The sequence below is a fragment of the Paenibacillus chondroitinus NBRC 15376 genome (assembly GCF_004000765.1).
GTDB lineage: Bacteria > Bacillota > Bacilli > Paenibacillales > NBRC-103111 > Paenibacillus_E > Paenibacillus_E chondroitinus.
Genome location: NZ_BILW01000022.1, coordinates 57,672 through 115,342 on the forward strand (window position 1 = coordinate 57,672; position 57,671 = coordinate 115,342).

Below are 57,671 nucleotides of genomic sequence, written 5' to 3' on the forward strand. Positions count from 1 at the left end.
GATCCTTTGCGCTTTCTGCGGCTGAAGTTTGTCTTGGCACACTTAACGTACAAAATAAAACGAGAAGTGTGACGAAGAGGTATACTTTTCGCATGTCGCTCCCTCCTTATGCCTTACATCGCAGCCTCAACTTGTTGATTCTCAGATTCTGCGCTCCATAACTGTTTAGCAATCAAATCCCTTACCGTAAGCAAAGAAACAAAATCAAAGGTTAATGTAAATAGAAATTCATGCTTCGCTAAATCCGCATCGCCCGCTCCAATAATAGAAACGAAAATCCCCGATAACCCCATGGAAATCAATAGAATCACGATAGGCAGCTTCGTTGCTTTACGCCATTGTTGCGAGCGAATCGCATGAATAAACGATGGGACATAAAGCCCTATAATGAGCAAAGTCCAAAGTAAAATAAAACCAAACGTTTTCGGCGCCAGCGCCTGCTTGAGCAAGCTATAGCCAGAAAAGAATACCGTGTGCGCACCAAATGGCTTGCCAACGGACTTCTCATAGTTCCCCATCGCCATGGGACGGATACTAAAGCCGTCTCTCGCTGCGATATTAAGCATCTGTCCCGCTTGTCCAGGATGTGCGACATAGTAGCTAAGAATGGAAACAAAGCCGTATTTGCTAAAAAACTGTTCTTCAAACTGTGCAGAATCCACATCAAACGATTTATAAGGCTCGTAGTACTCACTGTGGTTCAAAATCGCATATTGCTTATCGATGCCAAAGCTTTCTAACGTTTTTTCCGGATCTGTTGAGCCCATCAATACGCCGCGAGTCATTGCATGAAACTTATTAATATTAACGAATTCTTTGGGGATCAGCACATAGGTGCCAACTCCAACACCAATCAGAACTGCGAGGAGTCCTGCGGTTATTGCACGATACGATCGGCTTTTCCGAATATAAATGAAAAATCCCCCGAATATGGCTGTCAAAATCCCAACCGGGGCGTTTTGCTGCTTACTTGCCGTTAAAATCATGGCACTAACTACGAATAAGCCAAGCATCACGTAATCGTTATATCTTTTCCGGTATAACAGGAGTCCGCTTGCTACCATGAACATCGTCATGATCAGCATCACACTCTCACCGTATAAGGAATTAAAATAAGCCGTGTAGCCGGTGTCGCCAAACACAAAAACAACGATTCCCGCAATCACATAGCCGCGAAGCTTGGAAAGCTTCCAAGTTAATGCTTCAACAAGCAAATATATCGCAGCCGTATAAAGTCCGAGATACAAGGCCGCTTGATACCGAATATCGAATGTGGTTGTGCCTGGATGGAACAACTGATTTAGGCCAATAGCCGCTTTTACAAAAGACGATTGAGTCGAAAAAATAGTTGCTTGATTTTCGTTAAAATATTGAAAAATTCCGTACGTTTTGACGAAAAATCCAAGATATTGACTATCATACGTCGGTTCGTTGATGTAAAGCCCGTTGCTGTACAAAACTCGAAAAAAGTCGCCATTATCCGCAATACCGATATATGGATAAACAAACAGGGCGAGCACTGTAATGACCAATACGCCGGCCGCCGCGGCAGCAGCTGGTGTTATCACGCGAAGCAGTCCTCTCAAAAAGCGATTCGTCACGACAAGCACTCACTCCTTTATTAATAAACATAAGCGAGCAAAGCCATGGCATTGTCGAATGAATAGGCTTGCTGCGCGAGCTCATCTCCAAAGCCTCCATTCATCGGGCTTCCTTGGGTATGATTTTGAAACGCGTTCATTTTTGTAATACTCTCGTTATATAGCTGTTTATCCTGTGTTACAGAACCGATCATGGCCGTGATGGCATAAATCGCCGTCGAACGGACATCGTTTAACGGCTTTCCATTTCGATCATAAGCGCCCACCAACGTGCCCGCGGTAACCTGAGCTTTTATCCATTGTAAACTGGTTGGTTTGGCTTCTCCAATTTCAGCTAGGTTCAGGATCGTTAGTAGCGACTCGACCGAATTAATCTGCTCGGATTGATAGGCTTTCAACTTAAAATCGTACCGAGTTTGATAGAAAGGGAACGAATCCGACAAATAGCCCCCTTGCATAATCCCCAGCATGTCCGTTTCAAGCGCACGCTTCTTCCGATTCGAAACGGGAAGCAGCTCCATTGAAGCAACATCTATGTAGCACAACGTAATAAATGAATTCGTCATCGCGTAAGTCTCGTCATAGAAATCACGCAGACGGCTTTCAGAAACGTTATAGGTATATAATTTATCTCCGTAGTACGCCAAGTCCTTCTTATAAGCGTCTGTCTGAAATGCTTCCCCCGCTTCGTCCAGCGCGCGAAGGATTCGAAAGTCGTCGACTGTTGCGTTAACGGTGAATTTCTTATTCAGCTTGGGGCTGTACCGGTAGCTAAGACCGGTTGGCGCATCGAACGTGCGTTTGGCAAGCTGCCACTGAGCGTCGAACTTATCCTTTTGCCCGGTTAAGGCATAATAACGCATGAGCAGTCCGGCTGACTCGCTAAGTACTTCATGCCCGGTTGCGACTTCGCTGTTCTGATCGGTCTCTTGTAAGTTGGTATACGTACCATGAGGTCCGGTTAATGTTTCTGTTATAAAATGCTGAAGTGCATTGCGCTGCTCGGTAACGGGCACAAGCTGGCCATAACCAGAGATGGGATTGCGGGCAAGCTTTTCTTTTCCGAAAACAGGCAAAGCTTCACAAGCTGAAAGTATCATGACGAAGGCAAGTGGAATCAACAAAAGGTTTCGCTTCATGCTCATTAGCTAAAGACTCCTATCGCAATCTTTTCCTGACTGCTTAGCGGGATGGTATAATCGTAGGATACCATAGTTAGCCCTAGTGTATCACACGCTGCATTTCACTCAAAAGGTAATTAAAGGATGGATGGCATGAGACTGGAACAGATGGCTGCCGCGCTAGCACCGCTGCATTTGGCAAGCTGCCTCATCGAACAACGCGGTGAACAAATCTTTGAACATTATCGCGACGAACAAAAAGAAACTGAAATTACGCGCATTAATTCTTGCACAAAAAGTGTTCTCTCGGCGCTAATCTGCATTGCCATGGATCAAGGGTTGCTGCCCGAGCCCGAAACGCCGGTTTCAGCATTCTTCCCTCAGCTTCTTCACGATGCTGATCCGAGGAAGCGGGAACTGAGAATCCGGCACCTGCTCACGATGTCCTCCGGCATGAACTGGACCGAATTTGGGGGTCAGAATTCGTTCCCGCAGATGACCAGAACATCTAATTGGGCCGACTTCGTCCTGGCACAACCGCTGTCGGAAGCACCTGGCACCCGCATGGAATACAACTCCGGCAATTCCCAGCTGCTTGCTGCGATTTTAGTGCAAGTTACTGGCATGCCGGTTGCCCAGTATGCGGAGCAACAGCTTTTCGGTCCGCTTGGCATCGCGGACTACGCCTGGGAGACCGATCCGCAAGGTATTCATACCGGCGGATTCGGTCTCCAGCTCCGGCCGGCCGATATGCTGAAATTCGGCCGGCTTTTCCTGCAGGAGGGCTTGTGGGAGCACAAGCCCCTCCTCTCTAAAGCGCTGGTCGCCAGCTCCAGCGCTCCTGCCATCCCGGCCGCGCCGGTACCGCCGCGCCGCGGCTTTTACGGCTGGCATTGGTGGGTCGATACGTATGAGGCTGACGTGAACGCAGCCTCTCCCTCGTCGCCACCAATGGACTACTACAACGCCTACGGCTTTGGCGGGCAGGCGATTTACATCATTCCACGACTGGATACCGTCGTCGTGTTAACGCACGATGAGCGGAAGAAGAGCAAAATCCCGCTCCATGTGTTTCGCAATCATATTGCGCCGATGCTCGCCGCGCAAGCGTGCTTGAAATGAAAAAGCAGTCCATAGCTGATTCCCACAGCTTGGACTGCTTTATTGTTTATCCTCATGGCTCGCTGCCGTGGTTCAGACTTTTCAGGTGTGTGGTTCCTCGTATTTGGTCCAAGTTTTGTATCCATCAATATTTTCTTCCGATGTGTTTGAGGCATCAAATGTTCTGAAATAACTTGCAGTATATTTTATAAGTGGTTTTTCTTCTGAATGACTATAAATAATAAGATTTATATTGTAAATCTCACTTTTCCATTTTACGGATTTTGCAATTTCGTTTATGTTCTCAATCGTTGAGAACTGCTTAACGTTGGCCAATATAGAATTTAACGATTCTTCAGAAGGAACTTCTTTCATTTCAATGCTTATTGTTAAATCAGGTCTTGTGAACGTGCATTTAAAGTTTTTGATTGCTGGTATTTCTTTTTTTAACACTATAAATTCACAGCGATTCCAGTTCCTAGACTATATCCCATTGATACTATTTTCTTCTTATCAATATCACTTCTTTTTGAAAAATAATCATAAATTGAATTAGCATCATTGTATAAACTAATCATACTAGGTTTTCCTTCACTCAGTCCATACGATCGATAATTAATCAGTGCTACAGACCATCCATCTAATCCCTCAGCAAACGATATCATATCAGATACTTCTTCCCCAGAACCGCCAAAGTAAATAAGTAGCGGGGCTTCTTTAACACTCGATTTTTTTATAAGCCATCCAAACAAGTTTATATTGTCAGATGTATTAATTTTAACCTCTTCAGCATCACTATAAAGTATCCTGATCTTTTCAGCAGTAGATTTATCAATCTTTTTAGGTTGGTAAACAAGATGATTAATTTTAATAAGTTCGTCTAGATTTTGATAAAAAAAGAGGCAAAGGATTAAATATGTGCCAATTAATATAGATAAAGTTACGGATAGTACGGCAATTAATTTTCTTGTATTTCTTCGAATTATTCGAATTAAAATAAGCGTTGTAAAAAAGAATAGAAAAATGGAACATAAAGCGAAAATATTTATTGTTAATGCATGTTGCTTGAAAAATTCTAAATACCCTAGCTTTATTTGCTCTATATTCTTAACCCATGAAGTAACTTTGTATGAGATAAGAAAAACTGTTATTCCCAGAACACCCAAAATAGCAGATATAATATTAAAAATATAAAATGTTCCCTTACTAATTTTCAAATTTAAACCTCCATTCTTATAATGTAAATGTTATAACATTCATTTTATATTCTATATATTGGAAATTAAACGAACTAATTTTACCTCTTCTTTAAAATTATTGACCTGATTTTTTTATGAATATAACAAAAAAGGACGGATTCAAATGAGCCGCCCTTTCATTTATAAAACTATAGAAGTAACGTGTGCCATTAATTTAATCATCTAAACTGTATTGTTTGTTGCTCATAATGTCGTCGATAACCAGATTGATTTCATCAACATTTTTCCGATCAGTATGGAGCAAATATTTCCTATTTAAACCTGATGCATTAAATTCTTGAATTAAGATAAGACACCGTTCCCCATCTGGTGTTCGGGTATTCTCAACTTGCACTAAGGTCTCCTTCGATCCGTCGGGAATGGGATAAAGTTCTTAGCAATGGTTTTTGACAATAACCTTATCTCATAAGAAATAAAGGCCGCGATTTTCGCAGCCCCTAATGAGATAATCTTACAGTCACTTGGCATCATCATTGCAGAATCAAATACATTTAGTTAATCCCAAATATGTGCACTTCTTCATCTGTATTTTCATATCGGATCTTGCCTTCAAAATGCAATCCTAATTTTTCTAGTAGTTTGGCCGAAGCATGGTTATCTTCGGAAGTAATTGCCACAATCCGTTGTAGTGCTAGAACGTTTTGTGCATAACAGATCACTGCTCTAGCAGCTTCAAAGGCGTATCCTTTCCCTCTGAACTTAGGAAGAAAGGCAAATCCAACATCTACATCTGCTAGGAAATCTCTTTTTGCCAATCCACAGATGCCAATCGGAATCCCTCCATCCTTCAGCTCTGTCAAATAAAACCCGAAGCCCAAGCGGGCATACATGTCTATAGCTCCTTTTAAAATATAGTCCCTCGCGTCATCAATGGTTCTCACACCTCTATCGCCTATGTACTGAATCCAAGAAGGGTCGTTCAAAAGCTCAAGAATAAAAGCCGCATCCTCAATTGTTTGCTGACGAAGAATAAGCCGTTCTGTTTCTAATACTTTCAAGGTAAGGTCCCTCCCCAAAAACACTTAAACTGTCCTGTGCTATAATTATACCCCCAAACATGAGGAAGTTGATGGTATCTTGTCTTTTCAAAAGCATAGGAAGTCGTACCCTTAAAATAATAAAACCGCATTTTACGCGGCTGATAAAGCATTTAAGTTGTTGTCCTTTTAAGAGAGTTCACACGCTGCAAGCGCCTTCAGCTCGATCACCTTCATTCTGGCACGATGGAGTCTGGATTTCACAGTCCCCTCCGAAATGTTAAGAACGGCTGCTATTTCCTTAGTCGAGAGTTGATTATGTGCATGCAAAATCAAAATTTCTCGATACTTTGGAGGCAGAGAAATTACATTTTTCCACATATCCCTGGCATTAAGTTTCTCCATCACTTCGTTCTCAGCAGAATCTGAGGTTCCGGCAGACTGAATAAACCCGACGTGTGTGACTTTACGCCAGAATGCTTTGCGTAAATAATCATAAGCGGTATTACGCGTTATAGTGAGTAGCCAGGTCTTTACTGAAGCGTCTCCGCGGAATGTCGTCAAATTGCGATATGCCTTCAGGAAACAATCTTGTGTAATGTCATCGGACAAATCCGTATTACGGCAAATAGTAAATGCATAATTCCATACATCATTCCCGTAGGCTTCCATTAAATTGTGAAGGACCGCCTTATGATCGGTTGTTTCAGACAAATAGTTCATATGTTTTAATACATGGACACCGGTCGTCTCCATACTTCACCTCTTTGAATCAGATAAGCCACCTTGAATTTACATTTTCGCTGTAGACTCTATTTCTCAGGTTAAGGGCTCTTTTGCAATTCACTCCCCATAATGTAGAGAGGACATGTTATCTTATTGGGATTTTTTACTCTCTTTATTGCTTCCTTACTACTTATTCTAAACCAAGCTTATTGAATCCCTCTAAATCGTTTATTAACAAAGTATAAACTCGTGCCCTCTTTCTGCTTATAATATTTAGTTAGAAATTATTTATTGCTGACATCAATATCATTTAGTTTGTCAATCTTCTAAATAGGGATCATTGAATTACCTAAGTCTCTCCCTATTGCTCTTAATCCACATTTTCTGTAGCATGGTTAGTTTCAATAAGCTTTGTCAGTTTATACTTAAGTGCTCTATAAATCATATAAACAGCATATCCCATTACACTTCCAATCAAGTTTAGAAGCACATCATCAATATCCGCTGATCCTAAATAGGTTACAAATTGAATTATTTCAATACCAAGAATGCTCGCGAACGAAATTATAAATGTTTTAATAGTATACAATGAAGATATGCTTTGAATTAATTTTACCCAAACTCTCCCTCCTAACACCAATTTACTCACCCTTATCTACTATATATTGGAACTTATCTCCCGTTAGCGTAACGCGGATACCGTCCATGCATGTGTGTCATTTAACTCACAAAAGAGCAGCAGACATTATTAAGATTACATTTTCAATCGAAATCTTTGCACGATTGGTCGGGAATGTCATAATGTTCTTGTCAAAAACGGGAATGTCCCCAAGTTCTTGTCATCTTATTTTGACAAGAACTTGAGGACATAGAAAGAAAAAGCCGCACGCCAATCGATCACGGTCAATTTTATAGTTTCTCGTTAGCTTAGAGGTCTAAATATTTTCCATTCAAAAACTTGTTTGTTATTTTGACTGCTCGATAGTTGTATCCGTATCCGGTAGTTTGAACCACACTGGCCCGAGCCACGATTCTGTGCGATACCAATCGCGCCACACTGCATTCACTTTTACTTTTTGGGGGCTCAATGCTGCCCCGGTTTCCAACCCAGAGGGGGAGCGAAGTAACTTTATCTCACTTTGAAGTTGAACCTCACGATCTACCTCCTCCACACCGTACAAAGATTCGTAGCGAGGAGAGATCCACCTATCGCCCTTCTGTGTTTCAATCAGATAACGGTCTCCCCATTTCGACTTGACTTTGACGGTTTGGGGTGCTAATTGAATCCAAGTCGGATTAGTAAGACCAGGATCGAAGTATATCGGTTCAACACCGAATAATTCAAGATTCGCATGAGACGGAACTTGCTCCCCAAGCGCCGCATTGAATGGCATAATCCACGCCTTGCCGACCCAAGTAGAGATCTGGTAGATAGGTACAAAATACCCTTCCCCATGCCCTACTCTCCGTTGGCTTGTTTTAAGAATTGTAACCGTTTGGGGAGCCAGTATCCCGAGCGTATTCCCGTTATCGCTTAGCAGTGTCGTGTTTTCAAACAAGGTAATTGTGTTTTCTTTCGGTGTATTCGTCTCGGCACTGGCAGAGTACTTCACCCAAACCAAAGTCCCTACACAAAAAGCCAAAGTTATGACAAGTACCAACCTCTTTTTCATGATCTGTCTGCATCTCCCTTCACTTTTTTATGACTGTTTATTTTGCTTTATAACGATAAACTGAAAGCATTAACGAATTTCATTTCATAATAAATTATACTTAACCACGATAAGGTTGCGAACGCAATCATACAAGCACATCTTCCTAACAATAAAATTTTCCAAATAGAAGTATATTACTGTTATTCTATAGATATTAGTAGGAAGCACTCAAAGTTACTGTTGTATTAAATATCCCGCTTCTCAACTCTGTAATTGCCAACGGATTCTCTCCGCGCATGGCACAGCCAATTCTATTTTGTTTCCAATTTTCACAAGTTTGGCGTTGAACTAACGCCCCTCATAAGGGTAACAATCTGACCTGTAACTCAGTCTTTCATTTCCACAAATTCTTGTGGATTTGACCGAATATACATACTGATTCGTTTTAAACTATCCGGAGTAGCCTCTTGAAGCAACTCCTTGAAAGGCACATTACCTGCAGACATCCCACAGTTCGATGAATCAAAACTAAAATCAATGCTTCTAAAAGCGTACGATGTAATCCCAACCTACTATACACCTCCGCTGACTAATCCAGTTACGATTACGGAAGATCCGGTGAAGCCTGTTCTGATTTATACCCTTGTACGCAAAGCCAACTACAGTAATTATTTTTCGGATGCAAAAGACGCTGTATGGAGGGAATTTTCAACGGCAAAATTAATTACGGTAGATCAAATCGAATCGAGTAAATAATGTCAGCGCGGCTTCTTGACCGCGTCTTTTGCATTTATTCCCTCCGTAACTTGTGGACACAAAATAAAAAAGCCGCATAACCTGCGACTTTTAATGAAACCATGTTCTTGTCACCCAACACTATCCAATAAATTCCTGAACCCACTCGCCATTATAGTAAGCTATCCCGATTTGGGTGTAGCTGCTATTCAGGATGTTGGCACGATGACCAGGACTGTTCATCCATTGGTTCATGACTTCCGTCGGGCTACTCTGGCCTTTGGCGATGTTTTCCCCTGCAGAGTTATATGTGACCCCGAATGCAGTCATCATATCAAACGGGGATCCATAAGTCGGAGACTGATGATCGAAATAATTATTGTTGTACATATCCTGAGCCTTAGCCATAGCAACTTTCGTGAGACTGCTGTTCATGCTAAGGGAATTCAAGCCTGCTTTCGTTCTTTCTTGATTCACCAGATCCAAAACTTGCTGCGCGGATTGGGATGGATTTACGGACTCTTGCGGATTTACAGACACTTGCGGATTAGCGGGCTGTTGTGGTTTTACGATTTGATTCGCAGGGCTTTCAGCCGGTCCATAGTTACTTTGGAACCAATCCAACCAATTTGAAGCTTCATTGGGTACTTGTTTAATCGTAATAGATGATTTTCCTGCACCCTCAGTAGAAATGGATGATGCTTGAGTTAAGGTTGACGTTGAAGCAGCATTAGGAGCATGAGTTTCAATCTTCGTTTGTTTAGCGTTCAATTGATTGTTTGTCGAATTATTACTCGAACAACCCGTAACTAGTAGCAACGCTGCTATTATGACCAATGGTTTAATAACAATCCCTCCTGAACCGTTAATGTGTAACGATATCAAATAAAGGTTTTGTAAAGTCCCATTGTTTTATTCAGACCTTAATTAAATTAGACTCAAATAAAATATAACTTAGTCGGCGGCTTCTTTTTCTTCCGGATCTGTGTTTGATATTTCATTTCAAAAAGAGCAGCTGCACAATGGGCAAGTGCTCTATCTTTTGTGTTGCATTTTTGATTTGAAATGTCAGACATTTGTATGAAACCCCAATCGGGCTTACTAGAGATTCGTCTTTGTTGAAGACTATCAAGAGAATACGTTAGTAAACCGAATTTTTACTATGTTCGTTATATGTAAGGTTAAACAAACAAATTTTGTGGAATAAAAACGTTCAGCTCGGCAGCATGAATCAATCGGCTTTAGAACAAAATACGAAGACATCATCTACCAACAAAGAGATCGTACAACCAGTCGACAGTGCAGTGAAATCACTGAGTAGAGCGAGCGAACTCGTTGTGATTTAGATTTTCTGACTTCACCCCGATATCATTAAGCCCCCATTGCACGGCTTCTTCCATTGAGGCTGATTGATGCATGATTTGAACCAATGCTTCTCCATCGGTTGCGATTACGTTCACAGGGTCGCCGAACTGATCGATCCCCCCCTCCATGTGCTGTAACCATGAACCAATATTTTGGTTGGGATAGTAAACGTCCAGTACATGCGGCGGTGTAATTCCACGTCTCCTGCAATGCTACATGCGATGTTTGTCCTTTCACATCTAAACACTTTTCCGAATATACAAAAACCATAGGCATTTATCTATTTATCCCATACACCCTATTCTGCCCACTTTTTTATCGGTGTAAAGAACAGGTAAAAAGGAGTGTTTCAAGTTGACTGATCAATCATCCCATTACTTTGCAAGAGGTAATACAGCACGCGGAGCTCATTTCTTGTATCAATCCGCTTTTGATGGACTAAATAAGATATTCGTCCTCTCGGGTCCACAAGGAACAGGAAAATCCACCATTCTTCGTAAAATATCGGATCATTTATTGGATATAGGCAAGCATGTGCAATGCTTTCATTCTCCGCTTCGGCCAAACGAACTGGATGGCATCATCGCAACTGAACTTAAGGTTGGTCTTATCGACGGGCGTGTTTGCGAGGGTATTCCGGATTGTGAAATCGTCAAGATCGATCTTGGGCGGGCCGTTGACAGCAAACTTCTTCTCTCAGAGCAGCTGTCCACGATTGAAAATCTACAAGGTGAGCTTGCTGCTGCCTATGACAAAGCTTATGAGACTTTCTTAACTGCGTTGAAGATTCATGACGAATGGGAAAGCTATTATATCGAGAGCATGGATTTCGAGAAGGCGGATGTAGTTGCGCAGGGATTAATCAAAGAACTTTACGATGGACAAGAGAAAACGATACCGGTCATCGGTCGTCACTTGTTTTTTGGTGCTGCAACACCGAAAGGTGCTTTCGATTTCATTCAACGACTGACGATGCCCCTAGAGAGAAGGATTTATATTAAAGGAAGACCGGGCTCTGGAAAATCGACATTGCTCAAAAAGCTTGCTGCCGCAGCAGAAACGAACGGTATAGAAGTCCAGATTTTTCATTGCGGCTTTGATCCGAACAGCCTTGATATGCTAATTTTCCCTGAGCTTAGCACAGCCATTTTTGACAGCACGGCCCCTCATGAATACTTTCCTGAACGCAATGGGGATGAAATCCTGGATATGTATACGCTAACAATGTCCCCCGGTACCGATGAAGCATATGCAGTAGAAATCGCTGAAATTAAAGAACGGTACTCCGCCAAAATGAAGGAAGCCACTTCCTTCTTAGCGTCTGCTGAAGCCATTGATGCTCAAATTAAAGCCTTCTATGTTAAAATAACGGATTATACTGTGGTAGAAGCTTTAGGAGAAGAGATACTATCAGAAATAGATGAACAGATTAATCAACCTACTTAAACCTAGTTTTTTCCCATTTTATGCCCTGTATCATTACCGGTTATGATTCGATTGGTTCTCGGGGTTTGAATCAGCGCAACCTTGTCGATAAACAATCGCACGAGGAAGTGCGGGTGCATTTGCGCGAGGTGCTCAAACAGCGAATGGTCACCGCTGGAGAAACAGCCCCCACGATCTATGCGCTTCCCGCCAGGCCTCGGGCCAGTTGAAGGTATCGAAGGCTGAGATTTATCAATAGAAAAAAGCGTTCACCCAAAATTAATGAGTGAACGCTTTTCCTTTATCATTTAAGCCAGCTTAATGTTCGTATCCAATCTAAAATTGCTTCTTTATAATGCTTAATATGAAATCCTATCACCACTCCAACCACCAATACAATAATTGCTGCTAGGGAGTATTGCGAAATGAGGTGAAGCATTTGCTCTATTTTTAAACCAAAAGTTTTCCCGATCATCACATAAACCAATACCCAAATGAGTCCGCCCGTGAAGTTGTAGAAGATAAAGGTGCTTAAGCGAACCCTCAGAATACCTGACATGTAGCCAGTGAAGTGCCGTAAACCTGGGATAAAGTAGCTGACAAGGATGAGTTTGTTGCCATATTTATGAAACCATTTCGTGATCGTAATGATTCGTTCTTGGTTCAGAAAAAAGAACCTTCCATATTTTTCAAAGAATGGTGTACCAAGTTTATTGCCCAAATAATAAGTTACCGTTGTACCAGCTATAGCTCCAAAATAAGAAAAAAAGATCACAATTAAAATATTTAAACTTCCAACAGTAGACATGTGTCCAGCGATCGCCATTGCCAATTCTCCAGGGAAAGGCAGTGCCAATGATTCAGCAAACAATCCAAAAATTAATACAAAATACCCATACTGCTCATAGAGATATCTAATCCACTCCATAATTACGCTCCTCGAGTGTTTATTATTTGCTTATCCTGTTATATTCGTCAAATAAACCACCAGCAAAGCAGAACCCATTCCGATCGTACCTCCTGCCACGCAATCCGTTGGGTAGTGATATCCCCAATAAACACGTGAAAAGGCAACCAATCCTGCAAAAATAATCAATAACAGAGCAACTCCTTGTGAAGATAGGAAAAGAAAAGGAGTCACGAATGCAAAAATGGCGGTGGTATGTCCAGATGGAAACGAGTAATCCTTAAGCGGAAATCTTCCTACTCTCACTTGCTGCAAGACGCGAAATGGACGATTTCTGCGCATCTTTTTCTTAATCATAACGACAATTACATGACTGAAACTCAATGCCGCTAAAATTTGCAGACCTACTGATCCCCAATCATTGGGTGCAAGCCATATAATTAACATGGTACATAGAATCGTAAACGACGCGCCGCCCATGTGGGTAATCAGTCCGAACAACCAATCTAAAACAAAATGATTAACCCTTTGATTGCACCAGACAAATATACTGTGATCGACCTTCCTTAACCATTGCATGTTTCTCTTCCTAGTAAATTCATCATTAGTCCTATATTGTCTGTTCATTGTTCCTCCATTTGGACTGCCGCCCGTCCTTACATCTTTCATTCTTGAATCTAGGCAAAAACAAAAAATACTGATTCTCGAGTTGTTGTCTACGACATTAAGATTAGCAGATAAGTAAAGTAGCGATAACTGTCTGAGGTTTAGTTTCGTACTGGACTTTGGTCTTGGTACATTATTCCTGCAAGAGGCGCTATTTCTGATACGGTTGATCATGTTAGATCTTCAACCATGCTTGTGAAAGATTAATGAGGCTACCACTCGTTTTCACAGCGGTAGCCTCAATTTGTAGTTTGTTTAAGTCATGTATCTTGTTTAAATGAATAATATGTGCCATCTCGCATATTGGCTGGTTTCTGCCACTCTTACGCTTTTCTTGCTTAATATTGTCCTTTAATTACAAAAAACGAGCCCCGAATCGTTCCAGCTAGTTTAGACTTCTGTCTGGCAAACTTAAACTTTTTCTCCTCTAGCTCCTTTGGTACCTCCATCCCCTCAGAGAGCTTAAACCCAACAGCCCGTTTCTTAGGGTCATCAACCGTATACATGACATTGATCCCAAGACCATCCTCATAAAAGACGTAGGTAAACTGGATATTTTCTACCTGAAAACGCGACGTTTCTAAAGGTTTGGCCGCAAATGAAATATCACGTTCTTTCAAAATGCGGTTCACATAATCAATGTTCTCCTGACTTTCGCTAGCGGGTACGACCGTAAATTCATGTTTGTATTTGTTCATAAAGTAACGCGCTTCATTAGCTCGTAAACCAGTGAGCGCTTCTGCTACAGGTGAAGACTCTAAACCAACCGAAGATAGATTTTTGAAATCAACGATATAAGACATTATCAACACTCCTTTTTATGAATAGATCAAATAATTTGTTTTCAATTGTGTTTCCATTAGAGATTGTAACAGTCCAATAAGCGACCATCCTTCCAATAGGATGGGATACTACTTTCGCGATATTTTCATTTTCTGATAATCGTGCTCATTTTCATACCTCCAATGATTTTGTTTTCTCTTGATACATTTATACTAACTATTAAATGTATCAAAAAGTGATACTGTTTAGAAGTTTACCGTGACACGAAAAACGGCAGCCATTGTATGGCTGCCGTCATGTCATAATTAAACTATCTTTTTCCGATAACGTATGATGTTTCACTTGAGTTCACGTATTATGAATCGAACCATTCCAATCGATCTGCGCGAACCCAACTTATCTCTTCGATACCAAGGATTGCTTTGAAGTCATCCACCATGGCGTGCTTCCGCTCAAGTTGTGCGATGGTCTCCGCCTCGAACAGATGCCAAAGAAATCAGGGCTAATATATAAGAGTTCGACGGCATTCTGATCCGGAAATTTGCCCTGGACATAATTCATGAGGTCGACTTCCTCTTGCTCATACGACAAGTCGAACGCAGAAACGGCTTCGCCTTGATGATGAAGAGTGAAGCCCCAGCCATGATCCTCAAAATTGTAGAAATACAGCACCGGCAGATGCTTAGAGATCGCCATAACATCTGAAGGAGTCATCTCGCTAACGCTTGTCCCTGAGGTGATAAATACGGTCCACTGATCATACAAAATAAACCAAATAATGAAAAATTAAATTTTAATAATGGTCCTTTATTTTATGAGACTACAAATTAAAAAGAGAAGCTGTTCAATTAGAACAGCCCCCAAACACCAATATTCACTTATTTTTTATCACGAATTTCTTCATTAATCTGCCCAATAATTTCCATGATGCTTCTTGATCCAAGGTCCCCTTCACCCCGTTTTCTCACAGACACACTATCGGAATTCTTCTCGTTCTCACCGAGAACGAGCATATACGGTACTTTTTCGAGTTGGGCTTCACGAATCTTATACCCGAGTTTTTCATTCCTCACATCTACTTCAATCCGAATACCTGTCTCTTCTAGTGATTTCTTCACTTGCAGAGCATAGTCGATATAGTTCTCCGAAACCGGCAATAACTTCACCTGGACGGGTGCAAGCCATAGCGGGAAAGCTCCAGCAAAATGTTCAGTTAACATGCCGATAAATCGCTCAATAGATCCATAGATAGCACGATGTATAACGACAGGCCGGTGCTTCTGGTTATCCTCTCCGATGTAAGAAAGATCGAATTTCTCGGGCATCTGGAAATCCAGTTGGATAGTCCCGCACTGCCAGCTCCTTTTAAGCGCATCTAAAATGTGAAAGTCGATCTTGGGTCCATAGAATGCCCCATCGCCTTTATTGACATGATAGTCGATACCAAGTTTATCAAGGACATTTTGTAAAGATTGTTCAGCCTGCTGCCATAGCTCATCTGAACCCATTGAATCTTCAGGACGGGTAGATAACTCAACCTTGTACTCAAAACCGAGAACTTGGTAAACATGATCAATTAGGGCAATGACACGGCTAATTTCATCCTCAATTTGTTCAGGTAAAACGAATAGGTGTGCGTCGTCCTGACAGAATGTACGGACCCGCATCATCCCGTTAAGCGCCCCGGAAAGTTCATGGCGGTGAACCTGGCCAAATTCGGAAAGACGGATCGGCAATTCCCGGTAGGAATGTAGGCTGTTTTTAAAAATAAGCATGTGTCCCGGGCAGTTCATCGGTTTAAGCGCAAACTTTGTTTCATCAACATTGGTGAAGTACATGTTATCTTTGTAATGATCCCAGTGTCCCGATTGCTCCCAAACACGATTATTCATCATAAGTGGTGTACGTACTTCAGCGTAGTCGCGCTGCCGCTGTAATTCACGCGCGAAGTTTTCAAGCTCATTACGAATGGCCATCCCCTTAGGAAGAAAGAAAGGCATCCCAGGTGCTTCTTCAGAGAACATAAATAATTCTAGCTCTTTACCAAGCTTGCGGTGGTCACGTTTTTTGGCTTCTTCAAGAACATGTAAGTGCTCTTCAAGCTGTGCCTTCTTCGGAAATGAAGTCCCATAAATGCGCTGCAGCATCTTATTATTGGAATCTCCACGCCAGTAGGCTCCCGCCACGTTCATCAGCTTAAACGCCTTTATCCGGCCAGTAGATGGAAGATGCGGCCCCCGACATAGATCAAAAAACTCACCCTGATCATAAATGGTAATGAGAGCTTCTTCTGGCAGGTCGCGAATGAGTTCTAATTTCAACGGTTCTTCGAGCTCCTCGAATGTCAGTATCGCTTCTCTGCGGCTGACAACCCGGCGAACAATGGGCAGGTTTTCTTGGATAACTTTCTCCATCTCTTTTTCAATAGCTGCAAGATCATCAATAGAAAGAGGTTTTTCTATATCAATATCATAATAAAATCCATCTTCAATGACCGGTCCGATTCCTAGCTTGACTGCCTTATCTCCATATATGCGTTTAATGGATTGAGCCATTACATGTGCCGTAGTGTGCCTGTATATCTCGAGGCCTTCTTTACTGTCAAGAGTGACGATTTCGACAAGGCTATCAGGCTCGATCGGTTGATCAAGATCAACGAGCTTGCCATTGATCTTTCCAGCTACCGCATTTTTCTTCAAACCTGAACTAATGGATTCCGCCACTTGTTCGATTATCGTACCTTGGGGATACCTCCTAATTGTTCCATCTGGCAATGATACATTGATCTCCATGATTTAGCCTCCATTTCTAGTTTTTCATTATGTTTGAACGCAAAAAAACGCATCTCTCCCACAAAGGGACGAGTGCGTTCAGCTCGTGGTTCCACCCTAATTTAACCTGCAGCGTGTCATTCTTTGGCTGTTCTCCAAAGTAGCAGTTGCAAGGTCCTTATTGGTATCCAGTATCGGGGATAAGACGGTGACGTTTACTGCCGCGACGAACAGATCGACGGGTTCAACGACACGGCTACAAAGGGGTAATTTCACAGCCGGTAACAGGAGAAGCTTTCAGCCTGAACTTCTCTCTCTGGACAGTTCGTGAAGGAAATCATGTCTTTGGTCAATGCCTTATTATTGTTGTGTTTACTTTTATCATATTACTTAGTCGTGCTCTTAAAAGTCAAGGGAAAAAATGATTATATAAAAGTTTCAAACTCTGAAGAAGTTCTTCATCTAGAATCTGCCCGATTTAAAAATCGAAAATAGCAGCCAGAGACTCATTAAGGATGCCAGTACAAATCCAACTTCAATCGTTGGCACGTTCAACAAAAAATAATGCTTCCGTCCAACAATGGAAGAACCGATGATGAGTCCCATCATAATGAGACTGAAAGACAAGAGAACGATGCCGAATGTGATCCTATTGCCAATGCGATCCAGCTTGCGCAGGAAATCATAGGCATCAGTGACACTAATATTCACATGCAGTTTCCCTTTTTTTATCTGTGAAAAGAACTCTCGGGACTGTCTTGGAAAATCAATCAGCAAGGACCCATAATCCGTGACGTCTCTAAGTAAACTTGATGTCAGATTTTTCGGGCGAAGTCGTTCCAACAGCAGTTGGAGACCGAATGGTTCCGCTATCTTTACAATACTGATCGTAGGATCTAGCTTCGTAACAACCCCTTCAATCGTTAACAGCGTTTTCCCTAATAAGATAAAATCCGCCGGAACACGAATATGGTACTTGTACGCCACCTCGAACAGATCATTGACGATCCCCCCCAGGCTTACACGACTAAGAGGGACTCCAAAATATCGTTCTCTAAGCTCCTCAATATCAAACCGAAGTTCCTCCATATCGAGTTCCTCGTCAATAAGTCCAATCCGATAGATCGCCTTAATCACCCCATCGGTGTTCTGGCGCATGAGAGCAATAATCAGGGAGGAAAAATGAAATTTTGACTCCGAAGTGAGCCTGCCCACCATGCCAAAGTCAAGTAAAGCGATTACTTCGCCCGGCTGTATGACGATGTTCCCAGGATGAGGATCGGCATGAAACAAACCTTCAACGAATATCTGATGAAACAATGTTTGAATGAGCCGATTGGCAATTCGCGCTCGGTTATACCCATATGCGTCGAGTTGATCCTCTTGGTACAGCCGAACACCTTCAATATACTGCATCGTCATAACTTTTTTCGAGCAGTAGTCGCTATAAATCAGCGGCACATTGATATGAGCGACATCTTTGAATTGATCAGCTATTTTCTCTGCATTCCTAGCCTCTTTGGTATAGTCCAGCTCATTTAAGAGCGATTTGCCGAATTCCGCAATGAGGACCTCCATTTGAATCCGGCGAGCCCATGCGAAGCGTCGCTCAGCCATCGCTGCCAAATCCGCTAGAATTTCGAGATCAATCCGAATGGATTCTCCGGCTTGAGGCCGTTGGATTTTGATAGCCACACGTTCACCGGTGTGGAGCACGCCAAGGTGCACTTGCCCAATTGAAGCCGCTGCCAGTGACTGCTCTTCGAATCGGTCATAAATCGTCTCGATGCTTTGTCCTAGTTCAGCCTGAATGATTTCCTGCACCTGTTTGTAAGGGATGGGCTTCACATCATCCTGAAGTTTCTGCAACTCCTTAACAATGTCTTCCGGAAGGAGATCCATGCGAGTGCTGGCGATCTGCCCCAGTTTGATAAAGGTGGGTCCGAGCTCTTCAACGACATCCCTGATTCGTAGTCCCAGCGATTTACGGTCTGCATCGTCATGCACTTGAAATCTTCTAATTGGAATACGAAGACGCTGCAGCAGATCTGACTCTTCTACCAAGAATCCGAAACCATGGCGAACCAAAGCTATAACAATATCCCGGTATCGTTGTAACTGCCGTATCCTTTTCCTCATAATGGGCTAAGCCTGTAGCTTGTGTTCCAATTGGTCGATGCGTTGTTCTAGCCGCTTAATATCTTCCTCGGTCGCCAGGTGCAAATCAACCAGCAGCTTCTGAAGCTGTACGCGTACGATTTCTTTAAGAGCGTCCTGCTGCTCCTCACCTTTCTTGATTAACTTTGCCACCAGCGCCTTCGACTCTTCAGGGGCAACTTCTCCTTTTACTACAAGCTCTTTAACGTAGGTTTCCAGCTTTTCTTTGGTCACAATCGTGAGTCCCAGACCAAGCGACACTGCATTCTTGATTAAATCATTCATCCCAAGCACTCCTCTACAAACAATAATTAAGCATTATGATTTCCATTAGATGCCAATGATATGTATGCGGAGCAGAAATCAAAGATAAGCTCTTTTTTCAAACGTAAAAAATCGTTGTTTCATTTCATATAGCGATATTCCAGGAGATTTTTCAAATTCGAGATCCTCTGCAGCAGCTTCTCCCCGACGTTGGTTTCCCTCACCAGCTTCCGCTCCAGTTCTTTGTCCACCAGCCTTTTTACAGACAATACGTCCGCTCCGTTACATAACACATCTTCTTTAGATTTAAATTTCTGATGGGCAACGAGCTGCATGCCAAAGGAATTGTACAACAAGGTGTATCCGGCGATGCCCGTTGTGGATTGATAGGCTTTGGAAAAACCGCCGTCGATGACCACCATTTTTCCGTTTGCTTTAACGGGGCTCTCTCCTCGAATTTCTTTAACTGGCGTATGGCCGTTAATGATATGTCCATGATCCGGATTCAAATCGAACTCCAGCAGGATTTTCCGGCAGATCTCCTCATTTTCACGCAAATGATAATAAGGATTTTTTCTCTCTTTATAGCTTTCTTTATCTTGGATAAAGTATCGTTCAAAGGTGGTCATTTCTCTCTTTCCAAAGAGCGAGGAACATTCCCCTGTCCAGATGTACCATACCATATCCGTTGCCAGATCATCTGTCTCTTCCGGATGCGCAAAGGCGTAACGTAAATAATATTCAAAAACATCGAGCAGCTTACGGCCCGAATACGTCTTGTCTTCAATCTGCATTTCTTCCATGTTTCCTTCTTCATCCAAAGGAATACAGCCGTGAAATAACAAATTCCCATTATATTTCAGATAAAGGCTGCCCTGTTTCATAAAAAAATTCATATGCCGGGCCAGCTTTTCGGAATGCTGAACGGAGAAGAGCAGCTTTTCCAACACCTGCTGTTCTTCCTCCAGCAATTTTTCAGGCTGCTGTGGATTTACAGTTGCGAAACAGGTATTTTCCAGCGGGTACGTTTTACCGCCGATTTTGATTTCATTTTTGTCGTAATCGATTTGTTCGAGCAAAAGTCTTTCAGACATATTAAAGTAGGGACGTCGCTTGATAATAGGGATTTCAAGTTTAAACTGGATCATGGCAATGGCTTGATGAATTTTGGTAATCTGCAGAATCTCCTGCTCCGAACCGTTATGGTCAGTCTGCAGCTTCGGTCGAAAGGCCGGATTGTCATCATAGTATTTCTCCGCCAAGTTCAGCAGTGGGCGAAGATTGATGCCATAGACATCTTCGATGATATCCAGATTGTCGTATCGGGCACAGATCCGGATAATGTTCGCAAGGCAAACCAGGGAGCCCGCATAGGCGCCAATCCATAGGACATCATGGTTCCCCCATTGAATATCGACAGAATGGTAGTTGATCAGCGTGTCCATAATTTTATCGGGGTCCGGCCCGCGGTCATAAATATCTCCGACCACATGAAGATGGTCAACCACCAAGCGCTGGGTCGTATAAGCAAGGCCGATAATGAGCTTGTCCGCCTGGCCCAAAGATATAATCTGCCGGTATATTTCCTCATAATAAGGGTCCTTATTGTTGGTTGAATCCGTCTTGTATAAAAGCTCTTCTACAATATATACAAACTGCTCCGGAAGAGCTCTACGCAATTTTGACCGCGTATACTTGGAAGAGGAATTAGAAATGAGCATCAGCATTTGTTCAATCGTTTGTCTGTACCAACGGTTCAGGGCTTGATGATTGCACAGATCACCTTTAACCAACTGTATTTTTTCTTCCGGATAATAAACTAGCACCGTAAACTCATTGATTTCTTGCTCCGTCCAAACCTCACGGAATAAGGCTTTTATTTTCTCTTTTACAGTACCCGAACCATTTCTTAATACATGCTGAAAAGCCTGGAACTCCCCATGCAAATCACTGACAAAGTGCTCAGTTCCCTTGGGAAGATTGGAGATCGCTTCTAGGTTGATGATTTCTGTTACAACTTTTTCTTCCGTATCATATTCCAGGGCCAATAAATCTAGAAACTGCGCATCCAAAACAGATGTCCCCCTTCAAGGAAATATGGTGATGTATTATGTTTACTGTAAACAGTAGTGGGAAAACATTTGGTATTAGATTTCCCTGAAATGAGTGGAACAATAAGCTTCTATCTGAATAAATCCAAACTTACAACATAATGGAATTTCTCCGCCCTATAATTAAATGGCAGAAAAATACCCCACAGCAGAGGGCTATGGAGCTAAAAATCTAGAAGAAGCAAACAATAGATACAGACTCTCCATTTTCTTTCGTTTAGAGAAAATTAACTGGTACTACCTCATACCCCATTTCTCTTGCGGCCCAAAGACGATGATTGCCCTGACTCAACCGAAGCTTTCCATCACCAATGTTGTAGACCTCTATGGGATATACGAGTTCACCGCGTTCCATCTCGGCTTTTGCAGCATCATATCTAGGTATATCTAACATTTCTCAGTGATTTGTTATTGCTCTATATAAATCCATAATATTCATTAATCGACCTGTTAAATTACTTGCCAAATAATTGTACGACTTATGTCTAGCTATTCACTCTATAAAATTTATAATCCGAGCTTTCAATCAGATAAATAAACTTTCAGACCAACATGAATTTGCCCTGGGTTAATAACTGATGCATATAAGCCGAAGCATAAATTCATTTGCTCATTTACTTTCTTTAGCAGAGTAACATCCCTCTCTAGGGTATCAGGATCAAGCGTAATGATTGAGCACCGCTCACAATTTGATTCTACTTTTAATTTTACATCGCCAATTGATAATTGTTTTCCTATCCAAGCAGTTTCATCCATCGTGTTTTCATCTAATGACAAGATAATGTTAGCTCTAAACCGACGTTTATCTAATGGCTTTCCCCATATCGATTCAAGTTTACGCAACGAAGCATCTGTAACGATAAGAATGTTAGCAGTATCAACAGACATAAGTTTGGGGTCTTGAGGATTTGGTGCTCTATAGTCCCCCTTAGATATTTCTCTATTGGTGTAGCTTTGAACTTCTTTTAAAAGATCTTCATTCCAGCTAAAAATTTCTCCGTTTGGAGATGTCACACTTATTTCGTTATCAATTAATCTAGCCGAATAACCGAGCATTTTAGGGATATCCCTAGCCGTAATAAAACGATTCCACCCCTCTTTTGATTCATCCAAAAAAGCGCAAAAACGATCACCAAACAACCCATATGTATCTACGCTACAAGCGTCCAAGCTTTCTCCCGCAAATGATTTTACAGGATATCGTGTTATTTCACTGATTTCACCAACAAGCAAAAGTTTTCGCCTCCATAACTTAATAATAGCTATTTTATAGTATATTCCCTTATTCAAACGTTTTTGAAGCATACAGAGGATTAGCAACTCTAACTAAATCTCCATACTCCACTTTTAACTCTTCAAATGCTTTCAATACATCGTTAGGAATATCAACGTGTGCAATATAGTTTTTTCCATTAGGGCCATATCCATTATTATCATCTAACAATCTCGGAATTTCTCCCATCAATAATGAAATATATCTTTCTATATCCCACATACCCCAAATATCTGACGGTTCAATTACCAAATTTTCATTTTTGATCACAACCCTAACCTTATACGAAGCAAAATTTATTACTTCAACTTCTGAATCTTGGAGATACTTACGAAAACCAGCATCCATTCTACACTGCATCGTTGCGTCTTGAACAATAATAATATTGTTTAGGGAAAGATTATTTTGTTTGATAACATCTAATGCGTAAGTAACGTTATTTCCACAATTCGTTGAATTACGTTCAATCAGTATGTTGTCAATATCATACTTTCGTTTCATATACTCGCTCATAATATCTGCTTCCATTTTTCCCGCAGTTACTATTTCGGGTAAAACACTATGAATAGCTCTACGTAAACTTTCTGTGGTGTGTCCTTCTCCACCAACAATCATAAAATTTTTGGCAATATTATTAGATACGGCTTTACCTACTACGTCACAACCATGTGCTATACTAGCACCGAATAATATGAGTAGATCCGCTTGTGAAAATTTATATTTTTCTTCTAGAGCATCACTGGTTAAAGTGTCTATATCTCTTATTCCAAGAAAATCACTTATTAAATTTATGTTATCTGCAATTTTATATAGATCCATTTATTGACCTCCATAAGTAAACGACAATCTTTTTATAGATTAGTAATCTTAACTTTTTTTATCAAGTATCTTTTTCAGAGTTGAGTTAATGTTCAATAAGGCCATGAATATGAATCCGAGCATAATAAAAGTTACGATTTCCCCTGTGAAAATAGATACTACGGCTAACAATACAGCATAAAATCCATTTAAATATCCGTTATTCAAAAATCTCAATTTCACACTCTCCTCAAAAGATAGATAAACACTTTGTTTGTTTTGAACCAACGTTCTTCATAGTCGAACAAACCGTTATTCAATCCACTGTCTCGGTCCCACAGTATGGAAAAAATGCTGTCTTTCATGATTTAATGCATCCTCAATACGCTTACAAGTGAAATCACTAATCGGTTTAGGAAGTTCATCTCTTGAGAAGAATCTGCATTCTAAAATTTCAGGCGAGCTTGGTTGAGGTATTTGGTTAGCATCGTTATTCGCAAGAAACACAAAATGATGCATGTCATAGTTCGGGTCGTAGTATATACCAGTTAATTGACCAATCCCGACTTCTAGCCCTACTTCTTCGTGAACTTCTCTTTTGGCAGTTTCCTGCGCTGATTCATCCTCCTCAGCTTTTCCTCCAGGCAGATCCCAATTATTTTTGCCATAGCTATGTTTTACCAATAATACTTTATCCTCAGAATCTAAAATGATTGCTGCCGCGCCAATTAACTTAGGCAAAGTAATGCCCCCTTATGAATAATGACTACTCAATTATAGACGGAAATAAATGGAATAAGTTCTATATTGGCCACGCTAATCTCCCTTTTCGTCAACGAAACAAAAGAGCAGTCACCATGTGGCGATCTGCTCCCTCGTTTATTAAACTAATGTTCCTCATTGATCTAACATTGAATTGTTTTCATCAACCAGACTACCGCTAAAGCCTGTCCGCCAAGTCGGGTATAGCGGTTTCCAACCGTATTCCTGCCGAGCCTTCCTGTTCGATGCCCCTCGCTCCCAAGCGTTGCTATTTGAAGTAGTTTCAGGGGTAGGTGCTCCTAAAGCTTGTGCAAAAACCGGAAGCCAGTCAGTTCCTCTTGCTGGTTCGTCGTCCACAATATTCACTGGTCCTGAAGGCCATTGTAAGGCCAAAAGTGCTGCCTCAGCGGCATCCTCAACATGAAGAAAAGAAGTGACCCCTTCAGTAGCAGTAACCTGTCTTTGATGTATTAGTTTTGCCATAAATCCATCACGCTCATACCAAGTGCCCGGACCATAGAACATTCCATAGCGTAAGATTACATGTTGTGGTATTTTTGACACTTCATTTTCCAAAGCTAATATGCCATCAATCGTTGATTTCCGAGGTTCCTCGGCTACTACATGTAAGGGTTCATCTTCGCTTGCCGGTCTCTCTCCCGGTTCATATGCCCAAGAGATGCTTTGTGCGATGATGCGTTTGATGCCAACTGAAATAGCGGCATCTACCAAATTTTGTGTGCCTTCTTTACGTATCCTTGTATTATCTGAAAAATTACGATTACTCAAAGAAGTCAATTGATGAATGACAACCTCAGGTTGAGATTCATCTAATGCGGACCGTATTGACTCACGATCAAAGACATCAGCAATTAATGCTTTTGCTCCCGTATTCTCGATGATAGCTTTCTTACTCTCACTTTGCGTGATTCCGATTACTTCATGACCTGCATGAATCAATTTTGGAAGCAAAATACGCCCGACAGCTCCAGTAGCTCCAGCCACAAAAATTTTCATGAATTTTCACTCCCACTAAATGTGCTTTGTCTCCTACCAGTATTCGCGAAAATATTGAACAAACCTGCTCATTCGGTCAACAAAAAAAGCAGCCGGCTGCCAGTTCAAATGAAATAGAGCCCAGTGTGAGCGAATTTTGGCGGTGGAGACCACCTAACACAGCTAAAAATTCAGCGCTACTGAGACATCTGGCGGAGGGGGCATCCTCATAGGTGAGGTAAACTGGCTGGCCACTTGGAGGAACTACAGGGCGTTATTCTAACAAATTAAGCCCGTTTCCGCGTCAAGCGGAACTACAGGGCCTTATTTGACCAAAAGGATTCTCTCCGGCTGAAAGGTACAACGTTCAGGTCAAAGTTCATGTTCAATTCTCCTTTGAGGAAAGCAGTATGCGCTTTCATTGTACCGAATGGAGAACTGACGGGAAAACCGACAGTTGTTTGTGATGGATAGGTAATTTGTTGCCTGCTGAGACTTGCAAGAGTTCCAGGTGGCATTTTGTTCGGTATGATTAGTCCTATTGTTCGAAATAACTATGCCATTTCTTCAAATTGGCTGTTATAGAGTTCAGCGTAGAATCCACCTTGAGTTAATAACTCCTCATGATTGCCGCTTTCGATGATGTCGCCGCCTTTCATGACCAGAATCAGATCGGAGTTTTTAATGGTCGAAAGCCTATGAGCGATCACAAAAGAAGTTCTACCTTCCGTTAGTTTTTCCATTGCCGTTTGCACGATGCGTTCGGTTCGGGTATCTACCGAGCTGGTTGCTTCGTCCAGAATGAGTAGCGGAGCATTTTGAATCATAGCGCGCGCAATCGTAATAAGCTGCTTTTGTCCTTCAGACAGACTTGCTTTGTCATTCAAAACGGTATTGTATGTATCTGGTAAAGCTTTTATGAAATGGTGTAAGCCTACGGTCTTACAAGCATTGACGACTTGCTCATCCGTAACGCCTTGCTTGCTGTAAACGATATTTTCTTTGATGGTGCCTTCAAACAGCCATGAATCCTGCAAGACAATACCAAATTGCTGATGGACGTTTTCCCTCGTCACCTGATTAGTCGGCGTGCCATCCAGCAGGATTTCACCGCCGTCCAACTCATAAAACCTCATGAGCAGATTGATGATCGTGGTCTTCCCTGCGCCAGTCGGGCCGACAATGGCTACCTTTTGCCCTGCCTTTATCTGAATCGAAAAATCATGGATAATTATTTTTTCAGGCTCATACCCAAATTTAACGTTCTTAAACTCAACATTGCCTTTCACGTTTTGCAAGGTTTTTACTTTTTGGCTCTCGTCAGTAAGCTCTTGCTCGTCCAAAAATTCAAAGACACGCTCTCCAGCCGCTGCTGTCCGTTGCAGGTTGTTCATTGCCTGTGCCATCTGTGAAAGCGGTTGTGTAAAGAGGCGGATATACAACATGAATGCGACAATGACACCAAAAGAAATGCTTCCGTTCATCGCTAAAACTGCGCCTACTACGCAAACGGCTACATACCCGATATTTCCGATAAAGCCCATCAACGGCATCATCAAGCCCGATAAAAACTGCGACTTCCATGCGCTTTGGTACAGATCTCCATTAAATTTTTCAAAGGTTTTTTTTGCCTCTTTACCGCCGTTATAGACCTTCACAACATGGTGTCCGGAGTAAATTTCCTCAATGTGTCCGTTGATGTTTCCGAGCCCCGCTTGCTGAGCGATAAAAAATTTTTGTGATATTTTTGCGATGATCATCATCAAAGCAAAACCTATTAGACTGGAGCCTACAGCGGTCAAGGCCAAAATCCAACTGTTATATAACATCATAATGAGCGAGCCAACAAACATCGCAATTGCGGTAACCAACTGCCCGATGCTTTGGTTCATGGTTTGCCCAATGGCATCCACATCGTTTGTGACGCGGCTGAGGATATCGCCATTGCTCGTCCTATCGAAATATTTGAGGGGCAAGCGGTTGATTTTTTGAGAAATGTCCGTCCGCATTGATTTTGATATTCTCTGTGTTACGGTCGCCATGATATAACTCTGCGCAAAACTCAGGATCGTTGAGCCTGCATAGAAAAACACAAGAAGCCAGGCAATGTTTACAACCGCGGGTATATCAATACTGCCATGCACCGTCTCGCCTTTGATCATGACCGGAAGCCCTTTGGCAATCTCGTTCGTCATGTCCTTGATTTTGTTGGGTCCAATAATCTGTAACACAGTACCGGCGGCAGCCATTACAAGTGCAATCAGGATAGCTGGGAGATAAGACTTGCAATATCGAATCAATTTTATCCAAGTCGCTTTGAAATTTTTCGATTTCTCAACCGGGGCCCCCATCCTGCCTTGGCCACCCATACCGCCGGGTCCCCCCATTCCTGCAGGTCTTTTGTGTGTGTTTTCACTCATGATACAAGCTCCTCCTCACTAAGTTGTGACTTAGCAATTTCCTTGTAAACCTCGCAAGTCGCGAGAAGCTCTTTGTGCGTCCCTTTCCCGACCACTTTACCATCGTCTAGTACAATAATCTGGTCAGCGTCCATAATGGTACCAATACGCTGCGCGACAATCATGCTTGTAACTCCTGCCGTTTCTTTCTTGAGTGCGCTACGCAGCACACGGTCCGTTTTGTAATCCAGTGCAGAGAAACTATCGTCAAAGATATAGATTTCCGGATTCCGGCTGACAGCGCGGGCAATAGACAATCGTTGTTTTTGTCCACCTGACAAGTTTGTACCGCCTTGAGATATGGCCGCGTCATATTGCCCCTCCATGGCTTCAATAAAATCCGTACCCTGAGCAATGGAAATGGCATTTTTTATTTGCTCTGCTGTAGTGGTATCTTTTCCGTTTTCACCGTAACCCACATTTGAACTGACCGTGCCTCTGAACAGTACCGCCTTTTGTGGAACATAACCGATTTTATTGTATAACGCTTCTTCGACATACTCCTTTACATTCACACCGTCAACTAGCACTTCGCCCTCCGTGGCGTCAAAAAAGCGTGGAACCAAATTGACAAGCGTCGATTTGCCGCTGCCAGTTGAACCGATAAAGGCGACGGTCTCACCTTGCTTTACGGAGAAACTGACATTATGTAAAACATAATCCGCCGCTCCGGGATATTTAAAACTAACATTTCTGAACTCGACCTCACCGATCACCCCTGGCTTTCCTTCGGTTTGTGAACCTTCGGCAATGATCGGCCGTGTATCCAGCACTTCATTGATACGCTTGGCTGACACGGCTGCTCTCGGCAGCAGGACAAACATCATGGCCAGCATCATAAATGACATTACAACCTGCATGGCGTAGGATGAAAATACAACCATATTGGAAAATATGGTCAGTTTATCCGCCACTTGTGCGGAATCGATCAGATACGCGCCAATCCAATAAATCGAAAGAGATAAGCCACTCATAATCATGCTCATCACTGGCAGCATAAAAGCCAAACCACGAGTCGTAAAGAGTTGAGTCCCCGTCAATTCCTCGTTGGCTTTTTCAAACTTTGCTTCTTGGTAATCATCAGCATTATAGGCACGAACAACGCGAATTCCGGTGAGGTTTTCACGGGTAACCTTGTTCATATTATCTGTAAGGGTCTGCATTTTCCGGAATTTCGGTAATACAAAAATCATAATAAACGCGATCACAACAACCAGAATCAACACCGCGCATCCGGTTGCCAGTGACCATTCGTAACCCTTGCCCGCGATTTTTGTAACCGCCCATACCGCCATAATAGGTGCTTTGACTATTAATTGTAATCCCATAGTTACAAGCAATTGAATTTGCGTGATGTCGTTTGTAGAACGCGTGATTAAGCTGGAAGTTGAAAATCGATTGATTTCTTCCATTGAAAAAGAATCTACCTTGTTGAACAGCAAAGTACGTAACTGCCGTGAGAACGAAGCCGCGATAAGGGAGGCAAAAAATCCTACAATGACGGCAGACAGCAAACTACCAAGCGCGCAGAGCAGCATATACGCTCCATGAATCCAAATGTTGCTCATTTCGCTGCCAGGTGTCTGTACCAGCCGGGTAATTTCGGACATATAATCCGGCAACTTCAAGTCGAGATAAACCTGTGCGACAATAAACACGAGGCTGATCACGACTTGTATCCATTCATTTAGTCTTAGTTTGCTAAAGATTCTTAACATGAGTAAAGCAATCCCCCCGACGTATGTAATGGAAGTACTCAGCATTTGTCCTTGTTCCATTTGCGGTATGGTTCCGTTTTCTGGCAATAACCAATATTATGTTGCAGCTATCATAGAATTATTCCAATCAGCTATGTGCAAGCATGCTTCTCAAAAGTAGATATTTGGTGGTTTTGTCTGCAATCGGGGCATAAAAAAAACCGCCATTACGGCGGATATGATTCGGATTATCATGTACCAAGTCTAAGTTCAAAAAAATACTGTACAATTGGATGTTTTAACTTCATCTTCTCGGTCATGTTCATTATTCGTTTTTTTCCAACTCTTCGGTCAACTAAAGCTAAAATATTCAGTAAAATATCGTTGCTTTCTAGGCTTTCCTCTATAGAAATGGATAAAAACTTATTCGCTATAACGTTAAAATTTGATTTACTCAAAGTTGACTGTGCTAACAATAGCTCTTTTGCAAATTCCGATATTTTTCTACTTCTTGCTATAACTTTTAAACGATCCTCCGGAACATTCCCTTTGGTTTCTTTTCTGACCGCTTCGATTTCATCATGGCTGATAGGAATCTGGATATCTGAATCATTCCTAATCTCCAATTCCGTCTGATACCATTTGACTAGCGTATCACTCATGTTGAGCACGTTTTTTTTATCAACTGCGATATAACAAAGCCCTGCTTTATCCGGTAAATAACGGTAGCTGGTTGAAAGGTATTCGACCCTTCCATGCAGCGCAGGACTGAGAAAACTCTCCAGTTGTTGTTTCAATTTACTCCAGGCCATTTCATCCTCCTAATATTACAAAACACCAGTTAAGGCACTCGTTCTATTACCCATCTTACAATAATCAACACGTCAATTAAAAATCTGGCTGTGAAAAAAATTCAATTTCTGCGCAACACTTTTACCTTTTATCGAGTCTATATTTACAACATTAGGAAATTGAGGTGATAACCGTATATGAATTTCAAAGCAATTAACAGGAACGTCATTGTTCTCGTCTTTGCCATGATGCTGGGGAATTTTTTGGGCATTTTGCAGGCAAGTGCTGCGCCGCCGCCGCACAGTGAAATTGTCCCACCCCAAATCCCACCCGTCATCACCCTATTCGAGCAGACACCGCTCTATTCTACAACAGACGATTCTCACAAACCATTTGCAGCACTTACACCTCAAGATGTGACTACAGTTGATGCTGAACAAGCATGGTACTACAAACAGCACGGAGAGAAGGTATGGATTAAAATTAAGACCACATGGGCAGGTGATCTCTGGATGCATCTGGACTATGACAAAATTGGCATCGTCAAACCGATCGATACGAACATTGCATTACTCTGGGACTCCTCTCTTTATACGCAACCATCTACATCGACGATGACAGATATCGTGCTCGCTCCGCAAACGGTTCATGCGAATGCCGTATTCGAATCACCAGTATCGTATTTATCCAACTCCTATCGAATTGAGACCTCGTGGCTAGGAGATATGTGGATTGTCTCACAGCCTCGTATGCTGCTGGATATGGAGATTTTGAATCAGGAGATGGATCTGCCGACAGAAACCTTGTACATGGAGGACTACGATACATCGAGTCGTTTGCAACGTCCCTCGGATGCCAAGTTCATTCCTCCGCAAAAAGTGTTTGCCTTGGAAAAAACACAAAATGGGATTTACCATGTCCGGTCTCAAGACGGCAACACTTTTTGGGTTCAGCCAGATTTTGCACAACCTGTAGGGGTTGAACCAATCGATGAACGGCTAAACCTTTTGAAGGACGTAAGGCTCTATATGTTTCCTACAATGCCTTTCCCAACCTTTGGCGTGTTATCAGCTCAGACCGTAAATGCATTCGAGCGATGGACCGATCCGCAAAACGAGCAATGGTATCATATTCATACTTGGGCCGGAGATATGTGGGTGCAGCCGGATAAGCCGTTATAATATAGGATAGAAATCCTCGGTTGCTTTCTTGACCGAGGATTTTTATATCTCCATAAGTGACAAGAGTATTTCTCCACGTATTAAATACTTGGTTAGATGTTCTTTTAAAATTCGACTGAAGTTCTTTTTCGAAAACAAAATCTTCAGGGTTACATCCATATTGTCATACAGCCATTTGAAGTAACTTAATGTTATCCATTACTGAAGCACCTTCGTCAAGTTTTCAGACTTAGTTCCTTAAATTACATTATCTTAGGATTAACAAAAAAGCCACGATACTCGCGGCAGTTAATGCGATAATGTCCCTTCCATAGAAAAATCTCAAATAAATCGTAAAGCAGCTAAACGCTCTTCCAAAATCACACGCAGTTCATCAGGAATCCGCACATACTCGACCCCTTTTCCCAAAAACAAAAGCCAATCCGCATAATACGCAAGCGACTCGCTATCAGCCACATCCAACTGAACATTAAAAGTCCCGCTCGACTGAAACATCCCCGTTAAGGACAAAATGATCCCAGGCGGGTGCATCCGCTTATAGCGCTGAATCCCAATGTTATCAAGCTTCACAACAAGATTGGCTTCACGTGCACGAAGCCGTTTCTTTTCCAAAATCTCTTGTTCAGTCCACTTCATCTCCTGCTTCGAAATGGCCGAGTCCCGCAGCATCTCAACAGGCAAATAACGAAACTCATCCGTATCAAAATCATAAACTTCAACCAACCACGTAGCGTTCGAGTTAAAGATATGAAGCAAAAAAACGTCCAGCAACTGTGGCCAGCCCAGATTCAGTTCATAAGTCACACGTAAATGTTTATCTTGCACTGCAAGCGAAATCAATTGGTTTAGTTCCGGAGGCGCCGCATCATCAAGCTCCAAAAGATTCGGATTGGCGGGATTCGTATTTTCGAAAAGTAAGATATTATTGAGCTCGATCAGCTCATCTTGCTGAGTTTGCGACGCGATGCCGATCAGTTTTTCAGTGATTGAGCGACGATTGTGGAGATAAGGCAGCTGCGAATTCTTTGAGGCGATAAAGCTGATAAAAATCGCTTTCAGCTCTTCCGGCGTGAAGCGGGCGGCGGGCAGATACTGATTTTGCAGCACAAAGTATCCGCCACCACGACCAAGCTCGGACGTCAACGGAAACCCCATCGCCTGTATCTCATTGATATCACGGATCGCCGTCGCGCGGGAAATTTTGAACTCTTGCTGAATCTCAGCAATTGTAAAGTGTGCGCGGTTATTGATGTAACGCATGATCAGGTTCACTCGTTCTGTTTTCTTCATGATTGTATTATATCAAAAATATAGCATTAAATGTCAGCACTAACGTAAGAACAAATTCGGATCCAATTAAAAGTATCATTTTTTGATACATTTGGCCAATAGAATCAGTCTTGTAAACAATAACCCCCACAAAGGAGAGAATAAAAATGTCTAACTACTCGATTAAAACGATCTCAGAAAACTACAAAATGACTGCTTTCGGTGTTACATTTGATGACTACAACGACTGGGCAGGAAATGCTGCAAAAACTGCAGCGAAAAAAGCTGAAATCACGGAAAACGGCAAGCTTGCTGAACTTCTCGCACTCGCTGACGGGCAAGAATATCAAATCAATTACAACCTCGACCGCAAGCCTTGGCGCGGATTCGGTGTCATGGGTGAGTTCAACGTGGAAGGTGCAGTTGTCCTCGATTTCCTCGCTGGCGAGTACCTTGTCGTGCCAGGAACAGGTGCTGACAAAGACCGCCTTGCTGACGAAATCACAGGCAAAGTTTTTGGGGGCTTGCTCCAGGAAATCACAGAATACAAATACGTTGGCCCTGGTAACTCAACATTCGTTAAAGCAAATGATTCAAGTGAATTCTACGGTGAAATGTGGCTTCGTGTAATGAAAGTCGAAAACTAATCCTTGCCAAATCTTTCAAAATCACTACAATGGAGCCTGACCTCCCAAAAATTATACTGGATAAAAGGAGCATTCACATGGCAGAATACACACTTGAACACAAGAAATCATTCACATTGACCGCTTATGGTTTTTCAATCCAGTCGAATTTTCAAGATATGCCGGCTATGCAAAAGGAAAAAACTGAGTTTTGGGACAAACTCAAAGCTGACGGGCGTTTTACTAAACTCAAAGACGCTGCAAAAGATGATCGTGAATGGTCTGTCAATGAGGTTTATCAAGGAAAACCGTGGAATTATTTCGCGGTGGAAGCTGGCAAATCAGTGACTGACGCAACGCGCATCATCGAGTTTCCAGAGAGCGAGTACATCGTGGTCGCAGGAAATGGCGAAAAGGAATCTCTATTTGATCAGCTGACTTACCGTGCGTTTGGCGAAGTCTTGTCCCAAATCACGGACTATGCTTACATCGGTGGTCCCAACGCGACTTATCGTAAAGATAACCATGACGGCACTTTTTACGGCGAATTTTGGGTACCTGTGGTTAAAAAATAATCAACGTGACAAAGGCAGCCGTCATTGGCTGCCTTTTGCGCTATATTCAACTAATCTGTAACGGCTCCTTTGGCAGCAGATGAAACTAATTTGGCGTATTTACTGAGAACACCTCGACTAAATTTCAATTGCGGCTGAACCCATTCGCTCTCGCGTTTCGCTAGCTCTTCTTCTAAAACTTCAAAGGAAATTTCTTGCGTTTTACTATCAATGGTAATCATGTCACCTTCTTGCAGAAGTGCAATGGGTCCGCCAACCTGCGCTTCTGGCGCTACATGACCAACTACAAAACCATGTGAGCCACCTGAAAATCTGCCATCCGTAATGAGCGCAACTTCCCCACCAAACCCTTTACCGACAATTAAAGCAGTAACCGAAAGCATCTCCGGCATACCGGGTCCGCCCTTCGGCCCACAATAACGAATAACTAACACATCTCCCTTATGGATCTGATTTTGCATAATAGCTTCAGTAGCCTCTGACTCGCTATCATATACGCGTGCAGGACCAGTAAAACGTGATTTTTTCATTCCTGACATTTTCGCAATTGCGCCTTCCGGCGCCAAATTCCCCTTAAGAACGACCAACGGTCCACTAGTCTTTAAGGGATTATGTAACGGTCGAATAATATTTTGATTTTCATGCAAAGGTGCTGACGCTGCCAGATTCTCGGCTAACGTTTTACCGGTAATTGTCATACAATCACCATGGAGAAGGCCTTGTTCAAGAAGAAGCTTCATCACGCCGGGTACACCCCCAACATCACTTAGGTCCTGCATGACGTACTTTCCACTAGGCTTAAGGTCTGCGATGTGCGGCACTTTTACGCGAATACGTTCGAAATCATCATAGGTCAACTCCACTTGTACGGAGTGCGCAATGGCAATGAGGTGCAAGAACGCATTCGTAGAGCCACCGAGTGCCATTACGAGCGTTATCGCATTCTCAAATGCTTTCTTTGTCATAATATCACGGGGATAAATCCCCTTCTTAAGTAGTTCGAGAACTTGCTCTCCGGCTTTTTCGCATTCCAACGCTTTATGAGATGATACCGCTGAGGTGGAAGATGATCCAGGAAGACTCATCCCTAATGCTTCTGCAGCAGATGCCATTGTGTTAGCTGTATACATACCTCCGCAAGCACCAGCCCCAGGACAAGCGTTGCATTCTACTTTGTGAAGCTCTTCATCCGTCATTTTTCCATCATGATATAATCCTACTGCTTCAAAAGCACTGACAATATCTACGTCTTTCCCATCTAACTTTCCAGGTTGAATGGTTCCCCCATACACATAAACCGCAGGCAAATTCAGTCGGCCAATGGCCATTAAACATGCTGGTGTATTTTTATCGCATCCGCCGATAGCAACAAGCGCATCGAAGCGCTCAGCGTTCGTAACAATCTCAATAGAGTCTGCTATCGCTTCACGGCTTGGTAAGGAGTATAACATTCCGTCATGCCCCATCGAAATCCCGTCCGAAACCGTGATGGTGTTAAAAATCAGAGGTGCGCCGCCATGATGCTGAACTCCCTTTTTCGCTGCAAGCGCTAATGAATCAATATGCATGTTACATGGGGTTACTTCACTCCACGTACTGGCTACCCCAATCATCGGCTTCTTGAAATCATCGTCTTTAAAACCTACAGCCCTAAGCATAGCGCGATTAGGAACGCGATTGACTCCCTCACTGATTACTTTGCTTCGAATTCTTAAATCTTTTGGATCAGACATCCTCATCAATCCTTTCAATATTCAATTAGGGCATATAGTTCATGCATAGGTCTTATTAAGTTTTGTTTCATATGTGCGGCAGCTGATTCAGCGTCTTTCTGCTCCAGAGCTAAAATGATAGACGCGTGTTCTTCCACTGAAGCAACTGTTCCCGTGATAGGCTGTTTAAGAAAAACATACTTAAATCTTCTAATATGGATTTGTAAGGATGCACTGAATGACGCGATATATCCATTATCCCCTACATCAACAATTAAATTATGAAACTGCTCATCAAGTTCCATAGCTTGGTAAGTCTGTCCACTGTGGATGGCTTGTGCGAATTGCTGATTTATTTCTTTTAAAACCTCAATCTGTTCAAGCGTAATTAGCTTCGCTGCATATTCGGCTGCCAAAGAATAGAGCGCAGCGAGTGTTGGGTAAAGCTTAAGAATATCATCTTTTTCTATATTCGTTACTCTTGTCTCTTTGCCAGGAAACATTGAGACAAGACCTTGCATTTCCAGAAGCTGAAAAGCCTCCCTGATTGGAGTTCTGCTAACGGCTAAAGATTCTGCAAGTTCAGCATCAATTAATTTCTCGCCAGGCACGAGTGTCCCCTCAATGATCCATCGCTGGATTTGAGTTAAAGCACGTTCTTTCGCTGATATTCGATTAGGTGAAGAAAAATTGTGGGGTATTGGCATAAGAATCTCCTTATAAATACTATATGTATATGCAATATATCGCATTTCGCGATGGGATGCAATGAGATTTTTATTTTCCAGAAGGAACGGGAGAAATCGATCTATTCGTCACTTTAACCCGTCTATTCAAGCATGGACAGATCCCAATTGCCAATAAACGCCTCCACTTCTTTTGGAAGCATTTTACTGAGCATTCGCATAGCTTTATCATGATTTTGGAATGGAAGTTGAACGGTAATCATCAAGCATAGAAACCATTTTTCCGAGATGAACTCGACATAAGATGCATAACGCTGCAACACCACATTGGTTGGACAAAAACAATAAAAAGCGCCATTTTCTTTATCCGAACGTGACCGGTTATAGATCCATTCATTTAATGCCTCGATATGATTAATCCAATCTCTTAATGCAAAATCGGAGAGAACAACTTGATCTCTATTTTCATCCAGGCCGAGACGGTCAAAAGGTATTTTTATGGTGATACACGGTTTATCCAGTGTGAGTTTATATGTCCGTTCAATGCGAAAATATTGAGCGAGTCTTTTAATAAAACATCATCCTTTCGTATAACGACCACTTTTATTTAAAAATAAAAGCCCTGAGAGTAAATCCTACCCTCAGAGCCAAATGATTTACTTTTACAATAACAAAATCATAGCATTATGATCATCTACATTATTGGGAAAGTTTTATTATAATGAACTGAAACCATTGTACCTACACCAGTTGCGCCAGTTCCTCATCGTCTAGCGCACGGTTGAACACCGCTAGCCCGCCGAGGCAGCCGGCAAAGAAATTGCCCATGGTGCCGGAGCGGTACACGGCGCCAACGGTGAAGTCGGCGCCGGCAGCGCCGCCATCGTACAATCCCTCCGGATACGCGTAGGGATTATAGGTCTCGCGCACGTCCAAGCGGCCGTCCAGGTATGTGCGCGCATAGGCGCCATCGTACGTGAAGGCCACGGTGTGCCATTCGTCCTTTGTGACCGGCGTAGCGCCGATGGCCGTGGTCATGCACCACGGATGGCCGGGCGTCGGCCCACCGGTGGACGAGACGTGGCCGCACACCTGTTCGGCGCTGTCCCAGATTCCGAGATCGAGGAACAGGCAGTACTGCCGTTTCTTCTCGGTTTCATTCCACATACCGGCGATAGCTTGGCACTCACGGTTGTCCCGCTGCTCTCGTTTGACCCAAGCAATCAATGTCAGCGCCGCTTCTTTTCCATGAAAATCGAGCGCAGGACACGCCTCTCTCGGCAGATTGAACCACTGCCCGAAGTTCAGCTTAGCGGAATAAGAACCGAACACGCCTTCCTCCACTCGCTCAATCGGCCCTTCTTGTTCTTCCAGCGCATAACCGAATGGCCCTTGTGCTTGCCGCAGCTCCCCCGCCGCCTCCTGGAAATCCCAGAAGGCGACTAGAGAAGGATGATCAGTAATCCTGTTTCTCACATTTTGTTTGCTCATAACAACCTCCATCGCTATCCAAACAGCTACTTCTTCTTCGTGTACCACTCATTCATCGCATCGATAGCCGCTTTTCCGCCTTTGGCGTTAAACTCCTGAACAAATTTGTCGAACTCGCCTAGATCACGTTTGCCCATAATAAATTTGAGAGCATTCTCCTCCGTAAAGTTTCGCAGCTCTGTAAATTTCGTATCGTATGCATCAACGGCTGGCGCATAGGATGTTTCCTCGCGGTTTTGCTTGAATTTCAGCAGCGGCTCGTAATACGGCAGAAACCCTTTCGCTTTCAAACGGGCGTTGAAGCTCGCGTCGGTATCCCCAAAGAAATAGAGCGTGCGCCAGGCGATATTGTTGCTCTGCTCCAGCGTCTGGACAGGCTCGCCATTTTCAACCTTATAATCTTCGCCTTCAAGGCCGTAGGTCAAAAATTTGTCCGTATCGCCGCTCAAGATGTAGTTGATGTACGCTGCAGCGCCTTCCTTATTTTTCGCCTGCTTCGGAATGACGATATAGCTGCCCGGAATGCCTTCCTCCTGGAAGCCGGATTGCCCGTTCTTGCCGGTAACCGGAGGAATGTACTGCAAAGTGCCGCCGTTTTTCTTATCGGTGATAGACTTGTCGATTGTATAGGCATCTGCCCAATATAGCGTTCCGAACGCTGCGGTGCCGTTGATCATTTTATCCTTAATATCTTTATTAATGGCAAATTCCTGATCAATCAGCCCTTCCGTGTACCATTTTCTCATTTTGACCAGAAATTCCTTATACTCCGGCTGCACCCAAGAGAAGGCCAGCTTGCCGTCTTTCACTACAGTTGCGTTGCCAACACCGTACGCTGCCGCATAAGGAAGGAAAGAGCCCATAAACGAGCCGGGATTGCCGCCGGTAGCGGTGAGTGGAGCGATGTTTTTCTTCTCTTTAATCGTTTTCAGCGTCGAATACATGTCATCCATGGTAACAGGATCTTTCAGGCCTAGCTCCTTCAGAATGTCAGAGCGCTCAAGCATGCCATTGCCGACCTTTTGTGCTACACGGCTTGGAATGCCGTAGATTTTGCCGTCGAAGCGGGCCGCATCGGTAAGCTCCTGATTCAAATAAGTGGACATGTTCGGGATATACTTTTTAATCAGATCGTCCAGCGGTTCGAAAGCCCCTTGCTGTGCCAGCTTGAAATAATTCGATTTACCGCTGACCCACAGAATATCGGGCACTTCGCCAGAAGCCAGGATGATTGACACCTTTTGATCGGAATTATCTTTCGGCAGCGATTCATACTTGACGTTGAAACCGGACTTCTCTTTCAAAACATTAACAAGCTTATTGTTGTTGATGTTGTCGTTGCCTTTGAACTGCTCCATAGACGCGTGGTATGATCGCATGACCGTTACATCTTTGTTCTTTACGCTGCCGGTACCGGTCGACGTGTTCAAAGCAGGTGACGCGCTTGCGCCGCCGCTATCGTTACCACCGCATCCAGCCGCAACCCCGGCTAGCAGGATTGTTGATAATCCGAAGAATGCCATTTTCTTCATATTCATGAATATATACCCTCCCTTTTTCTTCTCTTGCTTATGTTAAGCTTCGCTTAGCTCCAGGGCAGCGCTACCCTTTCACTGCGCCAATCATAACCCCTTTGACAAAATATCGCTGAATGAATGGATACACGAATAAAATCGGCAGCACCGCACATAAAATCGCCGCAGCACGAACGGTCTCGGGCGTCACTTCGCGAAACACGTCGCTTACGACCATGTCCGCGGACCTCTCGTCCGTGACCAGTTGGAGCAGAAACATTTGAAGCGGCATCCAACTGCGATCGGTAATATACATCATGGCCTGGAAAAATTGATTCCAGTACCCGACGGCATAGAACATCCCCACTGTCGCAAGCGACGGAACCGAAAGCGGCAGGTAAATCGAAAACAGGATGCGAAAGTTCGAAGCGCCGTCCATCCGTGCCGATTCCTCCAACGCGTCTGGGACGCCAAGGAAAAAATTGCGAATAAGAATCAAATTAAACGGCGCCAGCGCACCGGGTAAAATCAATGCCCACAGCGAGTTGAGCAGCCCGACTCCTTTTACAACCAAATATGTCGGTATGAGTCCTCCGCTGAAAAACATCGTAATGACGAACAATAGCATCATGAAACGCGTATAAGGCAGTCCTTTTCGTGATAACGGATACGCCGCCAGCACCGTCAGCGCCATGGAGATGGCTGTGCCGACCACAGTGATAAAGATAGAGTTACCAAACGACGTGTAGAACTGCTTGTTGGACAGAACATAATCATATGAAATCGTTGTAAAACCTCGCGGCCACAGTAAAATATCTTTTGCCAGCACATGCGCCTCGCTGCTGAACGACTTGGCTGCAATATGGATAAATGGCAGAATCATCGTTAATGACAATAGTGTGAGCAGCCCCACGTTGATATAACTGAAGATGGTTTCTCCTTTTGAGCGGAGCATCTTTCCTCCCCCTTCCACTTCAATAGATTCCTTCCTCGCCCATGCGTCTGGCAATCGTATTCGCAAGTACAAGCAGGATACAGCCGATCACTGATTTGAACAAGCCTGCGGCCGTTGTCAAACCAAATTGCATCGTTCCAAGACCTACACGAAATACATAGGTATCGATAATATCGCCCACATCATAGACCGTCGGATTGTACATGACCAGCACCTGCTCGAAGCCCGCATCCAGCACGTGCCCGATCCTCAGCAGAAGCAGAATGACGATGGTCGAGCGAATCCCCGGCAGCGAAATGTGCCAGATTTGCCGCAACCGACCCGCGCCGTCCACCGTCGCTGCCTGAAATAATTCTTCATTAATCCCGAGAAGCGCAGCCAAGTAAATGATGGCTCCCCAACCAATTTCCTTCCACGTATCGGAGAGGACCAGAATCCAGCGGAACATCTTCTCGTCCGACAAGAAAAAGATGGGCTCGAATCCCAAGGCTTGAATCAATTTGTTCACAATGCCGCTGTTCGGCGACAGCAGATCGACGGCAATGCCTCCGATGACGACCCAGGAGATAAAATGCGGTAAATAGGTAACCGTCTGTACGGAGCGCTTGAATTTCTCCAGCCGGAGCTCGTTCAGCAGCAGCGCCAGCGCGATCGGTGCGGGGAACCCCACGATTAGCTTCATGAGACTGATTAGCAGCGTGTTGCGGATAACACGCGGAAATTCATCGAACGTAAACAGCTCGCGAAAATATTGCAGGCCCACCCATTTGCTATGAAACACGCCCTGGATCAAGTTGTAGTCCTTGAAGGCGATAACAACGCCATACATCGGTACATATTTGAAGATGATTAAGAAAATAAGTGCGGGAAGTACCATCAGATACAAATCCCAATACCTCAACAGCGGATGTCTTTGAGCACGTTTCTCCCGCTGCCGGGCACGAATAGATGTCAGCGGTGCAGCCTTCATGTTGTCTCTCCTCTCTTGCAAGCGTTTTAATTAGGGATGAGACTATCATAGCCGCTTTTTCGATCTTTTCGTATTCACCTTCTTTTACTATCGTTGCAACTTTTTTTACTTATTCGTCCATGCCAAGCAAAAAGAAAGAAGCCAATGACCGGCTCCTCTTCTCCGCTACTTATTCATCTCACTTGGCTTGACGCCCCAAAATTTCTGAAAGCTCTTGGAAAAATAATTCACGTGCTTGTACCCGACCTGCTCGGCCACATCGTAGACTTTCAGCCCTTTCGCCAACAGCTCCTTCGCCTGCTCCATACGCAAGCGCAGCACATAGTCGGAGAACGATTCGCCGGTTACTTCCTTGAACGTCCGGCTCAAATAAGAGTAATTGACATAGAGCTGACCGGCAACAGCGTACAAGCTGAGTTCATCCTCATGCAGCCGTTCCCGCGTATACCGAATCACTTCTTCAATTGTCAGCTGCGCGCCGGATTTGCGCTGACCGGTGATGGCTTCACTGATGCGCGCCGACATGCGGAGCAGCCATTCCTCAATTTGCTCTCGTGCAAGCAACGCGCCAAAGCTTTCGAAATACGCGTACTCCTCCCGCAGTGTCTCGTTCAACGTCCAACCTTGTCCGTGCACGATGCCCGCAAGCAGGCACATCAAGCGCAGCAGTTGTTCTTTCGCCTCCGAGAGCGGCTTGTCTACTGCGAAGCCTTCTTCCATCAGACGAGCGACGATCGCCTGCCTGCGCTCCGCTTGACCGGACAAAATCGCGAGCTCCAGCTCTTTTTCCCACTGTCCGAGCTCGGCTTGCCGCTTCGCGCCGATGCTTGCGCCACGGTAAGGAATAGCCACATCGTGCCCAAGCACCATCCGTTCGAGCAACGCGGCGCGGCTGTGCTTGTATGCTAACGGCAACAGCTGGGACGTTGTGGCGATGGAACCGATGCCCGCGCTGGCCGTTAATTTCAAGCAATCCTTGACAGTTCCAAGGAGCTGAGCTATGAGCTGATTAACCAGACTATTCAGCTCATCTTCGCCGTAAGCCGGCGGCTTCATGAACAAGGCGACCACCATGCCGTCATCATCCTGAATGACCGCGCAATCTTGCCCTTCAAGTAAATCCCTCGCTATGGTATAAAGTGAGAACTGCACAAGCCCTCTGTCTTCTGCCTTAAACCGTTCATTGTGTCCAAGAATGGGGTCCATATCCACCGTCACCGGGAGCATGAAACTGCTCTGTCCCTCCAGCTTCAGATCGCGGCGGTGTCTGTCGATTTCCCATTCCGCATAACGGCCATTGAGCCAGCCCTTGTAGAACATCATTTTCAGATGCGGCATATGCTCCTGCCACCGGCTTTCCAATTGTGCAAGATGGTAGGCTTCTCCCAGCTCCTTCTCGCGCTGTGCCTTCGCTTCCAACACTGCATCCGCAATCTCCTCATTGTCCGCCGGCTTGATTAAATATTTCAGCACACCGTGCTCGATCCCTTGCCGCGCGTATTCGAAATCATCGTAGCCGGTCAGGATGATTAGCTTAATGAATGGCATTTGCCGCCGCACTTCGCCGGCAAGTTCAAGGCCGCTCATTTCCGGCATTTGAATGTCCGTCAAGATAATGTCGACATGATCGCTGCGCACAACAGTCAACGCTTCTCCGCCCGTCGATACGGCATCGACCAGCTCCACCCCCAGTTCCTGCCAATCTATTCCCTCAGCTAAACGCTCTCGAACATGCGGTTCATCTTCCACAATTAGCAGCCTCATAGCTTCTCCTCCTGTTTCACCGGAATGGTCAGGGAGACGGTCGTCCCTTGACCGAATACACTTTCAACCGTGACATCCGCCTGCTCGCCATAATACAGCTTTAGACGGGATTTAACGTTTTTCAGCCCAAAATACGTCTTCGATGGACTTGACTCTGCTTGCCGGTAGGACTGGCTAGTTATCAGACTAAGCGCCGCCTGCAGATCGGCTAGCTTCTCCGGCGGTATACCCTGCCCCGTATCCTTGACCTTGATGAGGAGTCTGTCTGCTTCAAGCGAAGATTGAATGGACAATTCGCCGCCCTGACGATTGCGTTCAAGTCCGTGCACGATCGCATTTTCCACAACGGGCTGCAAAATCAGCTTGAGCAGAACAAGTGGCTTCGTACGTTCATCAAGCTGAATGTTTACCGAGAAATGATCCGATCGAAGCTGCTGAACCCGAATGTAATACATCAGATGCTGAATCGTCTCCTCCAAGGTAAACGTCTCTCTCCCCTTACCCAAGCTGACACGGAAAAAGCGGGCCAGATTAATGACCATATCGCTAATCACATGCACCTTATGCTTCAGGGCGACCGAGTAGATCGAATCCAGCGTGTTATATAGAAAATGCGGATTAATCTGCGATTGCAGCAGACTGAATTCCGTCTTGGCCAGCCGCAGCTCTTTGGCATAATCCTCTTCAATCATTTGCCGCTGCGCTTCCGCCATGCGATTGAAGCCGTTCATCACATAGCCGAACTCGTCCTTGCGGCGATGCTTCACGCGGGCGGACAAGTTCCCCCCGCTGAACTGCTTGAACGCGCCGGACAGCTCGCGCAAAGGTTTCGCAATCGCGGCATAGACAAGCCACGCCGTCCAAACGGCCAGCACGATGCTAACGGCGATAATCCAGTAGGTGATTTGCTGGAGCTGGTGCGACAGCTTAAACAATTCCGCACGCGGCTGCTGCAGTTGAATCGACCAGAAGCCATCGCCTTCTTGGATGGACAGATCTTTTTTCTCCAGACCGGTAGCAGCTGTGGACTGCTGCAAATTCGTATCCAGCACGAACTCCTCATTGTAATACAGCGTGATGTTCATATTTTCGGACGTTTGCAAGTGCTGAATAATTTGCCGAAAAGAGGACTTGTCCACGGCTAGGACGAGCACGTTGGGCTCCTTATTGCGGCTGAGCACATCGAGCAGCCTGGCGAAATAAATCGTATCCCGCGTCAAATAGTTGGATGCGCCCGAATTTGAGGCCGTTGGCACGTATACGACCAGACCACCATTGGCGTCCAACGTCCTTTTGAACCACGTCTCCTGATTCACTCCTGGCCATTTAATGCCACCGGAAGCTGTGGAGAGACCATTTTCGCTGCTGCCATGCAAAATGAAGGCCTCCTTGATTGCGCCGTTCACATTGGTCAAGGCGAACAACTGCTGCTGAACCGTGTGAAGCTCATACAAGTGCGCGGGACTTAACGGATCGTCGATGTTATTCCATACGTCTACAATCGTCGGATTCGAGCCGATCAGCAGTGTTTGCTGATCCATATTTTGCGTCAACTGCCCGATGTATTCGAGCGTCGTCAGCAGCGCCCCCCGCGTTCGGTCATTAATCTGTCCGTTCAGAATCCGCTGCGAGTAATCATTCGCAAAGAGGCTGACAAAAACAAGCGGCAGCAAAATGAGCAAAAACGTGCCGGTCAACTTAAATTGGATTGAGTGCAATCGATTGAATATCATCATGACCGTCGCTGCACCTCCCGAATTAGAGACGAGGGCGGGTAACCCATCATTTTTTTGAAAACACGGTTAAAATGCGCCTGGTCGCTGTAGCCAAGAAAGTCGGATACCTCACGAATTGTCATTCGGGTATTGAGAATGAGGTCCCGAGCCGCATGAACGCGCACCTGGTGCATGTAGCTGATCGGTGTCAAACCGGTTACTTCTTTGAACGACTGTGTAACATAATTTGGCGCTCGGTCCACAAGCTGCGCCAACTCCTCTATGCGAATTGGCTCCCGATAATGCGCCGCGATATAGTTCTGCACCTCGCTCATGAGCCGCAGTTTGACCGAAGTGAACCGGCTCTCGACCGTTTCTTGCAAGAAACCGCCCAGCAATTCATGCGCAATGCCGGTGCAGATCACATCTGCGTACATGCGCTGTCCGAACCATTGTTGCGTCAAAATAGCAAACCTCTGTTTCATATAGTCATAACTGCGGGCTTTCAGCCTTAAATGCGTACCGGCATCGGCGAAAAGCTCGTGTCCCCGCTCATTCAAATGAAAGTGAACGGAATATTTCTGATGCGCACCTTCCTGTGCGTTCTCGCCGGCTCGCATCACACCTTTGCGGATCAGTAGCAGGTCGCCTTTTTCCACCGTCAGTGTCTCGCCGTTCAGCATATAATGCACGCGCCCGTGCGTCATCAGGATCAAAATATCGGTTAACGTCGCCTCCTCCTCTTTATGCCAATTGGGGTCCATATCATCCAAATACACGGATACAAGCTCCAGCATATCTTCTCTTCCTCCTATTCTGAAGGTGCAAGAAAGCACTTCCACATTTTCTTAGAATCATTCAAATAGAAGTGGTTTCTTCAATGGTTTTCGCACGCTATTGCCTCTACAATGAAATCATAAACCAAGAAGGGATCTGAGGCAAATGACTTTATTCCCCGTCTCAGCAGTTGATGCTCTGCCTGAGGGAAGCTTTAAAATTGTACAAGTCGGCAAGCGATCCGTCGGCGTGTATAACGTGAAAGGTGATTATTTTGCTGTGCTCAACTACTGCCCTCATCAAGGCGCGGAACTGTGCAAAGGGCCTGTGTGCGGGACGACGCTGGAGTCGAATGTTTTTGAATTTATTTATGGGCGGGATCAGGAAATTGTCCGCTGTCCGTGGCATGGCTGGGAATTCGATCTCAAAACGGGGACCTCGCTGTTTAGCGAAAAAGTCCGGACGCGCAGCTATCCGGTGGTCGTGGAGAATGGAACGGTGCACCTTGTCATCGGTACAGAAACGAATATGGAGGAAACACGCGTATGAAGACGATAAATAGAATGCCGGTTATTGATTGCGATGTTCATAACCAGTTCCGCAGCGGCAAAGATCTGGTTCCTTATCTGGATGAACCATGGCGCAGCCATGCCGCCAAATTTGGCATTCCCGGCGCAGGCCTGCCGTACTCATCACCGATCGGCAATAAACGGAAAGATGCCGACCCGCCGAATGGCGGCCCCGTCGGTTCCGATCCTCTATATATGTTGGAGCATTATGTCGAACCGTTTAACGTCGAGTATGCGCTGCTGTGCTCGGATTCCGTCATTGGCGCATCAGGCTTTGCTGACGCTGATTATACCGCTGCCATCTGCCGCGCTTACAACGATTACTTAATTGCGGAATGGCTCCCGCAAAGTCCGAAGTACAAGGGCTATATGTGCATCGGCACGCAAGACCCGCAGCAGGCAGCGCGGGAAATTGACCGCATAGGCCCACATCCGGGCATTGTTGCGGTCAGTGTCACCGGTGGCTCTCAGATGCCGTATGGACAGCGCTTCTTTCATCCGATCTATGAAACTTGCGAGCGGCATGGCCTGCCTCTAGTTATCCATCCGGGTTCGGAAGGCGCCGGCATTTTCAACGCTCCGACCGCTGTCGGTTACGTCTCCAACTATTTGCAGTGGCACACTTGCCTCTCCCAGACGTTCATGGCACATCTTGTCAGCTTCGTCTGCGAAGGCGTGTTTGAGAAGTATCCGAACTTCAAAGTCGTGCTGTGCGAAGGTGGTGTTGCATGGCTACCGCCGTTGTTATGGAGGCTCGACAAAAACTACAAAGCGCTCCGCTCTTCCGTTCCCTGGCTGAAGCGGCTGCCTAGCGAATATGTCCGCGACCATTGCTTCATCACTACGCAGCCCATCGAAGAACCGGCCAATCTGAAACATCTGGCAGCGATGTTCGAGATGTTCGATGCCGAGAATATGCTGCTTTTCTCGAGCGACTATCCGCATTGGGATTTCGACGATCCGACGAAAATTCTGCGTTGGCTGCCCGAGGATAAGCAGCGCAAAATTTTCAGCGAGAATGCGCGAAAGTTGTTCCAACTGTAGTGCCTGCATCTATGAAGGACTTATGACAAAAAAACGGGCAATCCGTCATTGCGGATTGCCCGTCACTTCTATTTTAACTTAGTTTGCACTAAGATATTTTACAGCCCAAACGCCATAATCCGCTTTGAGCTTTGCTGCATCTTCCTTACTGATGGCACCAGCAGCGGCAAAACCATTGATCTCTTGGTTAGCCTTTTTCAGCAGGTTATACAAGAGCGAATCCGGATCCTGATTGGCAGCTTGGGCTATACTTTTCCCTCCATCCAGATTCTTAAGCAGGTCAGCGGTCTCGATGCCGGATACTGAAGCCACATCATCGATAACCCGATCCGCGCGGTTCGCCAAATATTGCTTGACATCCACTTGATCTTTGTAGCCCCGACGATTGATCGCATCCTGCACGAGGCTATCGGCTTCCGACTCGGTTGCCGCTTGATCAGCAGCGTTGAGCCAGCCTTTCTCTACCGCCTGCTTGATATACGCATGTGCATTCTGCTGTAAATAGCTGCTCAAGTCACTCTCATCCTTGCCAGTTGCTTCTACAAGCGTATGATCATCTGCCAAGGACTGGCGCAGATCCGTTACGGCAGCTTCCGCATAATTCGCGCTGTCTTCAACAAGAGCTTGAATGCTTTCTGCTGCAATCACATGATTGCTGCTGCCATTAGCCGCTTGGCCGTATCCGTCTTGGTCAATGGCTTTGTCAATCGCCTCAGCTGCACTCTTCTTCAACTGATCTCGCAATTGAGCGGAAAGATTACCCGCATTCCATTCATTATCCAAGTCACGGCTTACTGCATCCAATAGCTGCGCGGATAAATCTGCAGATGCGAGGCCGGAAGCCGTCACCAAGCTTTGGCCTGCAGCTAATCCGTCCATGATATCCTGGTAGTCTTTGCCCGCAAAAGCAGATGCAGCTTGAATCATCATGTCAGGATCCAGCTTCTTGTTCAGCAGTGCCTGACCGTACTTCTCCATCCATGGCGTTGTTTGCTCGTCGTAGCCCTTCTTCTCAATGGTCTGCCAAATCTGATCCGCCCCGGAAACTGCAAGTTGGTCGCGTTGATCGGCTTTCAGGCTTCCCGCATTAACAGCGGCATCCAAATCTCCACCCAGCAAGGTGTTCAAAGTGCTGTCTAACGCTTGCGCATCCATTCCGGTTGCATCAGCGATCGAATCTCCGGATTGAAGCGCCTGCCGAATATCAGTTTCCGCAACAGCCGACGCCGTAGCAGCATCTGAGATGATATGATTCAAGCGATTTTGGATTATGCTTTTTCCATCCTTAGGCAGGTACGAAGCCGCATTAGCTCTAGGCCAAGATTGCTGCACCCAGCTCGCTATACCCTCTCTGAACTGCTGCTGAAGATTAGCAGCTTCTTCGTCCGTAAGAGTCCCTTGCTTAACCTCATTGCTAGTATCAATCCCAAACTGCTCAATAAGCGACGATGATAGCTCCGATAAGGCAAGACCTGAAGCGGTCGCCAAGCTTGATCCATTATGTAACAGATCACTAAAATCACTCGTATTTATCTTAGCAGCTTCTGCTGTATGCACGTCGAGCTTGCTTAGCCAGTTGTTCAAGTACATGATGCTGAAATCTATAGTTGCCGCCTGCGCATCAGGTTTCTCTGTAGTCGTCTGCGCCGTTGAATTTACACCAGTCACCGCTTCATCCGCATATGCTCCCCGCGGAAGCACGATTCCGCTAGTAGATGCTGCCAAAATGGCAGCACCCATCAATACCATCAGTTGTTTTCTCATCCTACTCTTCACCTCTCCGATCATTTCGGTATGTCACTTGCTTTCGACATAATGAAGTATAGGCGTGTTTCCTGAACTTTACATGAACCAATCCTTAAACTGGAATAATTTCCCGGTTAAAATCAGCTTAATTTCTGCAAGTCCATGCTAAAAATAAGCTGAAATTTCTTCCTGTACAACTACCTGATGAGTTGAAGACGACTTTGCAGGATCGTTATGTTGTGAAATAATGTCCTTGCTCCAGATCTGCGAGAAGCCCCTGTTGGACAGGCTTCCAGCCGAGCAGTCCCTTCGTCTCTTCACTTGATCTTGCCAAGTCAAGCGAAGCGACCATGCCTAGAAAACCGAAGATCGCTTGTGCCTCTTCCCGCGGGATGCTGACTACCGGCACACCCAGGTGGCGGCCTATAACGCCGGCAATGTCGCGAAATGGAATGCCTTCATCGTCCACGCCATCCAGTCGTGAGCCAGCAGGCGCAGATTCTACCGCAAGGCGGAACAAAACTGCCGCATCCAAACGATGAATCGCTGGCCAACGGTTTGTGCCGTCTCCAATGTAAGCAGAAGAGCCTCTTTCCTGCGCGATCCGAATTAATTGGGGAACGAAGCCTTTATCTCCTGCTCCATGAACGGACGGTGCAAGCGATACGATCGATGCTCTCACGCTTTTTTCTATAAACGAAAGTGCTGCATCCTCCGATGCTTTACCATTCGCATGAGCTGTGATAATAAGTGGTTTATTAGAGCCTGCAAGAGCCTCTCCCATTGCTTCAATGGCGCGAAGATCCGTCGCCAGTGATGCGGCGAAATTTGTGAAATCGTGGTTAAAAGCCAGATGAATAACTCCGTCTGAAGATGCTGCACGGCTGCGCAGTAAAATCCAGATCCTCTAAAACACCGCGAGCTACCTCAGCTCCCATATTTTCCAATAGTTGTGCACCACTCTCTGAGCGGGTCAGACCAACTACCTGATGTCCCGCACCGATGAGTTCGCGAACAACAGCTGTACCAATATAACCTGCTGCACCTGTAACAAATATACGCATAATCGTTTACGCCTCCTTAAGTAATTGACGAAGATATGTCTCTAGTCTAAACTATGAAGTGAACTCTAAGGCAAGCGTTTGGAGGTAGAATTATTTGTGAAAATTCAAGAATTGGCTGACTTGATGGGTTTAACCCCCCACACCATTCGTTTTTATGAGAAAGAAGGCTTGCTTGACAGTAGGCATATTCAACGAGAAAAGAATAATTATCGTAACTACTCGGACGAAGCCATTGAACGGTTAAGGCTGATTAAGAAATTTCAAGGCATCGGTTGTTCATTGGCTGAGCTGAAGACGATTTTGCAGGATCACGATATGAACACACGCACGAACCAAGAAGTAATAGAATGGATTCTTCAGAAAATCAATGAAATCGAGCGCAAGAAGGAAGAATATGATCATATGCTTGTAACGCTGAATTGGATGCTGACATACAGGAAGCTGTTAAATGATGATCCACAGCAGGCCGAGGCTATGATGGCGGAATTACGTGTTCGGATGAATTTCTAGCATCGCAAATTTCAAAAAGAAAAGGGCTGCCACTTGGCAGCCCTTCTGTTTTATTTCACAACGATCGAAGTGACGAGATTATTCGAGCCGATCAATTCAACGAGATGGCCTTCACTGAATAAGCCCAAATTCCCTGATAAGCTAACACTCGGCGATACATTATAGAGCGTGTTTTGATCAGTGCCGTTAACGTTTTGGGAGATCGTAATCGTCGCAATCACGCCTTGTGCGTTAACCGTTGTGCTTTTCAGATATCCATAAATATCAAATGACTGGTCAACGCCTGCGTTGCGCGTAACCTCAATGTAAATCACTTGATTGTTCGAAGTGCGAAGGTTAACGACATCTCCGGCGCGAAGATCGGACAATGTAGCGCGCACACCGTTGCGGTAAACAACCACATCAGGATGAACCGTGTAGTATGCAGGACTGCTGCTGCTTGTCGAAGTCACTTGCAGCACATTGTTGGAGACCGCAGCGTTCAGCGTGGCACTAGTGCTTAGCGTTTGCGCCATCTGTGTTACCTGAACATAAGTGACCAAGTTATTGGATGTGCTGATGTTCACCACGTCCCCGATTTGCAGCGCGGAGCGGCTAGCTTGAACACCGTTGCGGTAAATGACAGCATTGGTATCCAGCGTATACGTTGTGTTCACTCCTGCTTTCATCAGCTGCAATACGTTATCGTTTACAATTGCACTAACAGTACCGCTGCTTGTTACAGGTGTCGCAGCTGTCGTTACGGAGATGTAGGTCACTTGGTTGTTCGCGATGCTCAGGCTGACCACATCGCCCACCCTGAGGTCGTAAGCGGTGATTCTCGTACCGGCTCTGTACACAACAACGTTCGGATCAAGCGCCAACGAAGAAGATTGCGTGCCATTTGTAATCGTCAATGTATTATTTGTAACCGGCACACTGACTGTACCGTTATATAGAACTGTGCTCGGGTTCGAGTTCACCGGAGTCGTCACTTCAATGAACACAACCTGATTGTTAAAAAGGCTGAGTTTCACTTGGTCGCCTACTTGAATCGCAGATACGTTGACTTTAGCCCCGTTCCGGTAAACAAAAACTTCCGGATGCAGCGCATACGAATACGTGCTGCCCGAACGCGTAAGGTTCAGTGTGCTGCCAGTTACAGCTGCATTCACTGTGCCTGTTAACGAGTTATTGTCCTGATCCGGCAGCTGTCCACCTACGCGATCCAACAGCGCGGCAAGTTGTGCACGTGTTACCGGTTGGTTCGGTTTGAAGGTATTGTCTTCAAAGCCATCGACAAGCCCCCGCTCCCGCGCGACAGCGACATAACCAACTGATCCTGCAGGGATTTGCTTAGCGTCTGTAAACGGCAGCACCGTATTCATCTTGGCTTTGGCATCGGCGTCCAGCTTCAACGCTTTCACAAGCAGTGTTGTTGCCCACAGCCGGTCGCTGACTTTTTGCGGGTTGACCATGTCATCGCTTTCAGAGAACAGGTCATTCTCCAGTGCGACGGCGACGTAGCCGACAGCCCATGCAGGAATTTGATTAGCATCCTTAAAATTCAGCTTCGTACTCATCTTAGCCGGCGATTCCGCCTGATCGCGCAGTCCCATTAAACGAACAGCTGCTGTGATGGCCTCGATGCGGGATACCGTGTTTTGCGGCTTAAATGTGCCGTCGTCATAGCCCTCAAACACCCGCTTGGAAGCAAGGCTGGCAATATAACGCATTGCCCACTCCGAATTTTTCAAATCGTTGAACGTCAAATGCAGTTCAATCTTGTTATTACCTTTCCGGTCATCATCATGTTTGCCTTTGTTTTTGTTATAGCCTTCTGCCATTGCTGCCGTGCCACTGCCTAGCATCATGACGAGTACAAGTCCTGCTGCGACTACCTTTTTCGAATGCAACATCCCGTTCCCTCTCCCTTATCATTGATATGATTCATGATAACTAATGATCAATCAAATGAATTCGGCAGGGTGGATAATTATGAGAGGGTGCGATTGCATTTCCCGAGAGATTTATTCTAATTTTTGAGTTGTTCCGCCAAACCGATTAGAAGTCCATCATTTCCACGAATGTAGCAGAGCCGATACGAGTCCCCGTACTGAACCACTTCGCCAACGAGCTGAGCACCATGTTTAGTGACTAGTCTGGAGACCACTTCGTCAATGTCTTCGACCGCGAACATGACGCGCAGATAACCAAGGGCATTTACAGGAGCAGTTCGGTGGTCTGATATTGCAGGTGGACTGAGAAATCGCGAAAGTTCAATTCGGCTGTGGCCGTCTGGCGTAATCATCATAGCAATCTCTACACACTGTGAACCCAGTCCGGTTACGCGACCAGCCCATTCACCTTCGACTAGAGCTCGTCCTTCGAGCTTCAAGCCAATCTCCTCGAAGAAAGAAATTGCGTCATCAAGTGATTCTACAACGATGCCGACATTGTCCATTCTTAGTAATTTGCTTTTCGCCATGGTTAACCCCTTGTATGTATGAATTTATTTTCTTATCAACTGCATATTTAACCTCTGGATTAATTAGAGGTACTGTCCTCATATCCCCAAAATTCTAAAAGGCGCTGATTTTCTCTAATATCATCATTTGTTAAACGGCCCAATTTCATTTTTGCTAGTAGAAGAACGTGTTTACTATCTGTGTACGTAAAGTCCTTGTAAATCTCCTGATTCTTCTTATGAAATAGATGAATTTGTTCAGTTAGTTCAAAGTGTGGCAATGTGCCTGACTTCCAATCCAAAAAAGATTGGTACAAGGGCTCCAGTGCTTGTTCCGTTACCAATTTGTGATATTCGTCAATAATTTCACGCTCTTGCTGTCGTTTTTGTTGCCTAGGAGTTAGTTTGTTCTCCAAATTACCTCCCCCTCTCTCTCTTCAAATAATAATAAATTGTACAAGTTCAATAGATACGCACTCGATATTTACATTCACAGTATACCAAATAAGAGTAATAACTAAATGACAATCAATGGCAATACATTGCCGAAACATTTTATCCCCATATGCGTTAATGTATATATCCTGTAATTCGACTCTGAAGAGCATTGGAGGAAACCTTGTATGCGAAAACAAATGCTTACCTTGCTATCCGCAATCCTGCTTAGCGGAATGATCTTCAACAAAGGCGTGCATGCCGCTGATTCGAACTCCGCACTGCTTCCATTACCCATTGAACTCGTTTTAAACGAACAACTTACGCCTGTGTATGATTCACTCGAAGGTCAGCAGCTATATTCCGCCTCACCTCAAGTTGTGAAGGTCGAAGGAGCGGAATCGGGCTGGGATCGTAAACTGATTCAAAATAATGAGGCTGTTTGGTTCAAAATTCAGACTTCTGACGGCGATCGCTGGGTTCACCTGCAAAACCCCGAGTTTCGGGAAGACTTCTATCAACATATCCTGCTGACCGAGAAGGAGAGCTTCTATAACGACCAAACTCCAGGCTCTCGGATCGCTGGCTCCGTTTCTCCTCAACTGCTGCGCGTCCTGTATGGTGTTGATGGCAATTATTTGATCCAAACCTGGCTCGGCTATCGGTGGATGCGTCCGCAGCACCCCATCATTGACGATGTGCAGACATATGGTGCGAACAGCTCAGGCATGTCGTTTGAATTAACGACGACTTCACCGATGTTCGATTCGCCGGATGCCGGCAGTCATGTGGCAGGCTGGCTTGCCCCTCAGTGGTTCACATCGAACATCGTATGGAACGATTGGTACTATGTGGATACTTGGGATGGCCCTCACTGGATAAACCCAAAAGTCGGGTATCCTGCGGATTTGCGCAGCGAAGAAACGACACTTAGATTAGAAGAAACGGCGCTTGTCTACGAACATCCGAATAAAGCGGCCCGCGTACTTGGCTCTCTTGCTCCCCAGACCATTAACACTTTCGAGCATGGTGGCGGATGGTATCATATTCACAGCTCTTGGCTGGGCGATTCGTGGGTATACGCTGTGAAGCAGGACCAGGATCCCGATGCTTACGTTCCCCCGGCAAAAGTAGAGGTAAAACCGATTACAGTAATCAATCCATCTAAAATGATGACCGAACTCGGGTCCGGGGTACGAAATTATCCGTTTGATTTAACCGTTCATGTTAAGAACGAGGCCGGTAATATCTCTAGCGAAGCTTTTCAGCCTTATGGAAAAGAAGTCAGCATTCAATTTGCAATTCGAAATGTCAGTGAGGAAGCCCTCACGTTGCAGCCCACGACTTCGTTCAAAATCGATATCTCCCGCCGGAACACGATAGATGGATCATTGACGCTAGTTTGGTCCGGTCAAATCGATTCTCTGGAAGCGAAATTCGCTAGCGGCGAAGTACATTCGCTAGACTTTCTCTGGGACCAGAAAGATTCCGCCGAGAAGCAAGTTCCTTTTGGCGAATATTCCGTTGAAATCAAACTGCCAATGAGTATCAGCTATACAAAGGATGGCGAAAAGGGCACGCTTCAGCGCGAAGACGCCAAGAGTGCGATGCTCACAAGCTTCCCGCTGAGAATCAGCGCTCAGTGAGGAAGTAAATTTTAATAAGATGCCTGGGTTCTTTCATAAATATCTATCTGAGAGCGCTGTCTTTCGGTACAATGGGTATGATAATTATTACTTAAACAGTTAGAACCAGGAGGAACATTCAAGATGAACAACCAATTCGAGCAGTTTTTTAATTCACTTCAAACACAACAGCTATTGGACCAAATGTATGGAAACGAAGAACGAGAGCGACAAATTGACAGGTACCGGAAGTGTATGGAAGGATACCATGCGCAATATGGAGATACGGAGTCGTTGAAATACTTCAGTGCTCCGGGTCGTACAGAGATAGGCGGTAATCATACGGATCATAACAATGGAAAGGTGCTGGCGGCTAGTATCCAGTTAGATACGATTGCGGCTGCATCAGCCGTAGACACTGGTATTATTTCGGTCATTTCCGAAGGGTATCCAGGCATGTCCGTCATCCATCTGGATGATCTAGAACCTAAGTCAGGCGAGGGTGGGACGGCTGCTTTAATCCGCGGTATTGCTCACGGTTTCCAGCAGCACGGGTATCGAATTGGCGGATTTCAAGCTAGCATCAGCAGCAACGTGCTTCCAGCGTCAGGACTCAGCTCCTCCGCTTCTTTCGAAATTCTGATCTGCCAAATCTTAAGTACTTTTTATAATAACGGAGATCTGGATGCGGTCATGATGTCGCGAATTGGCAAGTATGCTGAAAATCTTTATTGGAACAAGCCCTCTGGCATGTTAGATCAGATGGCCTGTTCGCACGGCGGCATGATCACAATCGACTTTAAAAATCCGGCAGAACCTCAGATCGAGCGTGTTCCAGGTACCTTCGAAGCAGCAGGTTACAGCCTTGTCATCGTCAGTACCGGTGGTAACCATGCTGATCTTACGAAGGATTATGCTTCAATTCCGAACGAGATGCGGGCGGTGGCACATGCCTTTGGTGTAGAGGTATGCCGCGATTTGACGGCAGAGTTGATCTACGGCCGGCTCGCGGAACTCCGCGAAACTGCCGGAGATCGAGCGGTGCTGCGCGTCCTCCACTATCTGGATGAAAATGACCGTGTCGGGCGTCAGGTAGAGGCAATTAAGGCGGGCGAATGGCAGAATGTGCTGAAGTATATTACTGCCTCAGGAAACTCCTCGTGGAAATGGCTGCAGAACATCTACCAAGAATCCGTATCACGAGAACAAGGGATTGCGCTTACACTCGCCATTACTGAGCGTTTCATCGACCGATTGGGCGACGGTGCCTGCCGAGTACACGGAGGTGGTTTCGCGGGAGTCATTCTCGCCGTTCTGCCACATGCAGCTGTAGCGGAATATAGGGAACTAATCGGGCGAACGACTGGGACGGAACTGTTCAAAATCGGCGTACGTGAAATCGGAGCGGTCTGCTTGAATTCACTTTTGTAGGTTTGATGGCAAAATCGTCAATTGCATGCTTCCCTTATAAGTAAGGGGAGCATGCAATGACTATTCTTTGGAGATTGCAAACATAATTTCTCGGTTTGGTGCCGGCAATTCCTCTTTAATTCCTGTACAACACCATCCTATTAAATCTCCTGATCCTTTCAATATGATCCCCATTCGAAGACGAAGTTCGTCGATCCCTTCACCTTTAGATACAGCATTTAGAAACTGTTTGTTTCCGGGTATTTCATATTCCATCAACCATTGTTTCCGTTGCTCTTTAGATACGTTCCAACCTGGCAAGTATTCATATATTTCAGGTTGCCATGTTAATAAATGAAATTGATCGAGATCATCAAGAGTGTACTCTCTAAGGTAGACATCCTTACAGTCAATAGTAAAGATATTGCTTTCACTCAATGGCTTCACCCCCGTGTTAGGCACTGTTAAAGCCTCGCAAACGTGATGTAATCGACTTGGGCAGGCTCTGCTGATTCGATCCGAAGTGCCCGGTTGATTTGTCCCCGGTGATATTGCCCATGTAAAAGGACTTGTAACAAGATGCCCCGGATGGACGTTCGGAACGGAACCCCGCTCTGGTTCGCATAGTCGATCATCTTGTCCAACACAGACTCCTCGAGCCCTTCAATATAGACACGATATTGCTCGGCGTTTTCTTCGAACATCGTCCGTATCGCATTCAGGTCTTCCGTTTCCTCCCATAACGTATATTGCGCAGTACCCTTGCCTTGCAATCGAGACAGCCAGACGCGTTCTGCGACCGCGACGTGCCGGACCAGCTTTAACAACTCCTTATTCTTCGTCTTACTCTCCTCGAGTGCGTTCAAAATACGTTCGTCCGCCCAATACAGATGATCCATCATGCACCTAATTGTCTTCATATTTGTTTTCTCCTCTTCGTTTTAATGATTATTTGAACCTGCTAATAATTGTTAGCGGAATGCTACTTTATTACAAACCTCTGTGTCTTAATTCTTTAATTAACTGATCAACAATTAGATCAACAGGTAATAATCCGTTAATTTCAATATCAGAATTCGGTTTTACGTTTTTTTGCATTTCTAAGTAAGCATCTCTTCCACGGACTAGGTAGTTGTTTAAGTCACTATTCAAATCATAAACCAAGTTCTCGCTTTGATCTCGTAAA

At 44.7% G+C, this 57,671-nt stretch carries 54 protein-coding genes and 1 pseudogene (2 of these 55 cut by a window edge); 11 read left to right on the forward strand and 44 right to left on the reverse strand.

The features are described 5' to 3' along the window. The 3 genes in view from PCH02S_RS22255 to PCH02S_RS22265 are tightly spaced (at most 20 nt apart) and all read right to left on the reverse strand, a layout consistent with a single transcriptional unit that may run on beyond the window. Window positions 1-94, reverse strand: partial view of a hypothetical protein gene (locus tag PCH02S_RS22255; protein WP_127456173.1) — the start only. It extends 1,457 nt beyond the left edge of the window; the window shows 94 of its 1,551 coding nt (coding positions 1-94); its start codon is at window positions 92-94; its stop codon lies off the left edge, out of view. A 19-nt stretch (window positions 95-113) separates the two neighbouring features. Beyond that, window positions 114-1,601 carry a glycan biosynthesis hexose transferase WsfD gene (gene wsfD / locus PCH02S_RS22260; RefSeq protein ID WP_174806811.1) on the reverse strand — a complete coding sequence of 496 codons (1,488 nt, stop codon included), beginning with the start codon at window positions 1,599-1,601 and terminating at the stop codon, window positions 114-116. A gap of 20 nt (window positions 1,602-1,621) precedes the next feature. Further along, entirely contained in the window at window positions 1,622-2,746 is a 1,125-nt protein-coding gene (locus PCH02S_RS22265) for a hypothetical protein (RefSeq protein ID WP_127456175.1), read from the reverse strand. Window positions 2,747-2,875: 129 nt separating this feature from the next. On the opposite strand from PCH02S_RS22265, the gene PCH02S_RS22270 reads away from it, so the two are divergent. Further along, the gene (locus PCH02S_RS22270; protein WP_127456177.1) at window positions 2,876-3,844 is read left to right on the forward strand and encodes a serine hydrolase domain-containing protein; all 969 of its coding nucleotides are present in this window, start codon (window positions 2,876-2,878) and stop codon (window positions 3,842-3,844) included. An 81-nt stretch (window positions 3,845-3,925) separates the two neighbouring features. On the opposite strand, the gene PCH02S_RS22275 is transcribed toward PCH02S_RS22270, so the two are convergent. The 6 genes from PCH02S_RS22275 to PCH02S_RS22300 all read right to left on the reverse strand — a co-directional run bounded on the left by PCH02S_RS22275 (window position 3,926) and on the right by PCH02S_RS22300 (window position 8,458). Further along, complete coding sequence (locus tag PCH02S_RS22275) at window positions 3,926-4,276, reverse strand: hypothetical protein (protein ID WP_127456179.1); 351 nt, start codon at window positions 4,274-4,276, stop codon at window positions 3,926-3,928. Continuing rightward, the gene (locus PCH02S_RS22280) at window positions 4,276-5,040 is read right to left on the reverse strand and encodes an alpha/beta hydrolase (RefSeq protein WP_127456181.1); all 765 of its coding nucleotides are present in this window, start codon (window positions 5,038-5,040) and stop codon (window positions 4,276-4,278) included. The genes PCH02S_RS22275 and PCH02S_RS22280 overlap by 1 nt, the downstream gene beginning before the upstream one ends. Window positions 5,041-5,573: 533 nt before the next feature. Continuing rightward, window positions 5,574-6,080 (reverse strand): GNAT family N-acetyltransferase, encoded by a 507-nt coding sequence (locus PCH02S_RS22285; RefSeq protein ID WP_127456183.1) that lies wholly within the window; start codon window positions 6,078-6,080, stop codon window positions 5,574-5,576. Between the two features lie 168 nt (window positions 6,081-6,248). Further along, window positions 6,249-6,815 (reverse strand): RNA polymerase sigma factor, encoded by a 567-nt coding sequence (locus tag PCH02S_RS22290; protein WP_127456185.1) that lies wholly within the window; start codon window positions 6,813-6,815, stop codon window positions 6,249-6,251. Window positions 6,816-7,155: 340 nt separating this feature from the next. After that, window positions 7,156-7,434 carry a VanZ family protein gene (locus tag PCH02S_RS37040; protein ID WP_164819689.1) on the reverse strand — a complete coding sequence of 93 codons (279 nt, stop codon included), beginning with the start codon at window positions 7,432-7,434 and terminating at the stop codon, window positions 7,156-7,158. A 316-nt stretch (window positions 7,435-7,750) separates the two neighbouring features. Further along, a complete protein-coding gene (locus PCH02S_RS22300) occupies window positions 7,751-8,458 on the reverse strand; it encodes a hypothetical protein (protein WP_127456187.1) in 708 nt (235 codons plus the stop codon). Between the two features lie 462 nt (window positions 8,459-8,920). On the opposite strand from PCH02S_RS22300, the gene PCH02S_RS22305 reads away from it, so the two are divergent. After that, on the forward strand, window positions 8,921-9,196 hold the full coding sequence (locus tag PCH02S_RS22305; RefSeq protein WP_127456189.1) for a hypothetical protein: 276 nt from the start codon (window positions 8,921-8,923) through the stop codon (window positions 9,194-9,196). Window positions 9,197-9,316: 120 nt separating this feature from the next. Here PCH02S_RS22305 and PCH02S_RS22310 read toward each other — a convergent pair whose 3' ends face one another. After that, window positions 9,317-10,012, reverse strand: coding sequence for a CAP domain-containing protein (locus tag PCH02S_RS22310; RefSeq protein ID WP_127456191.1), 696 nt, complete (start codon window positions 10,010-10,012; stop codon window positions 9,317-9,319). Between the two features lie 473 nt (window positions 10,013-10,485). After that, entirely contained in the window at window positions 10,486-10,668 is a 183-nt protein-coding gene (locus tag PCH02S_RS35840; RefSeq protein ID WP_164819690.1) for a hypothetical protein, read from the reverse strand. A gap of 226 nt (window positions 10,669-10,894) precedes the next feature. Here PCH02S_RS35840 and PCH02S_RS22315 point away from each other — a divergent pair, with 226 nt between their 5' ends. Beyond that, window positions 10,895-11,986, forward strand: coding sequence for a hypothetical protein (locus PCH02S_RS22315; protein ID WP_127456193.1), 1,092 nt, complete (start codon window positions 10,895-10,897; stop codon window positions 11,984-11,986). 283 nt (window positions 11,987-12,269) lie between these two features. On the opposite strand, the gene PCH02S_RS22320 is transcribed toward PCH02S_RS22315, so the two are convergent. The 15 genes from PCH02S_RS22320 to PCH02S_RS22395 form a co-directional block, all read right to left on the reverse strand. After that, window positions 12,270-12,893 carry a DedA family protein gene (locus tag PCH02S_RS22320; RefSeq protein WP_127456195.1) on the reverse strand — a complete coding sequence of 208 codons (624 nt, stop codon included), beginning with the start codon at window positions 12,891-12,893 and terminating at the stop codon, window positions 12,270-12,272. A gap of 30 nt (window positions 12,894-12,923) precedes the next feature. Further along, window positions 12,924-13,451: a phosphatase PAP2 family protein gene (locus tag PCH02S_RS22325; protein ID WP_127456197.1), complete on the reverse strand. Its 528-nt coding sequence runs from the start codon at window positions 13,449-13,451 to the stop codon at window positions 12,924-12,926. A 425-nt stretch (window positions 13,452-13,876) separates the two neighbouring features. After that, window positions 13,877-14,341, reverse strand: a complete 465-nt coding sequence (locus PCH02S_RS22330) for a phage tail protein (protein WP_127456198.1) — start codon at window positions 14,339-14,341, stop codon at window positions 13,877-13,879. A gap of 376 nt (window positions 14,342-14,717) precedes the next feature. Next, window positions 14,718-15,035 carry a hypothetical protein gene (locus PCH02S_RS22335; protein ID WP_127456200.1) on the reverse strand — a complete coding sequence of 106 codons (318 nt, stop codon included), beginning with the start codon at window positions 15,033-15,035 and terminating at the stop codon, window positions 14,718-14,720. 164 nt (window positions 15,036-15,199) lie between these two features. Continuing rightward, entirely contained in the window at window positions 15,200-17,113 is a 1,914-nt protein-coding gene (gene thrS / locus PCH02S_RS22340; RefSeq protein ID WP_127456202.1) for a threonine--tRNA ligase, read from the reverse strand. A 441-nt stretch (window positions 17,114-17,554) separates the two neighbouring features. Then, window positions 17,555-19,231, reverse strand: a complete 1,677-nt coding sequence (locus tag PCH02S_RS22345; protein WP_246069209.1) for an ABC1 kinase family protein — start codon at window positions 19,229-19,231, stop codon at window positions 17,555-17,557. 6 nt (window positions 19,232-19,237) lie between these two features. Further along, window positions 19,238-19,534, reverse strand: coding sequence for a phasin family protein (locus PCH02S_RS22350; protein ID WP_127456206.1), 297 nt, complete (start codon window positions 19,532-19,534; stop codon window positions 19,238-19,240). A 119-nt stretch (window positions 19,535-19,653) separates the two neighbouring features. Further along, the gene (locus PCH02S_RS22355) at window positions 19,654-21,585 is read right to left on the reverse strand and encodes a fructose-1,6-bisphosphatase (protein ID WP_127456208.1); all 1,932 of its coding nucleotides are present in this window, start codon (window positions 21,583-21,585) and stop codon (window positions 19,654-19,656) included. 561 nt (window positions 21,586-22,146) lie between these two features. Continuing rightward, complete coding sequence (locus tag PCH02S_RS22365) at window positions 22,147-22,857, reverse strand: MOSC domain-containing protein (RefSeq protein WP_246069210.1); 711 nt, start codon at window positions 22,855-22,857, stop codon at window positions 22,147-22,149. Window positions 22,858-22,906: 49 nt separating this feature from the next. Next, window positions 22,907-23,716 carry an ElyC/SanA/YdcF family protein gene (locus PCH02S_RS22370; RefSeq protein WP_127456214.1) on the reverse strand — a complete coding sequence of 270 codons (810 nt, stop codon included), beginning with the start codon at window positions 23,714-23,716 and terminating at the stop codon, window positions 22,907-22,909. 291 nt (window positions 23,717-24,007) lie between these two features. Further along, on the reverse strand, window positions 24,008-24,436 hold the full coding sequence (locus PCH02S_RS22375; protein WP_164819692.1) for an NUDIX hydrolase: 429 nt from the start codon (window positions 24,434-24,436) through the stop codon (window positions 24,008-24,010). Between the two features lie 156 nt (window positions 24,437-24,592). Further along, window positions 24,593-25,474: an NAD-dependent epimerase/dehydratase family protein gene (locus PCH02S_RS22380; RefSeq protein WP_127456218.1), complete on the reverse strand. Its 882-nt coding sequence runs from the start codon at window positions 25,472-25,474 to the stop codon at window positions 24,593-24,595. 533 nt (window positions 25,475-26,007) lie between these two features. Continuing rightward, complete coding sequence (locus PCH02S_RS22385; protein WP_174806812.1) at window positions 26,008-27,873, reverse strand: ABC transporter ATP-binding protein; 1,866 nt, start codon at window positions 27,871-27,873, stop codon at window positions 26,008-26,010. Next, window positions 27,870-29,630 (reverse strand): ABC transporter ATP-binding protein, encoded by a 1,761-nt coding sequence (locus PCH02S_RS22390; RefSeq protein WP_127456220.1) that lies wholly within the window; start codon window positions 29,628-29,630, stop codon window positions 27,870-27,872. Before PCH02S_RS22390 ends, PCH02S_RS22385 begins: the two co-directional genes overlap by 4 nt. A gap of 230 nt (window positions 29,631-29,860) precedes the next feature. Further along, window positions 29,861-30,421 carry an SF0329 family protein gene (locus tag PCH02S_RS22395; protein WP_127456222.1) on the reverse strand — a complete coding sequence of 187 codons (561 nt, stop codon included), beginning with the start codon at window positions 30,419-30,421 and terminating at the stop codon, window positions 29,861-29,863. A 177-nt stretch (window positions 30,422-30,598) separates the two neighbouring features. Here PCH02S_RS22395 and PCH02S_RS22400 point away from each other — a divergent pair, with 177 nt between their 5' ends. Next, window positions 30,599-31,582 (forward strand): hypothetical protein, encoded by a 984-nt coding sequence (locus PCH02S_RS22400; protein WP_127456223.1) that lies wholly within the window; start codon window positions 30,599-30,601, stop codon window positions 31,580-31,582. 321 nt (window positions 31,583-31,903) lie between these two features. Here PCH02S_RS22400 and PCH02S_RS22405 read toward each other — a convergent pair whose 3' ends face one another. Beyond that, entirely contained in the window at window positions 31,904-32,872 is a 969-nt protein-coding gene (locus PCH02S_RS22405; protein WP_246069211.1) for a helix-turn-helix transcriptional regulator, read from the reverse strand. A gap of 146 nt (window positions 32,873-33,018) precedes the next feature. Here PCH02S_RS22405 and PCH02S_RS22410 point away from each other — a divergent pair, with 146 nt between their 5' ends. Together PCH02S_RS22410 and PCH02S_RS22415 are read left to right on the forward strand one after the other, a co-directional pair. Then, the gene (locus PCH02S_RS22410; RefSeq protein ID WP_127456225.1) at window positions 33,019-33,498 is read left to right on the forward strand and encodes a hypothetical protein; all 480 of its coding nucleotides are present in this window, start codon (window positions 33,019-33,021) and stop codon (window positions 33,496-33,498) included. Between the two features lie 77 nt (window positions 33,499-33,575). Further along, window positions 33,576-34,052 carry a GyrI-like domain-containing protein gene (locus tag PCH02S_RS22415; RefSeq protein ID WP_127456226.1) on the forward strand — a complete coding sequence of 159 codons (477 nt, stop codon included), beginning with the start codon at window positions 33,576-33,578 and terminating at the stop codon, window positions 34,050-34,052. 50 nt (window positions 34,053-34,102) lie between these two features. Here the strand turns inward: PCH02S_RS22415 and ilvD are convergent, their stop codons facing one another. The 9 genes from ilvD to PCH02S_RS22460 all read right to left on the reverse strand — a co-directional run bounded on the left by ilvD (window position 34,103) and on the right by PCH02S_RS22460 (window position 45,656). Beyond that, the gene (gene ilvD / locus PCH02S_RS22420; protein ID WP_127456228.1) at window positions 34,103-35,785 is read right to left on the reverse strand and encodes a dihydroxy-acid dehydratase; all 1,683 of its coding nucleotides are present in this window, start codon (window positions 35,783-35,785) and stop codon (window positions 34,103-34,105) included. Window positions 35,786-35,799: 14 nt separating this feature from the next. Continuing rightward, complete coding sequence (locus PCH02S_RS22425) at window positions 35,800-36,471, reverse strand: GntR family transcriptional regulator (protein ID WP_127456230.1); 672 nt, start codon at window positions 36,469-36,471, stop codon at window positions 35,800-35,802. Between the two features lie 720 nt (window positions 36,472-37,191). Then, the gene (locus PCH02S_RS22430; protein WP_127456232.1) at window positions 37,192-37,941 is read right to left on the reverse strand and encodes a LamG domain-containing protein; all 750 of its coding nucleotides are present in this window, start codon (window positions 37,939-37,941) and stop codon (window positions 37,192-37,194) included. A gap of 26 nt (window positions 37,942-37,967) precedes the next feature. Then, the gene (locus tag PCH02S_RS22435) at window positions 37,968-39,479 is read right to left on the reverse strand and encodes an extracellular solute-binding protein (RefSeq protein ID WP_127456234.1); all 1,512 of its coding nucleotides are present in this window, start codon (window positions 39,477-39,479) and stop codon (window positions 37,968-37,970) included. A gap of 64 nt (window positions 39,480-39,543) precedes the next feature. Next, window positions 39,544-40,410 carry a carbohydrate ABC transporter permease gene (locus PCH02S_RS22440; protein ID WP_127456236.1) on the reverse strand — a complete coding sequence of 289 codons (867 nt, stop codon included), beginning with the start codon at window positions 40,408-40,410 and terminating at the stop codon, window positions 39,544-39,546. 19 nt (window positions 40,411-40,429) lie between these two features. Continuing rightward, window positions 40,430-41,380, reverse strand: a complete 951-nt coding sequence (locus PCH02S_RS22445; protein ID WP_127456238.1) for an ABC transporter permease — start codon at window positions 41,378-41,380, stop codon at window positions 40,430-40,432. A 165-nt stretch (window positions 41,381-41,545) separates the two neighbouring features. Continuing rightward, window positions 41,546-43,144: a response regulator gene (locus tag PCH02S_RS22450; protein WP_127456240.1), complete on the reverse strand. Its 1,599-nt coding sequence runs from the start codon at window positions 43,142-43,144 to the stop codon at window positions 41,546-41,548. After that, on the reverse strand, window positions 43,141-44,880 hold the full coding sequence (locus PCH02S_RS22455) for a sensor histidine kinase (RefSeq protein ID WP_127456242.1): 1,740 nt from the start codon (window positions 44,878-44,880) through the stop codon (window positions 43,141-43,143). The genes PCH02S_RS22450 and PCH02S_RS22455 overlap by 4 nt, the downstream gene beginning before the upstream one ends. Beyond that, window positions 44,877-45,656, reverse strand: a complete 780-nt coding sequence (locus tag PCH02S_RS22460; protein ID WP_127456243.1) for a helix-turn-helix transcriptional regulator — start codon at window positions 45,654-45,656, stop codon at window positions 44,877-44,879. Before PCH02S_RS22460 ends, PCH02S_RS22455 begins: the two co-directional genes overlap by 4 nt. A 145-nt stretch (window positions 45,657-45,801) precedes the next feature. Here PCH02S_RS22460 and PCH02S_RS22465 point away from each other — a divergent pair, with 145 nt between their 5' ends. Together PCH02S_RS22465 and PCH02S_RS22470 are read left to right on the forward strand one after the other, a co-directional pair. Next, window positions 45,802-46,185 (forward strand): Rieske (2Fe-2S) protein, encoded by a 384-nt coding sequence (locus tag PCH02S_RS22465; RefSeq protein ID WP_127456245.1) that lies wholly within the window; start codon window positions 45,802-45,804, stop codon window positions 46,183-46,185. Continuing rightward, window positions 46,182-47,249 (forward strand): amidohydrolase family protein, encoded by a 1,068-nt coding sequence (locus tag PCH02S_RS22470; protein WP_127456247.1) that lies wholly within the window; start codon window positions 46,182-46,184, stop codon window positions 47,247-47,249. Before PCH02S_RS22465 ends, PCH02S_RS22470 begins: the two co-directional genes overlap by 4 nt. Before the next feature lie 78 nt (window positions 47,250-47,327). Here PCH02S_RS22470 and PCH02S_RS22475 read toward each other — a convergent pair whose 3' ends face one another. Both PCH02S_RS22475 and PCH02S_RS22480 read right to left on the reverse strand, forming a co-directional pair. Beyond that, a complete protein-coding gene (locus tag PCH02S_RS22475) occupies window positions 47,328-49,013 on the reverse strand; it encodes a hypothetical protein (protein WP_127456249.1) in 1,686 nt (561 codons plus the stop codon). A gap of 214 nt (window positions 49,014-49,227) precedes the next feature. Next, a pseudogene (locus tag PCH02S_RS22480) lies at window positions 49,228-50,059 on the reverse strand (SDR family oxidoreductase). 96 nt (window positions 50,060-50,155) lie between these two features. Here PCH02S_RS22480 and PCH02S_RS22485 point away from each other — a divergent pair. Next, the gene (locus PCH02S_RS22485) at window positions 50,156-50,569 is read left to right on the forward strand and encodes a MerR family transcriptional regulator (protein WP_127456251.1); all 414 of its coding nucleotides are present in this window, start codon (window positions 50,156-50,158) and stop codon (window positions 50,567-50,569) included. Between the two features lie 50 nt (window positions 50,570-50,619). Here the strand turns inward: PCH02S_RS22485 and PCH02S_RS22490 are convergent, their stop codons facing one another. The 3 genes from PCH02S_RS22490 to PCH02S_RS22500 all read right to left on the reverse strand — a co-directional run bounded on the left by PCH02S_RS22490 (window position 50,620) and on the right by PCH02S_RS22500 (window position 53,431). After that, window positions 50,620-52,467 (reverse strand): S-layer homology domain-containing protein, encoded by a 1,848-nt coding sequence (locus PCH02S_RS22490; protein ID WP_127456253.1) that lies wholly within the window; start codon window positions 52,465-52,467, stop codon window positions 50,620-50,622. Window positions 52,468-52,583: 116 nt separating this feature from the next. Further along, window positions 52,584-53,036 carry a VOC family protein gene (locus PCH02S_RS22495; RefSeq protein WP_127456255.1) on the reverse strand — a complete coding sequence of 151 codons (453 nt, stop codon included), beginning with the start codon at window positions 53,034-53,036 and terminating at the stop codon, window positions 52,584-52,586. A 59-nt stretch (window positions 53,037-53,095) separates the two neighbouring features. Next, complete coding sequence (locus PCH02S_RS22500; RefSeq protein ID WP_127456257.1) at window positions 53,096-53,431, reverse strand: hypothetical protein; 336 nt, start codon at window positions 53,429-53,431, stop codon at window positions 53,096-53,098. A 207-nt stretch (window positions 53,432-53,638) separates the two neighbouring features. Between PCH02S_RS22500 and PCH02S_RS22505 the strand changes: the two genes are divergently transcribed. Both PCH02S_RS22505 and PCH02S_RS22510 read left to right on the forward strand, forming a co-directional pair. After that, window positions 53,639-55,096 carry a flagellar hook assembly protein FlgD gene (locus PCH02S_RS22505; RefSeq protein WP_127456259.1) on the forward strand — a complete coding sequence of 486 codons (1,458 nt, stop codon included), beginning with the start codon at window positions 53,639-53,641 and terminating at the stop codon, window positions 55,094-55,096. A gap of 123 nt (window positions 55,097-55,219) precedes the next feature. After that, on the forward strand, window positions 55,220-56,506 hold the full coding sequence (locus PCH02S_RS22510; RefSeq protein WP_127456261.1) for a galactokinase: 1,287 nt from the start codon (window positions 55,220-55,222) through the stop codon (window positions 56,504-56,506). Window positions 56,507-56,566: 60 nt separating this feature from the next. Here the strand turns inward: PCH02S_RS22510 and PCH02S_RS22515 are convergent, their stop codons facing one another. The 3 genes from PCH02S_RS22515 to PCH02S_RS22525 form a co-directional block, all read right to left on the reverse strand. Next, window positions 56,567-56,923 carry a GNAT family N-acetyltransferase gene (locus tag PCH02S_RS22515; RefSeq protein WP_174806813.1) on the reverse strand — a complete coding sequence of 119 codons (357 nt, stop codon included), beginning with the start codon at window positions 56,921-56,923 and terminating at the stop codon, window positions 56,567-56,569. 26 nt (window positions 56,924-56,949) lie between these two features. Beyond that, entirely contained in the window at window positions 56,950-57,405 is a 456-nt protein-coding gene (locus PCH02S_RS22520; protein ID WP_127456263.1) for a DinB family protein, read from the reverse strand. A 70-nt stretch (window positions 57,406-57,475) separates the two neighbouring features. Next, window positions 57,476-57,671, reverse strand: the 3' end of a protein-coding gene (locus PCH02S_RS22525) for a nucleoside/nucleotide kinase family protein (protein ID WP_407670116.1). 356 nt of this gene lie beyond the right edge of the window; the window shows 196 of its 552 coding nt (coding positions 357-552); the start codon falls outside the window, past its right edge; it ends in the stop codon at window positions 57,476-57,478.

What these genes read in the sequence shown, in the direction of transcription:
- PCH02S_RS22265 (WP_127456175.1), bottom strand. Translation starts at nt 2,746, where the DNA reads ATGAGCATGAAGCGAAACCTTTTGTTGATTCCACTTGCCTTCGTCATG.
- PCH02S_RS22270 (WP_127456177.1), top strand. Translation starts at nt 2,876, where the DNA reads ATGAGACTGGAACAGATGGCTGCCGCGCTAGCACCGCTGCATTTGGCA.
- PCH02S_RS22290 (WP_127456185.1), bottom strand. Translation starts at nt 6,815, where the DNA reads ATGGAGACGACCGGTGTCCATGTATTAAAACATATGAACTATTTGTCT.
- PCH02S_RS22300 (WP_127456187.1), bottom strand. Translation starts at nt 8,458, where the DNA reads ATGAAAAAGAGGTTGGTACTTGTCATAACTTTGGCTTTTTGTGTAGGG.
- PCH02S_RS35840 (WP_164819690.1), bottom strand. Translation starts at nt 10,668, where the DNA reads ATGGAGGGGGGGATCGATCAGTTCGGCGACCCTGTGAACGTAATCGCA.
- PCH02S_RS22320 (WP_127456195.1), bottom strand. Translation starts at nt 12,893, where the DNA reads ATGGAGTGGATTAGATATCTCTATGAGCAGTATGGGTATTTTGTATTA.
- PCH02S_RS22325 (WP_127456197.1), bottom strand. Translation starts at nt 13,451, where the DNA reads ATGCAATGGTTAAGGAAGGTCGATCACAGTATATTTGTCTGGTGCAAT.
- PCH02S_RS22330 (WP_127456198.1), bottom strand. Translation starts at nt 14,341, where the DNA reads ATGTCTTATATCGTTGATTTCAAAAATCTATCTTCGGTTGGTTTAGAG.
- PCH02S_RS22335 (WP_127456200.1), bottom strand. Translation starts at nt 15,035, where the DNA reads ATGACTCCTTCAGATGTTATGGCGATCTCTAAGCATCTGCCGGTGCTG.
- thrS (WP_127456202.1), bottom strand. Translation starts at nt 17,113, where the DNA reads ATGGAGATCAATGTATCATTGCCAGATGGAACAATTAGGAGGTATCCC.
- PCH02S_RS22345 (WP_246069209.1), bottom strand. Translation starts at nt 19,231, where the DNA reads ATGAGGAAAAGGATACGGCAGTTACAACGATACCGGGATATTGTTATA.
- PCH02S_RS22350 (WP_127456206.1), bottom strand. Translation starts at nt 19,534, where the DNA reads ATGAATGATTTAATCAAGAATGCAGTGTCGCTTGGTCTGGGACTCACG.
- PCH02S_RS22370 (WP_127456214.1), bottom strand. Translation starts at nt 23,716, where the DNA reads ATGGATCTATATAAAATTGCAGATAACATAAATTTAATAAGTGATTTT.
- PCH02S_RS22380 (WP_127456218.1), bottom strand. Translation starts at nt 25,474, where the DNA reads ATGAAAATTTTTGTGGCTGGAGCTACTGGAGCTGTCGGGCGTATTTTG.
- PCH02S_RS22385 (WP_174806812.1), bottom strand. Translation starts at nt 27,873, where the DNA reads ATGAGTGAAAACACACACAAAAGACCTGCAGGAATGGGGGGACCCGGC.
- PCH02S_RS22390 (WP_127456220.1), bottom strand. Translation starts at nt 29,630, where the DNA reads ATGTTAAGAATCTTTAGCAAACTAAGACTAAATGAATGGATACAAGTC.
- PCH02S_RS22395 (WP_127456222.1), bottom strand. Translation starts at nt 30,421, where the DNA reads ATGGCCTGGAGTAAATTGAAACAACAACTGGAGAGTTTTCTCAGTCCT.
- PCH02S_RS22400 (WP_127456223.1), top strand. Translation starts at nt 30,599, where the DNA reads ATGAATTTCAAAGCAATTAACAGGAACGTCATTGTTCTCGTCTTTGCC.
- PCH02S_RS22405 (WP_246069211.1), bottom strand. Translation starts at nt 32,872, where the DNA reads ATGAAGAAAACAGAACGAGTGAACCTGATCATGCGTTACATCAATAAC.
- PCH02S_RS22410 (WP_127456225.1), top strand. Translation starts at nt 33,019, where the DNA reads ATGTCTAACTACTCGATTAAAACGATCTCAGAAAACTACAAAATGACT.
- PCH02S_RS22415 (WP_127456226.1), top strand. Translation starts at nt 33,576, where the DNA reads ATGGCAGAATACACACTTGAACACAAGAAATCATTCACATTGACCGCT.
- ilvD (WP_127456228.1), bottom strand. Translation starts at nt 35,785, where the DNA reads ATGTCTGATCCAAAAGATTTAAGAATTCGAAGCAAAGTAATCAGTGAG.
- PCH02S_RS22425 (WP_127456230.1), bottom strand. Translation starts at nt 36,471, where the DNA reads ATGCCAATACCCCACAATTTTTCTTCACCTAATCGAATATCAGCGAAA.
- PCH02S_RS22430 (WP_127456232.1), bottom strand. Translation starts at nt 37,941, where the DNA reads ATGAGCAAACAAAATGTGAGAAACAGGATTACTGATCATCCTTCTCTA.
- PCH02S_RS22435 (WP_127456234.1), bottom strand. Translation starts at nt 39,479, where the DNA reads ATGAATATGAAGAAAATGGCATTCTTCGGATTATCAACAATCCTGCTA.
- PCH02S_RS22440 (WP_127456236.1), bottom strand. Translation starts at nt 40,410, where the DNA reads ATGCTCCGCTCAAAAGGAGAAACCATCTTCAGTTATATCAACGTGGGG.
- PCH02S_RS22445 (WP_127456238.1), bottom strand. Translation starts at nt 41,380, where the DNA reads ATGAAGGCTGCACCGCTGACATCTATTCGTGCCCGGCAGCGGGAGAAA.
- PCH02S_RS22450 (WP_127456240.1), bottom strand. Translation starts at nt 43,144, where the DNA reads ATGAGGCTGCTAATTGTGGAAGATGAACCGCATGTTCGAGAGCGTTTA.
- PCH02S_RS22455 (WP_127456242.1), bottom strand. Translation starts at nt 44,880, where the DNA reads ATGATGATATTCAATCGATTGCACTCAATCCAATTTAAGTTGACCGGC.
- PCH02S_RS22460 (WP_127456243.1), bottom strand. Translation starts at nt 45,656, where the DNA reads ATGCTGGAGCTTGTATCCGTGTATTTGGATGATATGGACCCCAATTGG.
- PCH02S_RS22465 (WP_127456245.1), top strand. Translation starts at nt 45,802, where the DNA reads ATGACTTTATTCCCCGTCTCAGCAGTTGATGCTCTGCCTGAGGGAAGC.
- PCH02S_RS22470 (WP_127456247.1), top strand. Translation starts at nt 46,182, where the DNA reads ATGAAGACGATAAATAGAATGCCGGTTATTGATTGCGATGTTCATAAC.
- PCH02S_RS22475 (WP_127456249.1), bottom strand. Translation starts at nt 49,013, where the DNA reads ATGAGAAAACAACTGATGGTATTGATGGGTGCTGCCATTTTGGCAGCA.
- PCH02S_RS22490 (WP_127456253.1), bottom strand. Translation starts at nt 52,467, where the DNA reads ATGTTGCATTCGAAAAAGGTAGTCGCAGCAGGACTTGTACTCGTCATG.
- PCH02S_RS22495 (WP_127456255.1), bottom strand. Translation starts at nt 53,036, where the DNA reads ATGGCGAAAAGCAAATTACTAAGAATGGACAATGTCGGCATCGTTGTA.
- PCH02S_RS22505 (WP_127456259.1), top strand. Translation starts at nt 53,639, where the DNA reads ATGCGAAAACAAATGCTTACCTTGCTATCCGCAATCCTGCTTAGCGGA.
- PCH02S_RS22510 (WP_127456261.1), top strand. Translation starts at nt 55,220, where the DNA reads ATGAACAACCAATTCGAGCAGTTTTTTAATTCACTTCAAACACAACAG.
- PCH02S_RS22520 (WP_127456263.1), bottom strand. Translation starts at nt 57,405, where the DNA reads ATGAAGACAATTAGGTGCATGATGGATCATCTGTATTGGGCGGACGAA.